Below are 57,671 nucleotides of genomic sequence, written 5' to 3'. Positions count from 1 at the left end.
TATCATCAGTATTTTTATAGACGGATGGAGAAAATCAGATGTTTGCAAAATCATTAGTTTCAGGTATTGCCTTGTTATCTGCTTTAGTATTAGTTGGTTGCGATAACGCTAAAGAAAAGACAGAAACAACTCAGGTTGCAGAACAACAAACTATCACAATTGAACATGCCCAAGGCAAAACTGAAATTCCTCGTCATCCGCAAAAAGTCATGGTGATGAACATGGAAACATTGGACATTATGGATGCACTCGGGGCACCAGTTGCCGGTGTTCCACAAACCAATGTTCATTTCCCAGATTTCCTAACCAAATATAGCGGTTCTGAGTTTGTTAATGGTGGAACCTTATTTGAACCTGCCTATGAAACACTCAGTAATGCGAAACCTGACCTAATCTTAGGCGGTAGCCGTGCACGAGATGCGTATGACAAACTCAGCGGCGTAGCGCCAACTATTTCATTAGATATTGATAACAAAAACTTTATTGGTAGCTTAACTGAGCGTACTAATGAACTTGGTATGCTATTTGGTAAAGAAGAGAAAGCCAAAGAACTGATTGCTAATTTCAAGAATAAGATAGAGGGTATTAAAACTAAAGCACCAACAGCGGGTAAAGCGATGGTGATCTTGGTTAGTGGCGGTAAAATTTCTGCTTATGGTCCAGGTTCACGCTTTGGTTTTATCTTTGATGTGCTAGGTTTTGAACCTGCGTATGTGTTTACAGAAAATACGGGCCGCCATGGTAATATTGTGAATGCGGAATTACTGGTGAAACTAAACCCTGATTGGTTGTTTGTTATCGACCGTGATAGCGCGATTGGTAAAACAGACGCCCAACCTGCTGCTGAAGTATTAGATAACGCTTTAGTGAGAAAAACAGCAGCATGGCAAAAAGGCCAAATTACTTACCTTGACCCAACAGCGGTGTATATTTCAGGCGGAATTCAGACTTATTCTAAGTTAATGGATGACATCAATAACGCGTTAGAGAAGAGCCAAGCAAAATAACCCATGAAAACGCTTTATCTTTTTTGTGGAATTATCGCGTTATTGGTTTTAGCGGTATTAAGCTTGTTTATTGGAGCGGGTGACGTGTCACCCGTTTCGCTTTTCACCGACCCAGAGATGCAAGACATCTTTTTTATTAGCCGAATTCCTCGAACTCTCTCTTTAATTTTAGCGGGCAGTGCAATGAGTGTTGCAGGCCTCATCATGCAGTTACTCACACAAAACCGTTTTGTCGAGCCTTCTTTAGCCGGAACAACACAGTCAGCGAGCTTAGGTCTGTTGGTCGTGATGGTGTTATTTCCTGCTGCAAGTATTATGACCAAAATGGTGGTTGCTAGTGGGTTTGCGTTGATGGGGACGATGCTGTTTATGGTACTTCTACGCAGAATTATTTTAAAATCTGCATTAATTGTGCCGCTTGTCGGGATTATGCTTGGTGCAGTCATTAGTGCATTAACTATTTTTACGGCTTATTACTTTGATTTGTTGCAATCACTAGGCGCATGGATGAGCGGGGACTTCTCTAGCATTATCCAAGGTCGTTATGAATTGCTGTGGCTAGTAGGAATTCTTACGCTAATTGCTTGCTGGATTGCCGATAGTTTTACCGTTGCAGGTATGGGGCGTGAGTTTTCGATTAACGTTGGGTTAAATTATCGCAAAGTAATGACAATTGGCTTATCCATCATCGCATTAATTAGTGGTGTGGTTGTCGTCGTCGTTGGGGCTTTACCTTTCCTTGGCTTAATTATTCCAAATCTTGTCAGCTTAGTGATGGGGGATAACATTCGCAAAACTATCCCGTGGATCTGTATTGCGGGTGGGGGCTTAGTGCTACTGTGCGACATTATTGGGCGCTTAATTCGCTACCCATTTGAAATCCCCGCGAGTGTGATTTTAGGTGTTGTGGGTGCGGTGATTTTCTTATATTTATTGTTGAAGCAGCAACGTTATGCAAAAAGTTAACTCATCAATGGCATTACCCAAAAAAGGTGTAACACCATTGCAAAGAATATGGATATTACTGGCATTGTCGCTGTTATCTATCATTCTTTATATGACGGTAAATCTCGGCAGTAATCTTGCTTATATTTTACCGCACCGCGGGTATATTGTTCTAACCATGGTTGTGGTTGCTTTTGCCGCAGGGGTTTCGACGGTTCTGTTCCAAACCGTTGCAAACAATAAGATACTTACGCCCTCTATCATGGGGTTAGAGGCCTTATTTGTTTTATTACAAACCATTTTTATCTTTTATACAGATAGCTTTCCTGCCTCTTGGCTACTGAATATCGGTAAGTTTTTATTAGAGTCAACATTATTAGTGTTGTTCTCCGTCCTGCTTTATCGCTGGTTATTCGTGTCTGTTAAAATGAATATCAACCTAGTTTTAATGGTGGGTATTATCTTAGGGACTTTATTTCGTAGCGTGGCTACCTTGCTACAACGTTTGATGGACCCTAATGAATTCTCTATTTTACAGAGCCGTATGTTTGCAACCTTTACTAAAGGGACGCCGGAGCTGATTTTATTCACATTACTGATTACAGTCGTGGTGGGTATCTTACTATGGCGGATGCGCTATTGTTTTGATGTTATTGCATTAGGGCAAGCTAATGCGGTGAACCTTGGTATTAATTATCGTCAGCAAGTAACGGTTATTTTATTGCTAATCTCAATATTAGTTGCAGTTTCGACCGCACTGGTTGGGCCCCTGACCTTTTTAGGGTTAATGGTAGCAAACTTAGCTTACTTGGTGAGTGGTAGCAGCCAACATCGTTATTTACTTCCTGTTTCGTTTTTACTTGGGGTAATAGCGCTGATTGGTGGGCAATTAATCCTAGAGTATGGCCTTAATATGGCAGGGACATTATCGGTTGTTATCGAGTTTGTCGGTGGGATATTCTTTATTTATATGGTGTTAAGAAGGTTTTAGTATGATTGAAATTAGTCAGATATCGAAAAGTTATCAGGGTACTAAAGTCTTAGATGACGTGACAACATCAATTAAAAATAGCGGCATTACCTCAATTATCGGCCCTAATGGCGCGGGTAAATCAACACTATTATCGATTATTGGGCGCTTATTGGTGCCAGACGATGGTGGCTATGTCAAAGTCAATGAGTTAGACGTATCGACAACGCCAAGTGATCAGCTAGCTAAATGTTTGTCAGTACTGCGCCAAGAAAATCAATTTGCCAGTCGGTTAACTGTTGAAGAGTTAGTTGGCTTTGGGCGCTATCCTTACACTAAAGGTCGTTTAAATATTGAGGATAAAAAGAAAATTGATGAGTCACTCTCTTTTCTTAATTTATCGAATTTACGCCATCGTTATTTAGATGAGTTATCGGGGGGCCAGCGCCAACGGGCTTATGTGGCAATGGTTTTATGTCAGGATACTGAATATGTTTTACTTGATGAGCCTTTAAATAACCTCGATATGAAACATGCGGTAATTATGATGAAGTTGCTGCGCAAAGCGGCTGATGAGCTGGGGAAAACTATTATTTTAGTTATCCACGATATTAACTTCGCTTCGGTATATTCTGACTATATTGTTGCCTTAAGAGACGGAAAACTGTCTTATCATGGTAAGCCTGAGGATATTATGAAATCAGATATTATTGAGGATATTTTTGATACCCCAGTGGATATAAAGCGAGTTGATGATCAGTTCATTGCGCTGTACTACTAAATATTCGTCCTCATTTAGGCGGTAGTGGTTTAGCTACTCGGGTCACATACTGACCCGAGATATCGCCGCTTTCCGCCTTGCTACAAGCTCAATTGGTTACAATATTCGCAGTGAAAGTTACTGTGGTGTGATTTCAATATCTTCATCAGTCGCTAATAAGTCCAAAGACTGTAATACTTCTAAGCGTTTAATCCCATCAGCATTTACTACCAAACGCGCCAGCTCATTGTAAGTTTTCTTGTTAATGGTGACGCGGCGGCAGAGATAAATATGGTAAACCTTTTCACCAATAATAGCGGGTTCATCTTCATTAACGGTTAATTCTTCATAGCTAATATCAATGTATTTCAAAAAGTCAGAAATATTAAAGCGGGTGATATCAGCAATAGAAGACTGGTTTTTCTCAAAAACAGAATGGCGGTTATGGAGTAATACGTCCTTTCGATAATATAGAATATCTTCCATACGCTGTACATTGACCAAATTCACCCAGTGAGATTGCTGGCGCATTTCACGAATATCTGGCGATAGCATGTTTTCGCTGATAAACCGAAAGGATTCCTTACATACCCCAACAGGGGCTTTAACGCCTTCGCGATAAATACGTAATTGCCTGTCAGGTATCCATTTTTGGAAGAGCCGGTACAATTGCTCCCTACCGATTTCTTTTAGCCTATCTTTAAAAATATAACCGATGACCATAGCCAAAAATAAGTTTGCACTTAATGCACCGTATTTGCCCTGCCAAAGAAAGGCAATTAGCGTGGCAAAAATCATCGAAATAGCCGCAGCAATACCATAAATAGAATGCAACAGTAGCGGTAAACCGCGCTTATGGCGGATTTCTAAGTAGAGATAGCGATTAATATATTTTTTTAATAGGTTGCGTCGGTAGGTAACCAATTCAGCATCTGTTTCGTCACTGGGAAAGCAATCAGGGTAGTGCTTCTTCAAGTAACGCATTTCTTGATACCAAAAATGGTGTATTTCTTCACGTATCGGTATTTGTTTATCAGCCAATAAACCACGTAAGTAATTGATTGTGTAATAAGTCATAAACTCATCGCAATAGGAAAATGCATTGGAGTGAATGGCTTCTTCTATATGAGCTGCAAGCGGTAACAAGGCACGGTAAGCGTTTAGGCATTTCCCAATATCAGCAACTAGCTCGGTTAGATATTCGGGAGTTTGTCGCTGCGGGTTTTTGCTGACCATTTTGATATTGAGACGCACGGTTTTCTTGATGGTGAGCGCATAGCGTTTTAGTTTATTTTCATACTCATCTAGCGATGGGGGATTCAGCGGGTCACATTGTTCTAACCAGCGCTTTAAATCGTTTAGCTCCCCGTTTTCATCTGGTGAGGCAGACAGTTTAATCGCAGGAGGGCTGAGGCGAATATAATTTTTGAGGCTACGTTGAAGGTTTGACGGTGTGTATAAGTCAGGGTTAACTTGCAATGAAGAAGGCAGAAAGAAAAATGTTTCAACTTGGTAGCGGATCTCTTTAGATTTGCGTGGAAATAAAACTTTTTGTTTTATTTCAAATTGCTTTTTCCCGTGGATCTTAAGAGACTCTCTGATCATATTGCGCCTTTATAAGTAACTTTTTATATTTTTTATTTTTCTATCAATCAGTGAAGCATAACATGGTTTGTCAAAACCCTAAAATAGCGGAAATTACGATGACAATCTGTGAAAGATAGTGAAAAAGTATGATGAAAGGAAAGGGGAAGGAACAAGAAAATATAACGAGGCATAAATAAGTTATGCCCCATTATCGTGTTGTTACTCGTTAGAATAACTTATTTTTTTGCAGCTGGACGAACTGCGGTAACTTCAATTTCAACTCTCCAAGCTGGGTTTGCTAGCTTAGCGACTTGGAAAGTAGAACGAGCTGGCAGATTAGTAATTTTCTCAGACTCATAGAACTTGTTATAACCCGCCATGAAACCAGCGAAGTCCATAGTGCCTTGAGTTTCTTCACCACCAACTAAGAATACTTGCATTTTAACAACATCATTCATTGTCAAACCCATGTCAGCTAGGTTTGCTTGAATTTGTTTTAGCACGTTGATTGTCTGTGCTTCGGTATTACCATAAGACTCTAAAACGCCTTCTTTAGCATCTGCAGAGATTTTTGAAGGGACTTTTCCGCTTAGGAAAATAAGGCTATTGCCCGCGCTGATTTCTACTGATTCAGAGATAGGAAATCCTTTCACTGGAACGCGTTTAACATCTTCAGCTGCATTTGCACTCGCTACACCTAAAATTAACGGTAGAGAAAGCAATAAAGTTTTATAGCGCATGTAAACTCCTTAACATTATCAAAGTAAAAAGGATCTGTTAGTGTTATTTAAAACTAAATTTAAGTTTAGCTTAATTCCATTGACTCGCAGATCCCAGTAAAAAAAAGCGTATTCTCGGTTATTAATTAAAACGAGAAAGTTTATACGGCGTTGGGTCGATAAATGGTGTTTCGCCTATTAATAGTTCTGCCGTTAATCGACCAGATGCTGGGCTTTCAGTCATACCCCAACCTGTTGCGGTGTTGATGACCAGACCTGGGTACTGTTCGATTGTTGAAATAATTGGAATTTCATCATCCGTTGGTGCCACCGTACCACCCCAACGTTCAACCACTTTAGATTCTTTAAATACTGGGAATTCTTTTCTCAGTCTTTCTAGGACGCCATCTAAGTGATCATTGTTTGGTGTATTGGTCGCGGTACGGAATTCTTCAAATGGTGTTTTCTCATCTAAATTCCAAGACGTTGCCATCATGAACGAGTTAAATAAGTCTTTACCGATAGAGAATTCTAATGGTAATTCACCACCTTGCAACAGGTGCATAAATTTAGGACCTAACAGGAAGCTGTCTTTAACGATAGAGCTGGTAAAGATACGTGGTGCAACGGCATAGGTGCCATCAGCTTGTTCACGGAAGTGAATACCATTAGGTAAGTGGACGTTGCCTTTCGGTGCGCCCGGAACGCCGGTAATGCGTTGTTGTGACAGGTAAACGTTCAGCGTTGGAACGTCGATACCTAAGTTGCCCATAAATAGACGAGACCAAATACCACCAGTTAGAACTACACGAGAGGTTTTGATTGCGCCTTTTTCCGTGACAACATCAGAAATTTTGCCGCCTGCGGTTTCAATACCGCGTACTGCGCAGTTGGTATAGATGCGAATACCAATTGATTTAGCGTAGTTAGCCATGGTTGGGGTGACAACCTCAGGGTCTAGACTACCTGAGTCTTCTTCAAACCCACCAATTTTCCATGGTGTTTGAGCGTCGACTAGACGATTAGCTAACTCAGTACCTTCGATCATTCGGGTACGTAATGGCGTATCAAAACCTGGGTTTTCAGAAGCAGATTTAATCCATGCTCTTGAAATTTCTAAATCTTCTTCGCTTGAAGGAACTTCAACACGGCCTTGAACACGGTAGCTGGTATCAGCACCAATTTTTTCGTTCATACCGAGCCATTGAATTTTCCCATAGTGGTGTAAAGGGAAAATTGCTGGAGAGGTTTTGTAACTGATAATTTGGCTGTATGCGCGGCCTGATTGCTCACCACCGACAACACCTTTTTCACAGATAACAACATTAAGACCTTTTTCCGCAAGGTTTATTGCCGTCATGATCCCTTGAAGACCAGCACCGATAATAACTGCATCAGCAGATTCCGGTAGTTTGCCTTCGGTACCTGCAACCGCAGGTACTCGTGATTTAGTCGATTCGAAACGACCTTCACGATTGATCATAGGAACAACCGCAGCACCCCCTGCTAGAACCCCAGCAGCACCAACCCCTAATAATAGCTTTCTTCTCGAGATTTTCATCTATAACCTCAATAACAATCTTGTTTTTTATATAGTAAATAATTTCAAATTGAGATAATGATCTTATCATATATTTTGAAATTGTTAAGTAGGGTTAGCATTTGTTAATAACTGTCGATTAAATGAAAAGTGAAGTAAATTGATATAGTCAGTGCTGTAAAGGGTTTGTCGCGAGTAGCTCTATTTTATCTATACATCAATTCTTATTTTAAAAATGTAAATGTCATTAAAAGTGTACAGGTGTAAATATTGGTATTTTGCTTAAGTTGAATAATTAGTAATTAATTATCAGCGAGAGGTTAATTATTAATCGTAGATGAAAATGCTAAATATCATTTAAGTCCTAATAATCAGATATGATGTAAAAAAAGCTTTAGTTAAAAAGAATGAGCTATTTTTTGTTCAGTTGATTATTAATTAGTCTTTATGGTTACCTTTCAATCAATATATAGCTTTGTGGGACTGTTTTGTTTTTAAGTTTTAGTTAATTAATTGATATTTATGATTTTATTTTATGATGGCCGTGGTGAGTCTAATTTAATTTATTGTTGGTTTTTCTAAATGGAGAATAATATTTCATTTTAATAAGATAAAATTATTTTATAGATTAGACATTACCTTGTCGTATAAGTCAGATAGGCTAGTTAATAAAATATAATTCTAAATGTAGACAATAATTTATTTTAACTGGTTGATAAAAATAAACATATAATTGTACTAAATAATAATTGGCGATAATTTTGATGTCGTTGGGGGATTTATATTACGATGCAGATGTAATTAGAATATTAAATATACATTTAATTACTGGGTGTATATTATTAAGAATATTTACATTATTAGTTAATATACACCATCGTGATGTTAATTTTCAGTTTTATATTCATTCCCAGTTGGGATTTGAGCAAAGAAATTAGCATAATCCTCGGAACGAACCTGTTGAAGGACCAAATAAAGCTCAGTTAACGGGGTTTCTGACCAGTCACAGCGAATATCAATATCTGCATATTGCCGGTTATTCCATATTTTTAATGCAGCAGAGCGTATCCCACGGTAATCACCACCTTCATTTGCCCCTGCTTGCATGGCGAGTAATAGCCTGTCTGCAAGCTCAAGATGTGAGTTTTGCTGATAACTTTGGTGTATTGCTTGAAGAACCTGCTCACCGGTTAGCATATTCCCTGCTGTAGCGAAGTTTTTTTCAGACAAACTACCACACCAAGGTAAGCATTTACTTCCTGTCCAGTCTGCACTTTCCCCATATTTATCAATAATGATCAGTTGCCGTAATTCACTGTTGGTATCTTCCATCAGAAGGAAATCTAAGCTCTGTTTGGCGTGGTCACTAAGCCGTAAATGTTCAATACCTTTTAAACCTGCTATCGGGTTGGTCATGGCTTGGGTTGCGATAGCTCCCACTTGGCTTGCACCATGCAAAACAAGGGCACCGACAGCGGGCCCGCCTGTTGCTGTTGCTGCGCCAATTTTCCCTGTTTGCGGACAGTGAGCCACAATTGAAAATGTCATTTCACACCTCATAAATTAGACATCGATCAAATTTATCATTATAAATTGTTGCGTGAAACATAATTTATCATCATAAATAGGATAAAAGATAAAATAATTAACAAAATTGACACAAATCACATTTAAAAATCACATAGCAATGTCAACGCTCGGGGAGGGCCGTATGAGGATGCGTTTATGCAGGTGGATAGCCAGTTTTTGGTTTTTCTGCTTTATTTCTACACCGACATTGGCGGCAAACCATAGTGATGTACTATTGCTTGGGCAGGTTGCGGAGCCGCAATCACTCGACCCGCAAGTGGCGACTGCGGCCAATGATTCTCGGATACTCGTGAATATATACGAAGGGTTAGTTCGCAATGCCGATGGTACATTGACACTTGAACCTGCATTGGCAAAGTCATGGTCAGTCAGCGATGACGGTTTGACTTACACATTTCATTTACGTGAAAACATCAAGTTCCATGATGGTAGTGCGTTTGATGCGCAGGCAGTTAAATTTACGTTTGACCGCATGCTAGATAGCCAACATCCTTACTATCATACTGGTCCATTTCCTTTATCATTTTTTTTCTCTGCGATAGATAAAATTACCACCCCAGATAATTTAACGGTGGTATTTACCTTAAAAGAGCCATTTGCACCGTTCTTATCAAATTTAGCTACCCCCGCAGGGCTGATTGTGTCACCGGCAGCCGTCAAGCAATATGACAAGGACTTTAGTCGTCATCCAAGCGGGACAGGGCCGTTTAAATTTGACGAATGGACGGCAAACCAGCGCGTTGTGGTCTCGGCAAATGAGCAGTATTGGGATGGAAAACCACACTTAAAAAATGTGGTTTTCCGACCAATAACTGACGCCAATACACGGGTAGCAGAAATGCTATCAGGTGGGATTGACGCGATGGTTGAAGTGCCTGCGGATAACGTCCCTTTATTTATCAAGGATGAGCGTTTTAAGGTTTATGAAGCCGTAGGGCCACATGTGTGGTACGTGATGCTAAATGCATCACAACCTCCTTTTGATGATGTGCGTGTAAGGCAAGCGGTAAATTATGCGGTTAATAAGCAAAATATCGTTAAGTATATTCTCCAAGACTCAGCTGGTGTGGCTGAAGGGCCTATTCCATCTGCTTTTGACTGGGCGTTTGACCAAGAAACAGAGGCTTACCCTTATGACCCTGAAAAAGCGCGGCAATTAATTGCAGAAGCGGGAGCACAAGGGCAAAAAATTGTTTTTTATGTTACGGAAGGGGGCTCAGGTATGTTAGACCCTATCCCGATGGCAACCGCAATCCAAGCAGACCTCAAAGCTGTTGGGTTATCTGTTGAAATTCAAACCTTTGAGTGGAATACCTATTTATCTAAAGTTAATTCAGGCTTACAGCAAGCCCACATGGCTGAAATGGCATGGATGACGAATGACCCTGATACCTTGCCGTTCCTAACCTTACATTCTGCATCTTGGCCCGATAAAGGCGGCTTTAATTCCGGTTATTACAGTAATCAACAACTCGATAGGTTGTTAGATAAAGCGAGAGTCACGAATGACCTTGAAGAACGCGCTCAACTGTATAAACAAGTACAAAAAATTGTTCACCGAGATGCGCCTTGGCTGTTTGTTGCTAATTGGAAGCAAAATGCAGTCGCGAATGAGCATGTTAAACATTTTAAATTGCAGCCGAATTTTAATTTATTACTTAAAGATGTTCGCAAAGATTAATTAACGTGAATATTTTCAGTTGGTTAATAGATTTTATGGGGAAAAACTATGTGGTTATACTGCTTTAAACGCCTGTTAGCGACGATACCCATACTGATTGGTCTAACATTAATTGTCTTTTTTATCATGGCAATGATCCCTGGGGAGCCAGCTCAAGCATTGCTTGGGCCTTGGGCAACACCAGAGAACGTGGCTCGAGTGAAAACTGAGCTTGGTTTAGATAAACCGTTATATCAGCAGTATTTTATTTGGATGAATAATTTGATTTCAGGGGACTTAGGGCGTTCTTTTGTGCTGAATCGTCCTGTGGTTGATGAGGTCCTTGAGCGTTTTTCTGCCACCTTAATTTTGGGGGGAAGTGCGTTATTGCTCAGCTCAGTGCTGGGGCTATTAGCTGGGATTATTTCTGCGATCCGTCAATTTAGTTGGAGTGATAGGACGATCACATTGGCAGTTTTACTTGGTATTTCAATGCCATCCTTTTGGATTGGGTTGTTGATGATCATGCTTTTTTCGGTACAGCTACAATGGTTCCCCGCATCAGGAATGTATGATATTTGGCAGGGGGGCGGCTTTCGCGACTTATTGCATCACCTTGTTTTACCCGCAATAACCCTTTCGCTAGTTGCGACAGGCGTGATAGCGCGTTTGACGCGAACAGCAATGTTAGAGGTTCTACGCCTTGATTTTATTCGTACTGCACGCGCAAAAGGGTTGAGTGAACGCAAAGTCATTTTCCGCCATGCATTTCGTATGGCATTGGTATCGGTGATCCCTGTTATTGGTATTCAGGCAGGGTTTGTGTTTGGTGGTGCGGTTTATATTGAAACGGTTTTTCAATGGCCGGGCTTAGGGGCAATGTTGGTCAAAGCGGTAGCTATCCGTGATTTATTTTTAGTGCAAGGGGGCGTGTTAATTGCTGCTGCGTCCTATGTGTTTATCAATTTGCTGGCTGATGTGGTGCAAGCAATGTTAGATCCGAGGTTGAAATCATGAGTCATAATACCGCCCCAGTTATTCAACATCGTCATCGTCAATCAATAGGTTCTTTATTGCTCGCTAATCGCCTTGCGACACTAGGGCTGTTTATTTTAACCGTTATTATGCTACTTGCCTTGCTTGCGCCTTGGTTGCCTTTGGCTAATCCAGATGAAACGGACTTAGTGAACCGCTTGCTCCCAGCTTTTTCACCGGGGCATATATTAGGCACTGACCATTTAGGGCGGGATATCTTGTCTCGATTATTGTGGGGAACTCGTGTTTCGCTGATGGTGGGTATTTCAGCGACATTAATCGCTGCAATACTTGGAACCCTAATTGGTTTAATCGCCGGCTATGTGGGCCACCGAACTGATACCTTATTGATGCGCTGTATTGATATGTTGATGGCATTTCCATATATCCTATTAGCGTTAGCGATTGTAGCTGTACTTGGCCCCGGTTTATTAAATGCGCTATATGCTATCGCATTAGTGAATATTCCTTTTTTTGCGAGAAATATCCGTGGGTTAACGGTTGGGCTGCGAGATAGAGACTTTATTCAGGCCGCAAGGTTGTCAGGTAAAAACCATTTACAGGTCTTACTGACCGAGGTTTTACCGAATGTATTGCCAATCATTGTTGTCACAATGTCGACGACCATCGGGTGGATGATTTTAGAAACCGCTGGCTTGTCATTTTTAGGATTAGGAACCCAGCCGCCGAATGCCGATTTAGGGTCGATGCTAGGTCAAGGGCGTGCTCAGATGTTTGTTGCACCACATGTTGCTCTGGTTCCTGGAATTATGATTTTCCTGATTGTGATTAGCTTTAACTTACTGGGGGATGGGGTACGTGACATCCTTGACCCTCGCCTAAAATCAGGTGCCTTACATCGTTCACAACCGATGACACAAACAGACCGTATAAATATTCCTGCCAAAACCGAGGGAAAACAGGCGATATTGGAAGTTAAAGACCTTTCTGTCGCCTTTCGTCAGGGGGGGCAATTACGGCCTACCGTTAAAGGTATTAGCTTTAATGTTGGTGCGGGGGAATGTTTGGGGTTAATTGGTGAAAGTGGTTCAGGGAAAAGTGTAACTGCATTATCTGTTATGGGGCTTTTGGCTTCGCCGCCCGCGGTGATCACCGCAGGTGGCATCTATGTTGAGCATGAAGAAATGTTGTCTTTACCTTTATCCGTTATGCAAAGACGCCGTGGTGCTAAGGTGTCATATATTTTCCAAGATCCTCTGACTACGTTACACCCCCAATTTACCGTGGGTGTACAGCTTCGTGAAGCGATCACGGCTCACCAAGCGTTATCGAGTTATGATGCCAAAATGAAAGCGATTGAACTACTTGATAGCGTCGGTATACCGGATGCAGCGGAGCGTTTTGATGCTTATCCTCATGAGTTATCCGGTGGGCAACGCCAACGAGTTGGTATTGCGATGGCATTAGCGAATGACCCTGTTTTGATTATTGCCGATGAACCGACAACCGCACTAGATGTCACCGTACAAGCGCGAATTTTAGAATTGCTCGATCAACTACGTCGTGAACGAGGGGTAGCATTGTTATTTATTACTCATGATTTTGCGGTGATTAACCAAATTTGTGACCGAGTGGCCGTTATGCAGCAGGGCGTTATCGTAGAAACCGGTAATACACAAGACGTGTTACAGCAACCTCAGCACCCTTATACACAGCGGCTGATAGCCAGTGTTCCAAAATTGGGAGAGGGCAGAGCGTTTTTGACTCAGGTTGAGCAGCTTTATGGAAATAATTCCGCACAGGAGGCCTAATGAACAAGGTTATTGACGTTAATCAACTGGTGAAAACCTTTGGTCACCCTCGCAGCTTATTTCATCCCCGAGGGAGAGAAGTTCAGGCGCTGAAAAGTATTTCATTGTCATTGTACGAAGGGGAAACGTTAGCCGTCGTAGGGGAAAGCGGCTCAGGGAAAAGCACTTTAGCCCGTATTCTAGTTGGTTTAGAGAAAGAAACCTCAGGCGACATTACGGTACTCGGGCAAACTCGTGCTCAGTGGCAAAAACAGGGGGCTCGTGCTTTCGGTCAAGCTATTCAATATGTATTCCAAGACCCTGTTGCTTCTTTAAATCCACGCAAAACCATCGGTGAAACATTGGCGGTGCCTTTAAAATATTTAAAGCATATGAATCAAACACAAAGACACGGGCGGTTGGCTGAATTGCTTGAGGCTGTCCATATGCCAATGGATGCATTAGCCTGTTACCCTCACGAGTTTTCAGGGGGGCAAGCTCAGCGCTTAGCGATTGCGCGAGCGCTTGCCGCAGATGCGCGAATCTTAGTTCTTGATGAGCCTGTGAGCGCATTGGATGTGTCAGTACAAGCCCAAGTTTTGTTGTTACTCGAAGAACTAAAGCAACAGTTTTCACTGTCTTACTTATTTATTAGCCATGATCTGGCGGTGGTAGAGTCTATAGCAGATAGGGTGGCCGTACTCTATTTAGGGGATTTGCTAGAATGTCGTGATACTTGTGACTTATTTGCGGCACCAGAACACGACTACACTCGTAACTTACTGGCGAGTGCGCCGCGTATTCGCGTTGAAGCTTAGAAATATATTTAAAATCAGTTGGGGTCCTAATATGAGCACGGATAAGACAGCGGCTATCGAGCCAGTTCGCATTAAACGTACTGATGAAATTGTTAATGCGATAAAAGAAACGATTATGGCGGATAACCTGATACCGGGTGACCGCTTACCCCAAGAAAAAGAGCTAATTGAGCGTTATAGCGCGAGTAAAAGCACGGTAAGAGAAGCCTTAAAATCATTGGAAGTGCAGGGGTTAATTAAAACCAAAACGGGCCCAGGCGGGGGGGCGTTTATTGATTCAATGACCGAATCCCGTGCGATGAGCTTGTTATCAAACTATTTATTCACGCGAGATATTTCCATTAAAGATATCTATACATTGCGTAAATTATTAGAGCCAGTTGTTGCAGTGAGTGCCATTGATAATATCGATAATGCGGGAATTCAAAAACTGTATGACACCATTGCGATTTACGACCATGAGCCTGCTAATGAGGAGGAACGCTGGCAACAGCGAATGGCAGAGTTGGATTTCCATGCCGTCGTTGCCAGTTACTCAGATAATGTTCTCTTAGTGTTTATCTGCCATTTTTTACAGCGTTTACTTAAAGATTTAGCGGTTTGTAAAGACATTTACCTGAAACCCGAACCAGTAGATAGATGCCAAGGCATTGAATATCAGTATCAATTAATAGAGGCATTACGCCGTAAAGATGCCGCTAAGGTACAGGCGGTGATGGAAGAGCACATGAATTATGCCGAGCAAGCAATGTTGGCTCTACAAGCCACACTGCAAGAACGTTTTTTAAGTGAAGATAGGTAACATAATGATAGATAAAGCATATCTAACCTCAGTATTAAAGACACTTTTATGTACACCTAGCCCGGTGGGTATGACTGAGAAAGCGGTCGCACAAACGCACCAATGGTTGACTGAGTTGGGTTTTACACCGCAGTATACGCGCCGTGGAGTGTTATATATTACATTCGGTAATGATGAACCCAAACGGGCACTTGCAGCCCATTTGGATACCTTAGGGGCAATGGTTACTCAGCTCAAACCTAACGGGCGGTTAGCGTTACGTAATACGGGCACTTGGGCTGCGCGCTTTGCTGAAGGCGCTCGAGTCACCGTGTATGGTGATAATCACCAGTATCGCGGCACCATTCTACCGTTAAAAGCATCGGGTCACCGCTTTAATACCGAAGTGGATACTCAAGTGGCTGATTGGGATAACTTAGAAATTCGCCTTGATGCCCCATGTTATAGTGCGGAAGATCTACAATCTCATGGTCTGAATGTGGGGGATATGGTGGCAGTTGATGCCCAACCTGAATTTATTGACAATGGGTTTATTGTTTCTCGTCATTTAGATGATAAAGCAGGCTGTGCGGTGATGTTAGCGGCATTAAAATCGCTAGTGGACGATGGTGTGCTACCAGCTGTTTCTTGCCAATTGATGTTCACGATTTCTGAAGAGGTCGGGATTGGAGGGACTCATGGCTTTGGTGAGCAAGTTCAGGAATTATTAGCGATTGATAATTCTGTTTCAGCGCCTGATCAAACAACACGTGATGACGCATTAACATTGGCATTTCGTGATAGAACGGGGCCATTTGATTTAGCGATTACGCGCCACTTACTGCAATTATGCCAGCAATATAACATCCCTCATGTGCGCGATACATTTAAACATTACCGTTCTGATAGTGCGGCAGCTATTGATGCTGGGTGGGATATTCGGGCTGCATTAGCATGTTTTGCCTTAGATAGCTCCCATGGTTGGGAAAGAACGCATATTGATTCACTGGTTGCGTTAGCAACATTGGTACGACGTTATATTGAAAGTGATTTAGTGCCATTACCGGGGCAGTAATTTTAAAGCCATCTTCTGATAAAAAAAGAAGATGGCTTTAATCCTATGTATCACTAGCTTAGTTTGGCTTGCGATAAATATTTATCCATCTCATCTTGCGGTACCATACCGCCACCGGTCGCCCAGACAAGGTGGGTGGCATTGGCCATGACTTCTGGTGTCAGTGACTTAGACTGTAAATAGTCTGTGTTTTGGGTGACATGAACACTGCCGGTCATACCTGCTAGTGCGGAAGGCTCGAGCTTAATCGACTCCGTTTGATTAAGTAAGCTTAATAGGTTGTACATCTCGGTATCATCAATCGTGTAATAACCATCAATTAAACGTTCCATTGCACGCCCCACAAACCCTGACGCGCGTCCCACTGCAAGGCCATCAGCGGCCGTGATGTTATCAATGCCGATTTCTTGTACTGAAATGGCATCATGGAGCCCTGTATGCACGCCAAGCAACATGCAAGGTGAATGTGTGGGTTCGGCAAATAAGCAATGTACCGCATCACCAAAGGCTAACTTCAAGCCAAAGGCAACGCCACCCGGGCCTCCGCCGACACCACAAGGCAGATAAACAAACAGCGGGTGTTGGTTATCAACAATAATGCCTTGCTCTACAAATTGTTTTTTCAAACGTAAACCTGCAACCGCATAGCCTAAAAATAGTGTGGTTGAGTTTTCGTCATCAATAAAGAAGCAGCGCGGGTCTTTTTCAGCTTCTTTGCGGCCTTGTTCGACCGCAATGCTATAATCCTGTTGATATTCAACAACATTTACGCCGTGAGAACGTAACTTATCTTTTTTCCACTGACGTGCATCCGCCGACATATGTACACTGACACTAAAGCCTAATTTTGCACTCATAATGCCAATAGACATGCCTAAATTGCCGGTTGAACCAACGGCGATACTATATTGGCTAAAGAATTGTCGAAACTTATCTGAGGATAGAATTTCATAATTATCATCAATTGATAATAAACCGGCTTCTAAAGCGAGCTTTTCCGCATGGGTCAAAACTTCATAGATACCGCCTCGCGCTTTTATTGAGCCCGAAATAGGTAGGTGGCTATCTTTTTTAAGTAACATTTCCCCAGTAATTGGCGTTTCATAACGTGTTTCAAGAGCACTTTGCATATTGGGAATAGCAACCACATCGGATTCTATGATCCCTTGTGTGGTTTGCGTTTCAGGAAACGCTTTCATTAAATATGGGGCGAAACGTGTTAAACGTGCCTCGGCGTCTTGCACATCCTCGAGGGTCAACCCCACATAGGGTAAACCCGCTTGTGTGGTGGTTGAGTTTGGGTTAAACCAAGTAACTTGCTTTAAATCGATTAAGTCCTGAACTAAAGGGGTGTCAGCAATTAACTTATCAATATTTATCTGAGTCATAATTACTCTCTTTTAAATCACAAATGAAAGTGCAAAGGTGCCTGCCAGCGCAACGAGGGATGCGATAAGTGTGGCGACACTGTAAAAACGAAATGTTTCAGCTAAGGTGGCATTACAATATTGTTTGACCAGCCAGAACAAGGAGTCCGTCACGATGGTACAGCCAATTGCGCCTGAGCCGATGGCTAATGTCATGATCTCAGGGCTGATATGCGGGTACATTGGCATTAATGGGGCAACAATTGCAGTGGCGCCCATCATGGCAACGGTCGCAGAGCCTACCGCAGCATGTAGAATGATAGCCACTAACCAAGCCAATAGGATTGGGTGCATATCAATGCCTGAAAGAACCAGCGCAAGGGAATCGCTTAACCCACTTCCTTTTAAGATGCCATTAAACGCCCCTCCCGCACCAATGATTAATAAAATATTGGCGATGGAACTAAAGCTTTCTTCCGTTTTACTGAGTAGCACGCTCATGCCCATATTACGGCGAATGCCCAGTACGTAATAAGCGACAAATGCGGCAATAAACATGGCAGTGATTGGGTTACCAATAAACTGTAAAAGGGTAAATAATTGATTGTCTTTGCTCATGTTCAAATCTGCTGCGGTTTTGATCAACATGAGAATAATTGGCAGTAAAACGGTAAATAAAGTGGCACCTAGCGAGGGTAAATCTTTTTCTTCACGGACTTCTAAGTCAGAAAAGGCTTCTGGTACCGTTTTAAAAGGTAAGCGCTCACCTAAGAACTTTAGGAATAATGGCCCGCCGACCAGTGAGGCGACTAAACCAACGGCTAAGCCCGCAACAATCACAGTGCCAATATCTGCCCCAAGTTCATTAGTGACAAATAGTGCAGCAGGGTGTGGCGGAACGATACAGTGTACGGCCATCAGCGCAGTACATAGCGGGATAGCCAGTTTTAATAAAGAGGTATTGGTTTTTTTGGCGATGGAAAATGCCAGTGGGATCAACAAAACAACCCCCACCTCAACAAATAGAGTGATACCACAGATTAAACCAATTAGTACCATGGTGACGTCTGGAGTTAACCAACGGCTTTTCTGTAGGGTGATCCCGATGCGCTCTGCTGCACCTGAAATCTCCATCATTTTCCCTAGTATGGTGCCTAGTCCAATAATAGCGGCTAAAAAACCGAGTGTACCGCCAATCCCATTTTCGATAGCATTCACCATCTCTAACGGGTTCATTTTCATTGCAATACCGACAAAAAAGCTGGCGAGTAACAGGGCTAAAAAAGGGTGAAACTTAAATTTAATAATTGAGACTATGATCAGCAAGATACTAATAACCAGAGTACCGAGCATCCACATTGTAGAGTCCATATCCTACCCCTAATCATTTTGTTGTTGTACTTCTATTGGATAATAAATATGCAAGGGTGACAAACGATGAAACCTAAGCTTTAGATGAATTCAATTAACTCAAGTGCGTGATATGGGTCATATAAAATACCAATATTAGGATTTGCATCATATAAATTCACCTTAAAGGCGCTATATTGTTGATAGCGACGAGCTGGGTCATTTCTCAAATAAGGGGGGAAGAGGTTGGTGTCATCGAATTTGAATCAATTTGAACAATCCGGTTTTATTCAATGGAATAAGCGGTTATCGAGCTATCAATTATCCCGCCTACATACCTTTGAAGCTGCGGCGCGACATAGCTCTTTTGCCCTAGCGGCGCAGGAGCTTGCCCTCACACCCAGTGCGGTAAGTCATCGTATTAATACCTTAGAGGGAGAACTGGGTTTTAAATTATTTGAGCGTTTTCATCGGCGTATTGAGTTAACTTCCGATGGTGAGCGTATTTATTGGGCGTTACGTAAAAATCTGGATGATATTAACCAAGAAATTATTGATATCAAAAACCAAGAAATTTCTGGGGAATTAACAGTTTACTCACGCCCATCGATTGCCCAGTGCTGGTTGATCCCGAAAATTGCAGATTTTGCTAATCAATACCCATCGATTCAATTAAATTTATTAACAGGGAACGATGATGTTAATTTTCGCGGCTATGGTATTGATGTGGCAATTTATTATGATGATATGACAAGGTCTAATCTCTATTGTGAAGACCTGATGTCAGAGTCGATGGTTCCAGTGTGTAGTCCGAAATATGCCCAGCAATATGATTTGCTGAATAATATTCATCAACTAAAAAACTGTACGTTACTGCATGACCGGCAAGCATGGAGCAGCAATTCCGACTATGATGAGTGGAAAGCATGGAGCGAATACTATCAGCTACCCTTGTTTCCCCACCGCCGAAACCTGTGTTTTGACCGTTCAGACTTAGCTATTGTAGCCGCAATGAACCACGCAGGTGTAGCAATGGGGCGCAAGCAGTTGGTGGAAAAGCGGATTAAAAGCCGTGAGCTCGTGATGCCTTTTGGCGATACGCCATTAACCTGCCAACAGCGGTATTACTTTGCGATGCTTAATGATAAGCGGCACCCAAAAGCGGATATTTTTATTCAGTGGTTAAAACAGCAGGTTAGCTGAATATCGCAAGTAAAATACAATAGCTTACCGCAGGGCACAGTACTTTCCCCTGTAACCGTTAATACAAAAATTATTGCGGATTAACTAAACAAAAAAGGCAGGGCCTAATGTCAGCACTGCCTTTTTATCGATATAAAACCTTAATTAGCGGCTCAGTGCATCCGCCACGGATTTAAAACGAGCAAATTTATCGCGTAATTGCTGATGCCCAACGGCATTGGGTTGGTAAGTTGTCATTTTCGCTGTACTGGCTGAAATGGCGACATCGAAGCCGGAATAATAACTTGTTCCAACGGCAGCACACAGCGCCGCCGCTTGGCAGCCAGACTGTTGTATGTTGACGACATCTAACGGTAAATTACTCGCATCACAGAACATTTGCATCCACAATGGGGAGTGGGTTGGGCCACCCGTAAAGCGAATGGACTCAGTGGTATTATCGAGCCCAACAATGCGGTCTTGATGCAGCAAGTGAGAGAACACAATACCTTGGTAAATCGCGTAAACAATATCTGCATCTGTATGGTGAGAACTTAAACCTAATAGGCCGCCATGCAGGTTACTATGGTAATTAGAGCCATATAGCCAAGGGAAAAATAGGATATCATTTTGCCTTGTTGCCCCTTCGGCTACGCAATGGTTAAGTACCTCATAGTCCTGTAAGCGTTGATTGAAGAAATGGCGCGTAAACCACGCGAGGTTACTGGCTGACGTTGGGCTTCCTTCATGGACAAAATAAGTACCTGGAATACAGTATTTGCTCCAAACATACGGGTAATCTGATGGGATAATTTCATCAAAAACACGGGTGGAGATTGTCCATGTCCCAGCAACTGCACTCAGTTTATCTTTTTGATTGACGCCCGAAGCCAAGGCTGCACCGACAACATCGAAGAAACCACCAAAGACAGGCGTCCCTTCTGTCAGGCCACATTCTGCTGCTGCTTTATGCGTTACAGTCCCCGCAAGTTGGGCTGAATTGATCACTGGTGCTAATTTGTCATTGACCTCGTCAATACCAAATAGTTTGCATAAGCTAGGGTCGTAACTTGATTTAGTTTGGTTAAATAATTGGCTACCTGAAATATTAGTTTCTTCACAGGCAATTTGGTCAGTAAGGCGATAGCGAATATAGTCATGTACCATTAAAACATGACCTGTACTCCGGTAGTTATCGGGTTCGTTTTCTTTTAACCAGCGTAGTAATGCGACGGGGTGAGAAGCCCAGAGCTGCTGTAAACTCAGCGGATAGGCTTTGTCTGCCGTGCCATTTTTATGCCATTCATCAACAATGGCCTGAGCGCGGGAATCCGAAGATACAATCCCATTTCTAACGGGTTTGCCGTGTTTATCGAGTAAATAGAGGCCCTTACCGTGCGAAGAAAAGCTAACGCCCGAAATTTGTGAAGCATTCAAGCGGCTATTTTTAATCGCTTCGCGGATCACGCTACAGGCTGCTTCCCATAGCACATCCATATTTCGTTCACTAAACCCTGCTTCAGGGCTCTCAGTGGGGAAAGGGTGCTCTGCAACAACAATTTCTTGGCCTTCAGGTGTGTAGACTCCCGCTTTAATAACAGTACCACCAAGGTCGACACCCATAAAAAATGCATTCATTGTGGGCTCCTTTAAGCGTTGTACCAACCAGCTTGTTGCATTTTATCTTCTATCCAATGGCGAGCCTTAATGATTTCAATCAATGGTTCTTCTGCTTTTTCTGTCCACATTTCAATCAAAAAGGTACCGCGATAATTTAAACGCTTTAATAGTTTGAATAAATTCACAAAATCGACACAGCCTTCCCCAAAAGGGACATCACGGAATTGGCCTTGGCAGGTTTCTGTTACCGCGTAGGTATCTTTTAAGTGAATAGCCGTGACGTGCTCAATACCTTGTGTGAATTCCTGTTCGACATTATTCCCCCATGCGGTCAAGTTACCCACGTCAGGGTAAACAGAAAACCATGGAGAGCGAATTTTGTCAGATAGGGCTTGCCACTTAGTGATGGAATTCATAAATGGCGTATCCATGATCTCTACGGCACACATTACCTGAGCCGCTGCGGCAACTTCACTGACCCATTGCATCCCTTTTTCAAAATGGGCAATGGTCTGTGCATCTTGCTCTTCATAATAGACATCGTAACCTGCAAGTTGGATAGTCCGGATCCCAAGGTCTTGCGCTAATTTGATGGCTTTTTCCATCAAGGAATAAGCCATCATGCGAGTTGCTTCATCGTGGCTACCGAAAGGGAAACGGCGGTGACCAGATAAACACATTGTTGGAATACGCACGCCAGTTTGCTGGATGGCTTTGACAATGTCTAGGCGCTCAGCTTGGTTCCAGTCCAAGCGTGCAAGGCGTTCGTCGGTTTCATCCACTGACATTTCAACAAAATCAAATCCAGCGGCTTTAGCTAACGCTAATTTCTCTAACCAACTGCTATCTTTAGGTAATGCTTTTTCATAAATTCCAATTGGATGCTTGCGCATGGTGTTCTCCCTGAAAAATTTAACTTTGTGGTGATGTTTTATTAAGGCGCTGGTTGCGGGTCATGGCTCGTTTAGCACTCCATCTTTCTTTGAAGAATTTGAACGCCAGTGCCAAAATTAGGGTGATCCCCCAAACCGCAAGGTTAAAGTGCAGGCTGACTCCCAGTAGGCTTAAACCCGTTGCGATGACTTGTAAAACTAATAAAGCGCAGAATACACGGCTAACTTTCCCAACTCCGCCAAATGGGTTAGTCCCACCTAATACAATGGCAAGGATGGTGAGTAATAAATAAGAGTCACCATAGCCCATACGTGCAGAGTTAAAGCGTGCCATCATAATGAGGCCTGCAAGTACGCACAGAAGGCTAGAAATGGTATAGATGGCGATCATTACGCGGTCTGTACGAATACCGCTGAACCATGTGGCATTGATATTACTGCCACTCATGTAAATATTTTTCCCTAAGCGTGTACAACCTAAAAATAGGGCTAACAAGATAGCGGTGACAATAAAGATAATCATAGCAATAGGGACACCAAATACAGTGTCAGCACCAATAGCACGTACAATCGGTGGCATACCGCTGAGTGCGGCACCTTTAGTAAGGTAAACCCCAATACCACTGATAATGGTCATCGTACCAAGTGTGACTAGAATTGGGTGGGCACCGATATGGGAAATCATTAGCCCTGTGAGTGTGCCAATAATTACCGCGATGACCGTTGCACCGACTAATGCCAATAATAACCACATTAATTGCGTACCAGTTCCTGCCTCCACGGGTAGGTAATTAATAAAGACCCACGCCATAAATAAGCCCGTTAAGTTAGCGGTGCTGATAATCGCAAGGTTTAAACCACCGCTTAACATCGGGACAAACATGGCAAAAGTGAGTAAACCTAGCTCAGGTAATTGGAAGGTAATACTTAAAAAAGTATTTTGCGTAAAAAAATGCCCCGGCATAGCGATGCTGAATGCAGCAATCGCCAATAAGAAGATTGAAAGCAGTCCGATAACAGAGCCATCAATTTTAAAAAAAGCGTGTTTTTTCATGGTGATATTCCTGTTAAACAAAACCTACGTCCGTCTCTTTGCGTTTTTTGTAGTGAGTAATACAAATCGCAATGAGGATAACCATGCCGATGACGATATTGACGAAATAGTTAGAGACGCCAATTAAGTTGAGGCCATTCTTTAAGATACCGATCAGGAAAACCCCCATGAGCGTACCGATCACCGTACCGCGTCCCCCCGACAAACTTGCCCCTCCTAACACCGCCGCTGCAAGTACATCGAGTTCTCCTCCTACGAGGGCACTGGGTACCACTTCACTCATTCGGTAAGTTTGCAGCATGCCACCAATGGCTGCCATTGCACCTAGATAGCCATAAGCGAACAAATAAATGACGGAAACTCGAATACCAATACGAGTCGCAGACTCTTGGCTGCCCCCAACCGCATATAACTGGCGGCCAATATGGGTTTTATTCATTAAAATCCAAGTCAGGAAGGCAATACCAAGCATCACTAAAAGAGGCAGGCCAACTTGGTAGTATTCCCCATCGACTTCGAACGGCAAGATAGTCACAGGGTCTACCCACCAATCGGGTAAATCATAAATACTATGACCATTTGTTAACCACATCAGCATGCCAAATAACAATGATTGCATACTGATGGTGATAATGATGGAAACCACATTGAGGGAGTAAATTAATATTGCATTGATTAAACCAAAAGCGATACCAATGATTATTGCCAATGTGATACTCAGGGCTGGGCTAGCAATAATTCCTTGTAATAACCATGTTGCTATGACGTATTGAACGACCGAAGCTACGGCCGCAAAAGAAATATCTATCCCACCAGTGACTAAGACGACAAATAACCCTAAAGCAAAGACACCTGTGACTGCATAGCTTTCACTTAGGTCGAGTAAGTTTTGAATAGTCAGAAATTGTGGGCTCATAGCAGTAAAGAAAACCACCATAATGATAATGACCCAAATTAACCAACCTTCAACTGATTGTGGTCGAAGTTTTTGCCAATTAGCCATTGATGATTTCCTCCAACTGTTGCTCATTGATGGAATCTGTCATGATTTCTTTGACGATAGTTCCTTGTTTCATATGTAAAATTCTGTCGCAGTTATAATAAGCTTCGGAGGCTTCATCGGTAATTAGAAGAATTGAAATACCCACACCAGATAAACGGTGAATTAATTTATAAATACTGTCTTTTGCACCAATATCGACACCCACAGTTGGGGAGTCTAAAATCAATACTTTTGGGCGAGTTAAAATCCATTTAGCAAGAACCACTTTTTGTTGGTTACCGCCAGATAGCGTGGAAAGGGGGTTATTGGGGTCAGTTACTTTAATATCTAAGTCAGCAATCCACTCTTGGACAATGTCTTGACATTGTTTTTCATCAATCAAATGCAATGGGGTTTTTAAACGATCAAGAATGGAAATGACCATATTATCGGCGATAGATTGCTGTAATATCGCACCTAACGTTAGGCGGTCTTCGGATACATAGCCAATACCGTGTTTAATCGCTTCGGTATTGTTCTTCAGCTTAACGGGTTTACCTTCAATACGTAACTCACCATTATCGGGGTGAGTAATACCAAATAAAGAGAGCGCTAGCTCAGTACGGCCGGAACCGAGCAAACCACATAAACCTAATACCTCACCGCGTTTTAAACTCAACGAAATATCTTGATATTGGCCTGAGCGGCTGAAGTTTTTAATTTCTAGAACAGTACGTCTATCTTCCGCATTGTTTGGGGGTTTGCGTTCATGAACGATGTCTAAACCGGTCATGAGTTCGGTAATTTTGCGGGTGGTTAAGCCTTCAGCAGGCCATGTGCCAATTTTTTGCCCATCACGGATCACCGTAATGCGGTCAGATATTTCCTTGACTTCTTCAAGTCGATGACTGACAAAAACGACGGTGATCCCTTTGTTTTTTAAGTAGTTCACTGTCGATAGTAATTGATTTACTTCGGTTCGAGTGAGGGACGCCGTTGGCTCATCCATAATTACTAGGCGAGCATCCGCGACTAAGGCACGGCAGATAGCGACTTGTTGGCGCTGAGCAATGGGTAAAAATTGAACTGGCGTATCTGGGTTAATGGAAAAAGCGAGTTCATTGAGTATTTCTAACGCTTTTTCGCGCAATTTCTTTTTTTGGAACCAACCAAAATACCCTTTGAGGTTCAGCTCAAAAGCGATATTTTCAGCCACCGTTAAGTTAGGGAATAGCGATAAGTCTTGATAGATAACCTGTACGCCTAATTCACGAGCTTTATCGGGTGTTAACCGGTGGTAACTTTTGCCATCAATCTCGATTTTACTGCCATTATCAGGAGCGTACACACCGCTGATAGTTTTGATCAGGGTACTTTTTCCACACCCATTGGTGCCTGCTAAACAGTGCACCTCACCTTTGTTTAGCGTCAAATCAATATTGCGTAATGCACGATGACCCCCAAAGCTTTTGGAAAGGTCTCGTAAGGTGATGAGTGGGTCGGATTTGTCAGCTTTTGAGGTGGTTGTCATAGGTATAATTCCTACTGCAAATAAATTGGTGTTGGCTTGTTTGTCATAGCGCAAGCTGTTGCGTTGTTGGCTACAACTCGCGCTATACAAAACAGTAAATTCAAAATGCTAATTAATATTGTATTTTTGTTTTAAATGTTATTTTGCTAGTGAAGAATTACAGGCCGACTTCAACCAATTTTTTGGTGTTTTCGATATTCAGATTGACAGGGTTATCACTTAAAATGGTATTGCCACTGACTTTAATTTCACCCATATTACCGATTGAAACGCCATCTTTAATTTCTTCACCGTTCATCATTGCAGTCGCAACTTGAACGAAGACTTGTCCTGCAACTTTAGGATTAGAAATGTAGCCACCATCAATAGCGCCTTTTTCTAGTAACTTAATGCCTTGGCCTGGGGTAAAGGTGCCGAATACACAGGTGGTATCATTTTTGCGGCGCTTATCAATAGCACGACCTGCACCGATAGGGCCTTGCGAGCCAAATGACATAATGCCTTTTAAGTCTTTGTGCTTAGATAACAGGTCATTAGCGGTACGCATTGAATCATCAACGGATTCTGCAACACCAAAACGGTCATCTACCATTTGCATTTTTGGGTAATTGGCTTTTTGATAAGCAATGGCAGCATCCGCCCACTCATTAACAAGAGGGACCGTTAAACTGCCGACGAACATGGCGTATTTACCTTCTTCACCCATACAAGCTGCCATATCTTTCATATGGTTAGCTCCCATGCTTTGGGTATCAAGTAATTCAAAGTCCCAGTCTGCGTTGGTTTGATTTGGAGATTCGTGAGTAATGACTTTAATACCAGCTTCTTGAGCGCGTTTTAATACAGGCTCAAGTACTTTTGCATCGTTAGGAACGACACCAATGACATCCACTTTTTTGGCGATTAAATCTTCGATGGCACGAACTTGTTCTGCTGGATCAGCCGTTGTAGGGCCAACTTGGAATGCGTTAACGCCCAGTTTTTTACCTTCTTCGGTGATCCCTTGTTCCATAACGTTAAACCAAGGAATACCACCGACTTTAACGACTACGCCCATCGTGAATGGCTTTTGTGCTTTTTGTGATTCGGCCATTGCGACATTGGAAAACAGTGCAACGCTCATTAAACAAGGTAAAACTAATTTTTTCATGTTCATAGTTGTATTCCTTAGTGTAGATGGATACTAAATCGAGATCTCTCATCAACATAGGGTCAATGTTATTATCTCATTTAGGTATGCCTATAATTAAGCGCTAAGGAATTATGGGTACATAATATCCCTGCACTTTTTAATACAGAAAATAAATGAATGATTATTATTTTACTTACATCACGGTTACGGACTTTTTATATTTTAATAAATTACTTATCACACTCGATAATATTTAAATTCGGGAATTGTTTTTGAAAATTAGTATCATTAAGCTTGTTAGTAATGAGTACGTTAATATCCTCAAAGGTACAAACTTGGCTAAAAGCATATTTTCCGAGTTTACTGTTGTCGGCGAGCAAAACTTTATTCTCTGAAACTTGCAACATAATATTTTTCAGCTTTGAATTTATTTCGCTACCATCACGAATACCATTTTCAATATTAAAACCTTGGCATGATAAAAATAAGGTTTTTATCTGAAAGCTACGAATAATACTTTCTGCAATAGGGCCATGAAAATCATCATGACGTTCTGAGTATTCACCACCAATCCCAATCACTCGTACACGATCACGGCAAGCCAGTGCTTGGATAATTTTGACCGAATTAGTGACAACAGTAATATCGATATCAGGTATTTGCCGTGCTAAAAACCAGCAAGTACTGCTGTTATCTAGCATAATACAGTCGCCGGGTTGGATAAACTTCAGTGCAGCCTTAGAAATTTTCATTTTCGCATCAGGGTGTTCTTCGGTTCTTTTGCGAAAGGATTCTGCACCATCGACCATTTGACTGAGTTTGACCGAAGAAGGTATTACATTGACCATTGGCATTTCTTCTTGGTCAATGGCAACGGCACCGCCGAAGCTACGAATAATTCGGTTTTCTCGCTCTAGTACTGTTAAATCACGCCGGATTGTTTCTTGGGAAACAAGACATAACTGAGCTAATTCACGCACTAACGCCGAACCATTTTGTGAAACATGAGAACAAATTAATTTATGGCGTTCGGCTTGTAACATGTTTAACTCCTATTTTTTCCACGATATTTATTCTGCCTGTGTTGCTTTTTTTTTGTCGTGATTAGATTCAAGTATTCCATTCTTGAAAAAAACAAAGCCGTTTAAAGTGATCTTGTATAGCTATATTTGAAAGCAATATGTAATCGTTACATTTAGTTGTGATTTAAGTCGCATTATTTGCAGTATCTTTCTGTGTTACTCATAAGAAACAAAAAAAATGGGCTAACTCGGTCATATTTCCACACCTAAATATTGACTTAATGTGACCGATGGTGACCGATTATGACCGATTGACTGTGATTTGTTGCGAGTTTGTAAATGTGACCGCTTTTTAAATCAGCAAAATCTGTTTACCTTAATAGGTAGAGACAGGTTATCAACACACAAAATATACCCAGAGAATAAATTTTTGTTGTTGATATTAAAGCAAATTTTATAGCTAGGGGATTATTATGTTAGAACAATTGAAGCAACAAGTCTTTGAAGCAAACCTCGCATTACCAAAACATAACCTAGTGACCTTTACTTGGGGAAATGTCAGTGGCATTGATCGCCAAGCAGGGTTAATGGTAATTAAGCCATCCGGTGTGGATTATGAAACCATGAAAGCAGAAGATATGGTGGTTGTCTCACTGGGAACGGGAAAAGTTGTTGAAGGTAATTTTCGACCGTCTTCTGATACAGATACCCATCTGGCACTTTACAAGGCATTCCCTGAAATTGGCGGTATCGTGCATACTCATTCGCGTCATGCCACTATTTGGGCACAAGCGGGGCAGCCATTAAGTGCATTAGGCACTACACATGCAGATTATTTCTATGGTGAAATTCCGTGCACGCGTTTAATGACAGAAAATGAAATTGCTGGGGATTACGAAAGGGAAACGGGTAATGTCATCATTGAAACATTTAAAGAAAAAGGTATCACAGCCAAAGATGTTCCCGCAGTATTAGTTAACAGTCACGGCCCATTTGCATGGGGGACAAACCCTGATAATGCGGTGCATAATGCGGTTGTCTTAGAAGAAATCGCTTATATGAATTTATTTACTCGTCAATTACAGCCTGCTGTAGGGGCAATGCAGCAAGAACTGTTAGATAAACATTATTTACGTAAGCATGGTAAAAATGCCTATTATGGGCAAAAGTAAAGAATTAAATGTAGTGTAATTGACATAATAAATTGATTAAAAATAACAAATACTATTTCTTGATTTTTATTATAGTCAAGGAAGGGGTTATTATACAAATAACCACAAAGAAATGCAGTGTGATTATTACTGTTATTAAAATAATACCCCTTAAAGAGATACCATCATAAAACTGTTCATTAAAGTTTAAATATAATGTTTATATACCCATATCCTAAAATAGAAAATAGGCGGTAATTAATTATTATCTATAGGGAAATGAAATTAAGACAATAGAATAGGTTAGAAGCGCCCCTATTGTTTCCTAATAGCGAAAACAATAGGGGGCAGTTTATTCTAAAGTGTGACGCCCATTTTAAAAATGGCTAATTCGCGGAAGTCATTCACTTCATTTTTGGTTTGTTCTCCATTTACGACCTTAACCACATGTTGAATAAAGTCAGCCAATAACTGATCCATGGATTTACCGGTTAATAAGGCACCTGCATTAAAATCAATCCAATGGGGTTTTTTGGCGGCCAGTTCATTATTAGTGGCAATTTTTAATGTTGGTACAAACCCACCATAAGGAGTTCCACGACCCGTAGTAAATAGCACTATATGGCAGCCTGCGGCGCCTAATGCACTGGTTGCAATCGCATCGTTACCTGGAGCACTTAATAGGTTAAAGCCCGGTTTTGTTAGGCGTTCGCCGTATTTTAATACATCCATTACTTGGCTGGTTCCCGCTTTTTGAGTACAACCAAGGGATTTTTCTTCTAGCGTAGAGATACCGCCTGCTTTATTACCCGGAGAGGGGTTCTCATAGATAGGTTGATCATGAGCAATAAAATATTGTTTGAAGTCATTGATCATATTTACTGTTTTTTCGAAGGTTTGTTGGTCATGACAATGGTTCATTAAAATCTGCTCAGCACCAAACATTTCTGGCACTTCGGTTAAAACAGTCGTTCCATTATGGCTGACAAGGAAATCAGAAAAACAGCCTAATAGTGGGTTGGCGGTGATCCCTGATAACCCATCAGATCCACCACACTCAAGGCCAAATTTCACTTCACTAAGCTTGCCTGACACACGTTTATCTTGTCTAACTAATTGATAAAGTTCATTAAGGTGTTCAACGCCCGCTTCAATTTCATCTTCCAATTGTTGACATACCATAAATTTAACGCGATCAGTATCGAAATCACCTAATGTTGCTTTAAACTCAGCCACTTGGTTATTTTCACATCCCAACCCAATCACCAGAACGCCCCCTGCATTAGGGTGTTTTACCATATCTTGCAAAATAGTACGGGTGGTTAAGTGGTCATCGCCTAATTGAGAGCAGCCTAAGGTATGGTTGTAAAGATAGACCCCGTCAATATCAGTCGCTTCATTGTGCTGTTTATTGAAGCGTTCGATCATTTTTCTTGCAAGGGCATTGACGCATCCAACCGTTGGGATCACCCAAATTTCATTACGGACGGCAATGTCACCGTTATTGCGGCGATAAATTTGTACTTCAGGGTCAGGGAGAGTTGCCGCAATTAGGTTACATTCTGGGTCATATTCATAGTCATTTAATGCACTTAAATTTGTTGCAATATTATGAGTATGCACATGCTCACCAGCACTAATTGCAGTGGTTGCATGACCAATTGGGGAACCGTATTTTAAGATATTGTGATCTTTTTCAATCGGCACTAATGCGATTTTATGACCGCGGGCGACATCCTGTTTTAGGGTGACGGAGTGGTTATCAATAGTGATAGTTTCTCCTACTTGCCTATCAGTTAGCGTAACAGCGACATTGTCATTGGCATGTATTTTAATTATATCTTTTATCATGTTTAGTTCCCTGGGCTGGAAATCGGATGTAATGGGATCAACCAATCATATCAAGGTGTGATCAATCATTTTATTGACTAAATTTCAGGCATTATACTATTTGGTTTATATCTTTTAAAGGTGTTATACCAATTTAACTGTAATTTCTTTTCTTAACATTTTCTATTTCACCCAGACATGGTAAATTTCGTTATACTTAGAGCGTTTAGATGCTGGTTACACAGGGTTGTATTGCGAAAGGAGAAAATGATGAGCTCACAAGAGAGTGAACCACGCTTATATCAGCAAGTTGCCGCTTTGGTTAAAGATAGAATTGAAAATGATGCGTACCCAATAGGGACAAAACTCCCCGCAGAACGCTTACTTGCAGACGAAATGAATGTCAGCCGTACGGTGATCCGTGAAGCCATTATTATGTTAGAAGTCGAAGGTTATGTGGATGTTCGCAAAGGCTCAGGTATACATGTTATTAGTAACCGGTCTAACAACTCGGTTAATACGGACAGCGGGCTCGAGTTTAGTCGTTGTGGCCCATTTGAATTACTACAAGCAAGGCAATTGATTGAAAGCCATATTGCAGAGTTTGCCGCGACTCAAGCAACTAAAGAAGATATTTTAAAACTGGTTGATATACAAAAAAATGCACGGAAAGAAGACCGCTTTCGTGATTCAACGTGGGATTTAGCATTCCATATGCAAATTGCAGCATCGACTCATAACAGCGCCATGGTAATTATTGTTGAGCAGATGTGGAGCCAGCGCTTGCGTAACCCATACTGGTTAAAACTTCATGAGCACATTGATAATAGGTCGATTGAAAGTTGGTGTGATGAACATGACCAAATTTTACAGGCACTTGCACGCCGTGATGCAAAGGGGGCAAGGCAAGCAATGTGGCAACACTTGGAAAACACTAAAAAAATGTTGTTTAATGCCACTAGTGATGACTTCGAATTTACCATGGATCGTTACTTTTTTGCGGATAGTCCAACCGTCGATCATAACGATTAGTTATTCCTCATCATCTTCAGAGATTTGCTTTAATGCGGGGAGATTCACTAAGATAATTTTCCCGTATTTTGCATCGATCCAACCTAATTTTTCCCAAGCAACCAAGCGCTTATTGATGGTTTGTCGAGTGGTATTAATGATCGTTGCTAGGTCATCTTGTGTTAGGTATAGGCTAAGTTGGATGCCTTTCTCATGGGGTTCTCCGTACCCTTCGGCTAAGCTAAGCAGCCGTTTAGCTAACCGAGCAGAAACTGACAATAAAGCGCTGTCATTGATAATGGTAAAAGCGTTGCGAATGACCTTACACAGTAAGATATTCAATGATTGATAAAAAACAGGGTATTTCTCTAAGATTGTAGCTAAGTCTTTTGGTGAAATCGTCAACAAAATTGTTGGGCTAATCGCTTTTGCATCGTGAGTACGGGCGGATTTATCTAACATGGCAATTTCGCCAAACCAGTTCCCGGGGGAAAGATAGCGGAATACACATTCACGCCCATCAGTAGAGATGGAACTCACTTTAACGGAGCCTTGAATGACGGCGTATAGCCCTCTAGCTGGGTCGCCTTGGTAGTGAACCATTTCGCCATCGTTATAAAAACGTAGCGTTGCGCATTCCATTAATATACTAATCAAATAGTCAGGTAAGTTATTAAACCAGCTATTGGTTTGTAAAATTTCAAGAATGTTTGCATGGGGCAAAACTAACTGGCTATTTTGTACTGCAATGTTCATCTGAATGCTCCCTGCATGAAATAAGCTGACTTTATCATGACATTTGGTAGGGGTATGTTCAATCCTGAACCACCGCAATATTTGATTAAACCTCTTTGTGTAATAAATGAAAGCTAATGTTGCCATTAATTAAGTAAAAACGAGCCACCGATGGTGGCCCGGGAACAAAGATTTAATCTTCGAATCGTTTTTCAATACCTAATCGTTTTAATGTCAGTATTAAAATACCGCCAATAAAGGCAACGAGCGCGATAAAGTACAACCCAGCTCGCGCAGATTCAAACGTCGTTTCTGCCCAGACTCTTAAGTTTGGTGCCACAAAACCGCCTAAGTTGCCCACGGAGTTAATTAAGGCAATACCGGATGCCGCAGCGGTTCCACCTAAGTAAGCCGATGGGAAGCTCCAGTACAGAGGTTGCATCGCTAAGTGACCTGCTGCTGCCACACACAGTGCAATAATGGCAATGACTGGAATGCTATCGAACAAGCCGGATACAGCAATCCCCGCAGCCCCTAACATAAAGGTAATCGCAGCCACTTTACGACGCTCTTTTAGGCGTTCAGAAATGCGCGGGACATAGTAAACTGCGATAGCCGCACACAGAGGTGGAATTGCCGTCACGAAGCCGACTAATATTCCAACTTTACTGCCTAATAGCGTCCCGATTTGGGTTGGCAGGAAGAAATAAATACCGTAACCACATACTTGAACAGTGAACCAAATTAAGCATAAATAGAGAACTCGCATATCTAATAGCGCACTTAAAGCGCCTTTTGGACTATGCCCTGCTTTGGCATTTTCTTCTGTGGCTAATTTAGCGGAAAGCGCACTTTTTTCTTCTGCTGTCAGCCATTTTGCTTTTTCTGGACGGTCATCAAGGTAGAAAAATACCCAAATCCCGACGAGAGAGGCGAGTAACCCCTCGACAACAAACATTAACTGCCAACCATATAAACCGAATGCGAATGATGAGCCTTCTAGTGCGAGTAATGAACCGGATAATGGTCCTCCAATAATAAAGGCTAATGGTGCACCAAATAAAAAATAGCCAGTGACACGGGCACGAATATTTTGTGGGAACCAGAAAGTTAAATACAGAATAACCCCTGGAAAGAAGCCCGCTTCACTCACGCCTAATAAGAAACGCAAGACAATAAAGGTAGTTTCATCGTGAGCGAACATCATTGCCGCTGAAACTAACCCCCATGTGACCATAATACGTGATAGCCATACACGTGCACCTATACGGTACAGTAAGATATTGCTTGGTACTTCAAATAGTGCATAACCAATAAAAAAGATCCCTGCACCAAATGCATAGGCTGCGTCACTTAACCCTGTTGTTAATTGAAATTCTTGCTTTGCAAAACCGATATTTGAACGGTCTAAATACGCTAATATGAACATTAATACCACCATGGGTATTATTTTTCGTATTGCTTTGCTGGTAGCCGATGATAAATGATCAGTATTGGTGGACATGGTTCACCCCAGTTTTGTAAGGTAATAATGTTATCTATTCATTTTTATTACGTGTTTAGCCCACCGCTGAGTTATCAGCAGGGTAGAGTATAGAGCTAATGAATAAGTAACTTAAAATGAATAATTCTTGTTATTTATTTCCCTTTCTCGTGGTGTTAGTGATGAAATAGCGAAAAAGGGAATTATTATTATTTCACGTTAAATTTAGCCAATGCTTCCGGTTTTAACGTCGTACCGGCTCCCGGAGCCGTTGGGGTGGTATAAACACCATCAATGACTTCAACTGGGTCAACAAAGCAATCCAATGTCCATGGAATAAATTCCAGTAATGAACAGGCTGGATGTGCCATGACTAAGTGCAATTGTGCTTGCATCATATCGCCATGGTGCGGTGTTACTGGTAAGTTAAATGCCATACCTAAATCCGCAATTTCCCATACCGCAGTTAAACCGCCGCAACGGGTTGCATCTGGTTGTAGGTAATCAACCGCGCCAGCAAGGACAAATTCTTTAAATGAATCATTGTGATACAGTAATTCACCTAACGCGATTGGTGTATCCATGTAAGCTGCTAGCTGCTTGTGACTTACCACGTCATCGTGCCACAGTGGCTCTTCAAACCATTTAATGTTGAAATCATTTAAACGGTGGCCATATTGCTTGGCGATGCTGATATCCCATTTACCGTTAGCATCGACCATTAGGTCAATATCATCGCCAATTGCATGGCGAACGGCTTCGATTCTTTGTAAATCTTCACGTGGATCTGGCTTGCCAATTTTCATTTTGATCGCTTTAAAACCTTCTTCGAAGATCATTTTTTTACAATCATCAACGAGATCGTCTTGGCTACGAACCAGCCAACCGCAGTCAGTATTATAAGCGTTCACTTTATTGTGTTTTGAACCGCCAAACAGTTGCCATAGTGGCTGATCGGCAGCTTTCGCTTTGAGATCCCACAAGGCAATATCAATGGCAGAGATAGCCATTTGCATCAAGCCACCACGACCTACCCAAATATTGGTCGAACTACGAGTGAGCTTACGATGTAAATAACGTACTTCAGTTGGGTCTTCACCCAGCAGCATGGGGCCAAAAACATCTTCAATGATGGTGGTAATTAAACGATCTGTAGTGATATCCGCATGTGTTCCTGTATGACCATAACCGACTAACCCACATTCAGTTTTGATCATGACACCCGGCATTCCCCAATGGGTAATGCTATGCGTCGAATCACCAATTAGATCATTAGTGACCGGAACGTGCATGATAAAGGTACTAATTTCTTTTATTTTCATTGTTATTCCCAGGTGTTGAAAGGTGGTTGATTGCCAATCTAACAGTGGGAAATGGAATTAACTGTCAAATGATTTACAGATCGTACCTTGAAAACGTTTTTTACTGATAAACATGAGCTAGATCTCTTTATTTTGTATGATACATCAAGGTTAAACCACCTAATTGGTATAATAACTTTTGTAAGAAATAAACACTGATTAAAATGAGTATTGGGGCTAAGCTGTAAGGGGGGTTAGCTGCTTGATAAAGAAAGTGAGGTAACAGGGGGGCGACCTCTCAATAAAAATTTTTCATGGGGTATAGGGTTAATTCTTCAGTAGGTTTAGAATAATTAATGCAAACTTTGTTGGTAATGGATAAAAAATGTGTAAACAATTACTTGTTTTATTTTTAGTCTTATTCATAAATTCTATTTCCCCATCTTTAGCCACAGTTGTTGAGCATAATACGCAGGATTGGCGGTTAGCCGATATTCCCCCTAAACTAATCCAAACCCAAAAAACAGAAATTATTTTTTCAAGGGTCGCGGGTGAAATGCGTGCGGTGGCTGAACTTAACCATAATCATGGGTTCTATGCTTATAACTCTTCAGGGGATTATAGCGCGATGCAATTTGGTAATGATTATGCGTTTGTAAAGGCAACAGCACTTGCGAATAAACCCCCTCGTTATATTCCAGATATTGATAGGTTAAATGACTTACAAAAACCCGTTTATGATTATCTAATCACACGGCAAAAAACGCCTGTTTATCAATCAGCTGATAGCAGTGGCCGGCAAATTGCCTCTTTATGGGCAAACTTACGTTATCCGGTCGTCGCTAGAATGATAAAAACCGATAAAATAGGTACAAAGACAGCTTGGCTGACAATTCGCTTAGGTGACAGACTAGGGTATGTTCATCTGGATGATGTTGCGTTGGATAAAGGTATTCCAATCTTAACTTATCACCATATTTTACAAGATAGTGAAAATAAACTGTTTCGTGAAACATCGACAGCCACTTCAGTGGAAGCATTCAGTGAACAAATGAATTACCTCAAGCAAGCGGGTTATCAAACCCTTTCTTTGCAGGATGTGGAAGATTATTTGAATAAATCAGCTAACTTGCCCGGCAAAGCCGTGGTATTGACTTTCGATGATGGTTTGAAATCCGTATACCGTTATGCGTTACCGATTTTAAGGCAAAATCATCAGCAAGCAACTTTGTTTGTTATTTCTTCAAGGGTCAAAACTCATCCAGAAAAGTGGTCTGCAGATTCGTTACAGTTTATGAGCAAACAAGAAATAAAAGATAGCCAAGATGTATTTAATATTCAATCGCATACGCACTTTTTACATCGTTTGGATAACCATAACTCACCGATTATTTTTAGCCGTAAACAACACACGGCCATGTTGGATTTTAAACGCTCAATGAGGCTACTTAGCCATTTTGAGCCAGAGCAGCGCTATTTAGCCTACCCCTTTGGTGGCTATAACCAATCTGCAATGGATGCCGCAAAAGAAGCGGGCTTACACCTAGCTTTGACGACAATTCAAGGGAAAGTGAAGCTAGGGGATAACCCATATGCCTTAAAACGCTTGTATGCATTTCGTACCGATCCCCTCGACAAATTTTCTCAGATGGTTGGGAATAGCGAACAGAATGTGGTTAATCAAAATATTATTATCGACAGGTGATATCCCGTTTAATGCACTGAATTCCTTTCTATCGGTATTCAGTGCATATCGGCTTGTTTGCCAGTTCCCATTTCCTTTAAGAACCGCTGCTGGTAGATAAACAGTTCCTTGGCATTGATACAGTGATATTCCATTGAGAACTGCTTTGCCGTTTGTTCGATGATCTTTGCAAGGGCAGGGTAGTGGCGGTGATTCCAGTTGGGAAACAAATGATGAGTTAAGTGCAAGTTTAAACCACCTAGCCAATAGGTGAGCCAACGAGGCGTGGTATGCCAATCATAAGTGGTTGAAAATGTATGTGTATAAAACCCGTGGGGCATATTACCTTCTTGGGGTGGGGTGTAGAAGGTTGCCTTTGCCCAGTGTGTGCCGAGTATCAAAACAACAAATATGAGTGATGCAAACATTTGGCTAAGCAAATAAGTGAGCAGCAATGTACCTAAGCTGATATCACTAACAACTAAGATAGGGATAATAATAGCGATAAACAGATGGAGAAATTTTGCCAATAAAAAGGTACTAAGCCCTTTCTGCCCTTGATGGCGCATATGTGGGGCGACTCTCGTGAAGTGAAACCTATCTAACCAATCAAAAAACCAGATCAACGCCGGAAATGTCATGGCTGCAACCAAGGGCCAGTACAGATGTTGCGCCCGCATAAAAGGGTACCAGCGTTGGTATGGGGTCTGCCGTAGCACAAAATTTTCTTCAATATCTAGGTCATAGTGACGAATATTCGTGTGGGCGTGATGAAAAATAATGTGTCTAACACGCCAACACTCAGGGTCTAGGCCAAGTGGGATAGTGACCCAGAAATTAAGCCAATAGTTGGCTTTCCCATGTTTAAAAATCGCATTATGGGAGGCATCGTGGACCAAATTAATCGCCAACAACAGGGCAAAACAGATAAAGAGCGGATAAAAAGTGAAAAAAGCCCATTGCGCATTCGCGCACAAGGCTACGATGTAACTGCCGAAACAGCACAATACTAAAACTAGGCTTTTTAAATAGAAGCGTAGATCTGCAAAACGGTGATCTGAACGGTCTTTTAAATACTGCATAGCAGCATTGTTTAATGCTTTTTGAAAAGCCTGATCATGGCGATGTTGATAACCTAATGGTCTTAGTGGCTCATTAGACATTGAGCACCTGCACTGGTTTACGACCAATGCCAATGAGCATCAGCAAACTATGTAACCACAGCGCACTGGTCGAAATTATCCAAAATGGGCTTGTCCATTGCCAAATAAATAGAATACAAATAAGTAATAAGCAGGCTATAAAAAACCAGCTTATTAAGCCACTTTTACGGCCATCTGATATCCCTGATAGGGCAATAGTTCCCAGTGCTAATAAAACAAATAAAATGACTTGTTGCTGTGTTGTACCTTGATAACCGTAGCCGTATAGGTAGACATAACCAATTACTAATATAAATAGCAGAAGTGTTCCTATCACAAGAGCAAATTGGTTAGTGCGAAATAACGGTGATGGTTTTTGGGTTGTCTGCCGGCGGCGATTAATAATTTTCCAAAAAGGTAAATTGCTATCAATAAATGGGTTCTCGGATGCTGGTGCACCCTTGATACCAAAATGGTGCTCTGTTTCTGGTAGCTTGGAAAAAGTGCCAAATAGCTTATCCCAAAAAATAAAACTACCTGCAAAATTACGGTTCGAGTAGTGCCCTTCCTTTACATGATGAACTCGGTGATGCTGTGGTGTCACCATAAACTTTTCTAACCAACCAAGGCGTGGGATCAACGCGCTATGGTTAAAAAATTGGATGGTATAGTGCAAAATGGAAACAGTAATAAAGACTTCTAAAGGCACCCCGATAAGAGCCAATAACATAAAAAATGGGATTGAGGTTAGAGATGAATACCATGAATTACGTACACCTAATGATAGGTTGTAGTGTTCACCTTGGTGATGTACTACATGTACTGCCCATAATAGGCGGTAAGTATGGTGTAAGCGATGCAGCCAGTAAAAGCCAAAGTCCCACGCTAAAATAGCAAATATCCAAATTAAAGCTGTTGGCCAGTTTTCAACAAGGTTGAATGAGTAGTGTGTAACGACAAAGCCATAACAAAAAAGCTCTAACCCTCTAAATAGCCACAACATAATATGACCAGAGTTCAGGTTAAAAACCAATTCCTGCCAACTTACCGACCCCTTTTGTGTTTTGGCGATCACTAAGCCTTCAACAATGACGACCGCTAACATAAAAATAATCGGAAAGGTTAATTCATTCATGAGCGTTTTCTCTCTAAGCCGTATTTTGCCATGTGGACAACCAACAGCGCTCCACAAGCGGTTACTGCTCCAGTGATAACATCAATAAATAAGTGGCGTTTTAGTACCAACACAGACACACAAATGGCTGCGGCCCATAAAAAGTACAACAGTGTTCGAAATTTATATTTTACCGACCATAATGCATTCAGTACGACAAGAGTCAATGAGACATGTAGAGAAGGTAATAAATTTTGAGGGCTATCAATCTTGATTAAAGCGGATAAAGCGTGAGCCGAAAATGAGGTTAAATCATAATCGTAATATTGCATTGTGGTTGGATACAGTAAATAAACAGCGCCAGAGACTAAGGCACATAATTGCATAGCAAACATTAATGACCGAGTTCGTTCTATTGGGCTGCAAAAATAGCCTAATGGGATAAACAAAAAGAAGGATAGATAAAACCAAACCGCACTAGGGGAGAACGGCACCGCGCTATCAACCGCACTTGGAGCCAGTAGATGGACATTATCTGTATTTTGACCAGTATAACTATACACAATGCCGACTGTTCCCCAGCCGATTAAGCAATATAACGCCCTAATGAATAACGTTTTAGTATTCATTGCTCTTCCTTTCGAATAATCCGGCGTTTTTTAATAGAGAGAGCTTGTTGAATTGGCTCAGATGATAATTGCCAGCGTAACTGAGTGATATCGACTTGCTGACGAGTGAAATAGTTTTCGAGTTGCTGTTGGCAATCATTTAATTCAAGCTGTGTACATTCCGCTTGTAAAATTAATAACTGGCCTTGCTGGGTCAACCGAAAGTCAGCGGTAAGGGGAATGCTATTGGCAATGACTCGGGCGCAGGGGTCTGCAAAGATAGTCACCGTATTCCCTTTTTGGTCGGGGAGTTGGAGTAAGTCATCACAACGGCCTTCGATACGTTCAATCGCTAATTCAGGGGAACCGCAGGGGCAAGGTGTTTTTTTCACAACTAAAACATCATCGAGTTGATAACGGACAATCGGCTGAGTTTTCCGCGTGAAATCAGTGATAATCGGAGAGAATCGTTCATCATCGATCCAGTTAGGTTCAATATGAATAAAGGCTTCATTTAAATGTAGAGTTCCATGCGAACAAGTACAGCCTAAAAAACCTTCAGTGGCTTGGTAGACCTCACCAACACTCGGGAAGCAGTTCTGTAATTTTTGTTTATCATGTTGTTCAAGCACTTCCGCCACTGAAATGACTTTTTGTACTTTTAATTGAATTTGTTGGCGGCTAATCGCTTGGGCAATAGCGCACAGCACTTGAGCTGGGGCAACAATAATAGAAGGTTGATATCTTTCTAGTTCGATTAATTGTTGTTGAAAATCCGCGAAAAGGTCATAAAAACGCAGGGATATCCAGCGGTTATTGACGCTTTCATACAGGTTATTATTGGCTCTAAGAAATAACGCAATACGCTCACCGTTGAACAGCCCACTCGGTAACATTTTGGCTAACATACTGCCAGACCAGATATTTTGCTCCTCAGGACTAACAACAAAAAGGCCGCGGCGACCTGATGTCCCAGAGGATAACCCAACACTATATTTCCCTACTTTAGGGGCAAAATCGCGAGATTGCTCACTTTTTTGTGCACAATCGAGTAATGTTTGGCGAGAAAGCCCTGCGGTATTCATCGTATCAAAATGACTCATCATGATGTGTTTATTCATGATGGGAAAATCATGGAGTGGTTGATGAATATACGGGGAAAAATAGCGGCTATTAGCCAATGTTTTTTGCTTGAATTGTGTTAAGCGCTTTTGCTGATAGGCTTCAAGTTGTTCACGGTTTTCAAATTTTAGACGGCGTGCTCGCCAATAGTGCCAAAGCATGGAAAAGATCACTGCAATTCACCCTCGTGACAAAGTTGGATGACAATATTTTGCTTATCAATTTCATGTAATTTATTCAGCGTTTCATAATACGCTTGCTTATCATCCATGATGATATTAGCAATCGCCATTGGCCCACGTAATTGTTTATAGTTGGTTGGTGACCACGCGGCATCCCCCGCAAGGAGCACCCAACCTGTATTCGTTAAAACGCATAAACCAATGTGACCTGCTGCATGACCAGGAAGCGGTACAATTAATAAGGTCTTTTGCTTATTTACGGCGTAACCTTCGCCTAATATTTGCAATTCATGAGGCAAAGAAACACGCTCAAACCCTTCATAAAACACAGTGCGTTGTTCAAAATCATCGGGTAATAACCCGCTGACAAAGGCATTTTTTAAGGCGGCAAAACCAGTTAAGTGACGTGTTTTTGCCCACCCATCACCAGAGCAAATAATGGGGATCTCAGGGAAGTCACGTAGCCCTGCGATATGGTCACCATGAAAGTGAGACAAAATAACGGCATTAATATCTGCGGGTTTTATTCCATCATCAGCCAGTTGATTAACTAATGCCTGTTTACTGTCGAAGTAAACTGGGGTAATGGCTCGATATAACCGCATAATTCCGTGGCGAGTATGATCATAAAAATGCGTCGCATAACCAGTATCAAATAACCAACGTTGGTTTTCATCGTTAATTAACCATGCTCTGGCAGGAAATTTACAGGATTTAAAGCTCGCACCTTTAAGGGCGACGCAACCTGGGTGTGTGCAATACCCCACTTCATACTGGTAGATGGTTAACATAAATTCTCCTGCTGTTTTAACCATTTCGCCGTTAATTTGACCCCTTGTTGCATCGTATATAAAGGGTAATAACCGAGTTCTTGTTGTGCTTTTTGGTTATCAAGTGTCATGGTGAAATAGGCGGCTCCAAGGCTATAACGCGTCAGTAAGGGTTCTTTTCCTGTTATATAGCCAATCGCTTCTAAAAGAGTTGCCAGACCATACAGTAATGGGTAAGGCGCAGAACGAATTTCACACTTTAAATTCAATTCACTAAACAATTGTTGAAGCGTTTGCTTTAGCGCTTGAGGCTGTTGATTAGTGATATTGTAGGCAGCTCCACTTTTAAGTCCATTTTTAACAGTCGCTAATTGCATACTGTGAACCACATTTCCCACATAAGTGAGGTCGAAATGGTTATTTCCCCCATTAGGTAATATCAATTTACCTTGGCGTGATTTTATTTGTGCTAATAACCTCGGTAAAAGTACACGGTCATGAGGTCCAAATAACCCCCTTGGACGTAAAATAGTGTAGCGTGTTGTTGGAAACTGGCTCACACACTGTTCGATAACGGTTTCTGCTAAATATTTTGTTCTTGCATATTGATTGGCAAAATGGGTATTAACCGTCGATTCACTAATATCTTGCTGGTGTGTGAAATTGAAATAAATTGCAGGGGTAGAAATATGAATAAAGCGCGAAACGTTAGCTTCACCAGCGGCAGTTGCTAAGGTTTGAGTCGCATGTATATTTGTTTTTTCAAAGTCTTGGCGCTTTCCCCAAGGCGAAGAAAGTGCGGCACAGTGCCATATTGCATCACAGCCGGCCATTAGTTTTTTGGCATCTTGCTGGGTTAAATCGGCCAATTCTACTGAAATAAATTTAGCACCCATTTGGCTCAGTTGTTGACCTGCTTGTTGATTACGACCACAAGCAATGACTTCAATCCCCCTTTGCAGTAAATATTCGCTAGCATTGCGTCCTAGCCCACTGGTTGCGCCGGTGACTAATATTTTCACGGGATAAGTACCATTGCACATAGTGCTAATCCTGCTGCTGTTCCGATTAACATTGCACTTTGCTTTTCATAAAACCGACCGCTAATAATCGCCTCATGTAATGCTGAGGGGATAGATGCTGCGACTTGGTTACCACGATATCGATAGATATCAATCAATTGGTCTGTTGTTACCCCGACACGTTGGCGCATATGCTCTAACGATAAATGACTAGCTTGGTGTGGAATAACTGTCTCTATTTGCTTGAGTTGTAAGCCTGATTCATGAAAAACCTGTTGCATAAAGTCTTCAATTAAAGAGGAGGCTAAGCGGAATAGTTTTTTACCTTGCATATGGAAAAGGAAATCATCCTCAGTCATACCTGAACGCGGATTACGCCTTGTACCGCCAGCTCGGATTTCACAAAAATCAATGCCAGCAGTATAAGTTGTATGGGTATAAGAAATAATACCGCTAGTTCCATCGCCTTTTTCAACGATCACACAAGCTGCACCATCCCCAAAAATCAATGATGATTCCTTGTCCTGCCAATCAATTCCCCGTGAAGCAATATCTGCAGAGACGATAGCAATTCGCTGATAAGCACTGGTTGCGAGTAAGCCCGCGGCAACTTGTAATGCGGTAATAAAACTAATACAACTGGCATTGACATCAAAGCATGCAATGCCTTCCCTTAAGTTTGATTGCTCTAGGATATGCGCTGCGGAGCAGGGTAACGCCTGAACAGGGATAGCAGAGGCATTTATTAGCATATCAATACTTTGAGGATTGATATGACTAGCGTCCAGTGTGTTTTGGATCGCCTGAGCTGCCAGCTCGGCTTGCGAATCAGTATTACTGGCATGATAGCGGTATTCAATGCCTGAATGTTTTTCAACAAACCCTATCGATTTATTGAGTTTTTCATCAAGCATTGAAGAAAAAATTTTATTCTTAGGCAGTGCTACACCAGAAGCTATGATTTTAAGTGGGGTGATTAAGCTATTACCAGACATATAAAGTAGTGCCTATCTAACAAAGATGGGGGTAATAAATATCAGAGTTCTACCATTTAATATATAGGAATTACGGAGTTATTGTTATCGGTAAACTCTTTATGAACCTCGTCAATTAGCGCGTAAATAACTGTTTGCCATGCTTTAGGTAATGACGATTGCCAAACAACGTCAATTTGCCATTGGGCTTGCTTGTGATGTTGAATAGGAATAAAGCAGATATCTTCCCGGCTAATATGCCTCGCACTGTATGGAACAAGGCTTACGCCTACTTTAGCGGCAACCAATGCAATAAGAGTCTGAATATCATTAGCTTCCTGCAATGGGGTAATTTTAACCCCCTCAGATTGCAGGTAGCGCTGAATTTGCTGATATAGACCTAAACCGCGTTGAGCCCGCAATGTAAGTAATGGATATTGCGCTAAGTAGTCATTTATTGTGCTTTTCTTCTGATGACCTTGGGCTATAGCAAGAGCGAGTACTTCCTGTTTTAATTTCTGGCTTGTAAGTGTTTTTGTAGCGGCTGTATCAAGGTGGCGAGTAAAGGCAATATGCAGTTGATGTTCTTGAAGCTGTTTTTCCATTTCATGGGAGGGCATATCATCTAGTTGAATCGCAATATTAGGTAATTTTTCACGAAGCCGTGCAACAAAAAAAGAAGCTTCCTGAAAAGTTGAAATCCCAAAGCCGACATTTAAGGACAATGGTGGTTTTTCTCCAAGAGCGATAGCTTGGTTAAGCAACTCCATTATTTGGCTAATAGCTTGTTTTGCATAAGGTAATAATGCTTGGCCCGATTCGGTGAGTACAGCACCGTGGCGACCACGCTGAAATAATATTATACCTAATTGGTTTTCTAATAATTTTATTTGCTTTGTTAAAGCCGGTTGGCTAATACAGAGGCGTGACGCGGCTTCACGATAGTTTGCCGTATCAGCGAGGGTAATAAATGCACGAAGAAGCCGAGTATCCATTATGGTTTGCTGCACACCTCTTAGTTGAAATGTATTAACTCTATAATATCCACCTTATTAATAAGATACTATAGAGTTTCCGGTCTTATGGTTTAGTGCTTTTACTTGGGTTAGGCACTGAAGGTGGTGTCTGGCAAGCAAAACGAACACGACGAATATCCGTTTCATTGCCTATTGTTTCATTGATCATTCGGTAAAGTTCTGGCCGTCTTCCCGTTAGCCAACGTCGACCACTTGATGTTGGCAGTAAGTTGAGGTCAAGATCCGCAATGACCATATCATCGTCAATGGCTAAGCTTTCGTTGATAATCCGCCCATAAGGGTCAATTATCATCGCATTTCCAGTACGAATTTCATCATCATCTAAACCTACGCCATTACTGAATAGGTAAAACACACCGTTATCATGGGCTCTAGCTGGTAGCCAGCGCATCAGCCATCCACGCCCATGTTCCCCTTGAAATGCATCAAATAATGCTTGTGGGTTATTTTGCCTATTTTCCCAAAGGTTCAGGTCGAGTGGTTTCATTCCATATGGGCTACTTGAATGAGTTCCTCCTGTTTGATGGGGAGCAAGAATAATATCAGCACCTAGCAGTGCGTTGATCCGCGGGTTTTCTATCAAATTATTATCCCAGCAAATTAAGATCCCCACTTTAACCCCCCATGGGGTATCGAATACCGTATAGCTATCTCCACTATGGATAACGGGGTGTTCAAAGGCATGTAATTTTCGATGAGCATGGTATTGCCCATCCGGCATGCAGGCAACCCAAGTATTGTAGCATTGCCCATCTAAGCCTCTTTCAATTAACCCGACACCGATGAGCATATCTAATTCTTTAGCCCGCTGGCGGATTAGGGACAATGATGGGCTATCGTGTAGTGTTTCACTGAGCGCATAAACGGCAGGAGCAGCTAGTTTAGGAACATGCCAGTAACCAGTTATGCACATTTCAGGCAAAACAAGTATTTTTACTTTTTGTTTTGCGGCTTGGGTAATGAAATGGTGAATACGCTCTAGGTTATAAGCTTTGTCGCCAGGTTTATGTTGGAATTGCACTGTTGCAACGCGAAGTAATGATTGTGTTTGCATAGAATCTCCTTGGTTAAGGAGATCAAAGCAGGTTATTCGCACAAAAAATAATGAGTTATTTTCTTGTTCAATTACTATTTGTTATCGGAAGGGTGTCCTTAGTTGTTATCAAATATATATATCGATAAATAAATATTTTTAAATATATTATTTCGCATAGTATTCAAAAAAAGACTTTTCTTGGTGTTGATATCTTTATAGCGTTATTGATCTTAGTTTAACCCATTGACTAATATATTTTCTGCCAAGCTATGAATTTTATAAATAAACGATGAAAGTGATAGCTATTCTAAGTATTGACTCACTGAATTTCCCCTAAAATGCTTTGAGGAGCAGCCATATTCTGTGTTTTATGAATGGTTTTTACTGTTTAAGAGATATCTTACAAGAATAAACATCGATTTTATGCACTTTTTACCAGCTAAGGTGATAATTATTATGTTTTATTTTTGTTAAATTGTTTTTTTATAGCTCTTTTGGCAATAATATTTCTTATTTTGTTACATTTGGAAATAAATATAACCGATTGTTATTTAAAGGTTATTTTTTCAATATTAATTTATTAAATCTAAAAAATGGGGTATTTAACTATTTGATAATAGTATTACTCGCTAAATGAGAATTACACGGTTTTTATGAGTCAAAAATAGATGTTTTAACCTATTCTCTGATTTTTTATCTTTCGCACTCTTAATGGGAGTATGGAAAATTGACTATCAATTCCATTATAAAAAATGATAAAAATAAAAATACCACTGACAATGGTTTTTTTAAAATAAACTAAAACAATGTAAAAAATAAATTAATTTATAATTTTTTTATATAAAAATACTTATTAATCAATGGCTATATTATTAAATACCTAAAAATCATCTGAAACTATCAAGTAAGGTTACTTGAGTCTCATTTTTATATATTACCATCATGGGTTGTAATATAGTCTAATTTTACTTAAATCAACGTGTTAGGATTATAAATATCATATGAATAATAAGGTGAAGTTGTATTATTTAGGTGATTTTCTTTTTAGTGATAAAGCTAAATTTAAATGAACAAATATTGATAGGTTTCACTGACTTGAATTGATTAAATTGATCGTTAGAAACAGTTTTACTTTTATATATTGAAATTTATAATTAACTCAAATTACGAGTTTTAATTAATTTGTTCTATTTTAATTTGCATTTGTAAGTACAAATTTTATTATACTAAAGGTTTTTGATCTGTTATATAGTTTAGCCGTTTAATATTTTAGGTTATCTTGGGCTATCGTTGATGACAAACGTTAATAGAATAGTAGGAAAAGAGATTAGAAAAAGAAGAAAGCACTTGGGGCTTTCTGGTTTTGAATTGGCAAATCTTGTTGGTGTTAGCCAGCAACAAATTTCACGCTATGAAAGGGGGGAGTGTAACATTAATATCGAAAATTTACATGTTCTCGCTAATGCGCTGGAGACGGAGATGATTTGTTTTTTCATTGATGATGTATTTATAAATAAAGAAAATAATCATATATAAATATTAAAATTAGTCTAATTATAAATACTAAAATAATCATCCATTAGTATGGATGTATTAAGATAAATTCACATTTCATAAAAATAATTATTTTTAATAACGGTGTATTACTATATTTATTGTATATAGTAAATGCCTGCTTTTTTATTACACTCTTAGCAAAAAAATATCAACTTAATAATTATCTTGATTATTAGGTGATTGGTACATCTGTCGTCTTTTTATAGGAAAATATAAATGAAATTAACCAAAATTGCATTAGCTACAATTATCGCATCTTCATTTGGCATTGCAAATGCAGCACCAGTAGACCAAGGTAGCGGGATTATTAACTTTACGGGTAAAGTTATCAATGCACCTTGCTCACTTCCTGGTGATGGCACAATCAATGTAGACCTCGGCCAAGTTGCAAATAAAGTATTAGAAACCGGTAATAAATTTAGCCAAAGCGTTCAGTACAATATTGCTTTAGAAAACTGTGACTTAGGTGAAGTTAAAGATTCTAACGACCAAGTTGTTTTCCCTGCGGTTAGCAAAGTTAAAGTCACTTTCACAGGTACTCCAGACACTACGGCTAAAGAATTATTAGCAAATACAGGTACTTCTAAAGGTGTTGGTGTTCGTTTAATCAACGCTGATGGTGCGACAATGAAAGTAGGTGATACAAGTGTTGAGATGCCATTAGCTGATGGTCCAAACAAACTGGCATTCAGTGCTCGTGTTGAAGCAAATGGTGACAAAGTTGAAACAGGTAGTATCATTTCTCAAGCAACTTACGCTTTAAACTACCTGTAATTTATATTTTTAATAACAGGCATGTATTTGCCTGTTATTTTTCCTTTGTTATTTGCTTTTTATTTTTTTGGCAGGGAACTCCATGTCTTTATTGCCTCATTTTAAAATGAATAAAATATTATTTTCTATTGTATTGGCATTTTCTATTTCAGAAATATCCAATGCTGTGGAATTTAATATGAATATTATTGATGCAAAGGACAGAGATAATATTGACTTGAGTCAGTTCTCAAACCCTGATTTTATTCCAGCCGGTGAATATCTGACAGATATTACGTTGAATGGCCGAAAGTTATCTGGTCAACACTTAATTAAGTTTATTGAAACGAGTAAAGATAATTCAACACTCTGCATTACACCAGAAATGGTAGATATTTTTGCACTAAAAAAGAAGGTTAAGGAAGAACTTCTGCAAAATAATAATGGCCAGTGTGTTGAACTATCTAAAAATTTAGATATTACATATCGCTTCGACAAGGCGAATCAAAATATCTTATTTTCTATTCCTCAAGCTTGGTTAGAGTATGACGACCCTTATTGGGTTCCACCATCTCAATGGGAGAATGGCATTACAGGGGCTTTTCTTGACTATAACCTATTTGCGAATTATTCCTCTCCTAAAAATAATAGTGAAACATTTAGTGCCAGTAGTAATGGTACCACTGGTATCAATTTAGGTGCTTGGCGTTTTCGTGCAGACTATCAATATCAATATAATCGTTCTCAAGGGAAAACAAACGAACGTTTCGATTGGACCCAACTTTATGCTTTTCGTGCATTACCAGAAATGGGTGCGAAAGTATTGTTAGGGGAGTCTTATTTAAAAACAAACCTATTTGATAGTTTCCGTTTTATTGGTGCTTCTGTTTTCAGTGATAATCGCATGTTACCGCCTTCTTTGCGTGGGTATGCGCCACAGGTAACAGGGATTGCAAAAACAAATGCAATGGTGATTGTTTCACAAAATGGGCGAGTGATTAAGCAAGCAAGGGTAGCTCCAGGGCCATTTAATATCCAAGATATTACAGAAGCTGTACAAGGCACCTTAGATGTGACTATCGAGGAAGAGGATGGGTCAAAAACGACGTATCAAGTGACTGCGGCATCATTGCCGTTTTTAACTCGCCAAGGGCAATTTCTGTATAAATTTACGGTCGGTCAGTCCGATCCATTTGGTCGCTCGCAGAAAGTCGACCCGCGGTTTATTGCGGGTGAGATATCCTATGGGTTATTTGGAAATACCTCTCTTTTTGGGGGCTTAATAGCGACTATTGATAATACTAATTACCAAGCTGTAAACCTTGGTATTGGGCAAAATATGAATATGTTTGGTGCGATCTCACTGGATATTACTCGCACACACGCAAACTTAGATAATTTTGGTTCTTATTCAGGTAATAGCTATCGTTTAAATTATTCTAAGCGCTTTGAGTCTACGAATTCCCAGGTGACATTCGCTGGCTATAAGTTCTCTGAAAAAGAATTTTTAACCATGCCGCAATATATTGATGCAGCTAATGGAGCGCTGGACTTTAGACGCGATAAAAACGTGTATACGGCATCTTTTAATCAATATATCAGCCCATTAGATTTAACTATTTATTTTAATGCGTCACATCATCAATTTTGGAATAGTGAATCTACAACTAACTTTGGGATGAGTTTCAGTAAATTGTTTAGTGTTGGGCAGATTAAAAATATTTCTGGGACATTGTCACTTAATAAAATTAAATATGAAACGACAGATGATAACCAAATTTATTTATCATTTTCTATCCCATTAGAAGGCGGTAGCTCCATCAGTTATGACGCGCAATATGCTGATAATGACCACAGTTTTGGGCAGTCTGTTGCGTACTATAGCGAGAATGTGAATAACAACTATTGGAGTATGCGTGTTGGCGGTTCTCAACATGAACTTGGACGCGCAGAGCCAAATATTAGCGGTAGCTATCAGCATTCATCTCCTTACGGCGTATTAAACGTCAATGCGACGGAAAATATTAATTCTTATCGTGCATTTGGCGGTAGTTGGTATGGTTCGATGACAGCCACAAAATACGGCGCAGCAATGCACCGCAATGGAACCAATAATGAGCCGCGAGTTATGATTGATAGTGACAATGTTGCTGGTATTTCTATTGATAATGGCGAGTCAGTGACGAACCGTTTCGGGATTGGAGTGGCGACAAGTTTGAACAGTTTCTCCAATTCAGATGTATATATCGATATGAATACATTACCAGATGATGTTGATGTTAATGACAATATCATTGGTAAAACATTAACTGAAGGTTCGATTGGTTACCAAAAAATAAAGGCAAATCAAGGGAAACGTATTTTAGCGGTTATTCGCTTGAGTAATGGGAATTATCCACCATTAGGGACGAGTGTTATTGAAGTGAATACCGGTAGGGAAGTCGGCATCATCGCAGATAGTGGGGTGACTTATTTGACCGGTGTTGATCCAGAAGAAAACTACATTGTTAAATGGGCCAGTGGCGCGAATCAGTGTCGTTTAAATTTACCTAATATTGCCGAAAAAAATCAGGGGAAAGTCCTGATCCCTTGCCAATAAAGGAATAATGTATGAGTAAAAAGTATGTAGTAGCTTTAGGGCTTTCACTCGTTTTTGTCGGTATGCAAATTGCGTCCGCAGCAATCAATATTGACCGTACCCGAATTATTTTTCCGGGCAAAGATAAGTCGATTAGTTTGGTTATTAATAATCAAAGTAAAACAATGCCATATTTAGCTCAGTCTTGGATGGAAGATGAAAAAGGGAATAAGGTTTCAGAACCTTTTACGGTACTCCCTCCTATGCAACGGGTTGAACCAAATGCGAAAAACCAAATTAAAATCATCAAAACAGAAGGCGTTGATTTACTTCCCCAAGATAGAGAATCGCTATTTTATTTAAATGTACGTGAAATTCCGCCTGTCGCTGATAAAGAAAATGTCGTGCAAATTGCGATTCAAAGCCGTTTGAAAATGTTTTATCGCCCACCTCAGATTGAAAATAATAGCGATAAGGTTTGGGCAAAAGAATTGAAATATACTCATACAGGTAATCAATTACTCATTGAAAACCCAACAAAATATTATGTGACATTAGGTTATTTAAGTAACAACAATAGAAAAAATTTCCCCGGTTTTGAAAGTGTTATGGTGGCACCTCTTTCGAAAGAACGTGTTGTCGTGCCGAGCGAAGGGTTTACTCAATTGTACACCGGGTACATGGATGATTACGGCGGTATGAAGATGTTGACTTATCGATGTGCTGCTTCGACATGCCAATTGTCAAAAGAGAGTCAATAGGATTTTAGAAATGAGAAATTGTTACTTTTCAATATGTTTTTTCATGTTGTCTTTGGTTGGAAATCATTCTTACGCAGACAGTAGCATGATGAGAGGAGACCTTAATTTTACAGGGAATGTTATTTCATTACCTTGCAAAATCTCATTTTCCTCTATTGATCAAAATATTGAACTTGGCCCAATTTCTCTGAACTATTTTAATGAGATCGGGGATCGAAGCCCTAAGCATGAGATCAAATTAAAATTTGATGATTGTATTTTTCCCAAACGCGACCGTGATGATAGAGACCCTGTTGTTCGGCTTATGTTTATTTCAGAACCAACCAGCAGCACAGACCGTAATTTATTTGGCGGTAAAACAATTTTAAATGGTTATGGTATTCGGTTAATGGATAAAGATGGAAATATTGTGCCAAATGGTGAATATCGCAGTTATCCGATTTATTTTGATGATAACCAGCAAATTACTATCTATTCCATGCTCGAGAGTTATCTTTCAAGAAGTGAATTAACAGTGGGTAATATAAAAACACAGATTACCTTGAATATTACCTACCTATAAAAGGTGTATAAATCATGATACACAAGTTTATTACAAAATATGGTTTCTACTTTTTATTTTTATTTATCTTTATAAGCCCAAAGACATTTGCTTTAGATTGTGTAGAAGCAGGAACAGGGGTTGTGATTAAGCCTCCAGTACCTGTTGGGCAATTAGCTATTCCTTCTGATACACCGGCAGGTACCATTATTTGGCAATCAGACCCAATGACCGTAACGGTATATTGCGATAATGTTTTGGGAAATATGGTTGACGTTGTCCATATGTATTTTAATCCGACGTCCCAAAAATTGGGCACCGGTTTATTACTTGGAGCGAATTATCAAGGCGAATTACTTGAGCGCGATAAACAAAGAGTGAATTTAGGCACACCTCCGATTAGCGGCAAGCAAAACGTTACCGTGACAGTCACTTTCACGTTATATATTAAAGTAACGGGTATAGTTCCGCCATCAGGTAATTATGAGGGAGATAACCAGTTTACGGTTTTCCAGTTTGATGGTAGTGGAGGAATAAACATGACACCGGGAGCGAAAAACCTACGATATGCAATATCGGGGCTAAGGGGGATTCGTTTTTTAAAATGCGGTGCGGATATAAAAGTGTACCCTGAATCACAGCAGATTGATTTTGGCCAGATGATGATCACTGAGCTGAACCAAGGTAAAGAGTTTAAAAAAAGTTTTCAAGTTCAAGCTGTGAAAAGAGGCTGCCTCGATAATTTTTCCATGAATATTAATTTTGAAACCACCGATCCGTTAAATGGTGAATATGCGATTGATTTAAAAAACGGAACCAATCTAACGATTATGGATGATAAAAGTAACCGTATAAAATTTAACTACTTTCAATTTTTTGGGAGCTTGCCTCAAGGAAGTACATCTGTAACTCGTGACTACAGTGCGTCGATTAAAAAAGTTAGCTCAGTGAAAACAGGGGCATTTAACGCCTCAACTATCGTTCGTATTAACTACTATTAATTTGCATATATGTGAAAAGAGCAGGCTTTGAACCTGCTCTTTTTCTATGGTGCACAAAGAGACAAACTAACGAAAGTGAATGTAATTCATTACTTAGTATAGAGAGTCTTATTTAACACATTTACGGCAGCTTTTATCTTGAACTTGCTCAAAGAAATTATTTCCTTTGTCATCCACAAGAATAAAGGCTGGCAACCCTTCAACTTCCATTTTCCAAATCGCTTCCATTCCTAATTCTGGATACTCAAGGCAATTTAAACTTTTCACATATTCTTGAGCGAGGATCGCAGCTGAGCCCCCGATACTGCCTAAATAGAAACCGCCATGTTTTTTACACGCATCAGTCACTAATTGAGTCCGATTACCTTTTGCAAGCATCAACATGCTACCACCATGGGACTGAAACAAATCTACATAAGGGTCCATGCGGTTGCCTGTTGTTGGGCCTAAAGAACCGGAGACCATGTCTTCTGGTTTTTTCGCTGGCCCTGCGTAGTACACCATATGGTCTTTAAAGTATTGCGGTAACTCTTCGCCGTTATCTAAACGCTCTTTAAGCTTGGTGTGAGCAATATCACGAGCAATAATGAGTGGACCACTGAGGGAAACTCGAGTCGATACAGGGTGTTTACTTAGCTCGGCCAAAATATCTTTCATTGGACGGTTAAGGTCGATATGAACCACTTTCCCTTCTGTTTGGTTACGCATCGATTCAGGGATATATTGGGCTGGATTATGTTCCATTTTTTCAAGCCACAAACCGTCTTTAGTGATCTTAGCCTTGATATTACGGTCAGCAGAGCATGAAATGGCTAACCCGATTGGGCAAGAGGCTCCGTGGCGTGGTAAGCGAATAACACGGACATCATGAGCAAAATATTTACCGCCAAATTGTGCACCAAAGCCAAGGTGACGTGAGGCTTCTAATAACTCATTTTCTAACTCAATATCACGGAAAGCACGGCCGTACTCATTACCTGTTGTCGGTAAGTTATCGTAGTATTTAGCAGAAGCCAATTTGGCTGTTTTCAGCGTAGTTTCAGCAGAAGTACCGCCAATAACGAATGCGATATGATATGGAGGGCAAGCGGTTGTCCCCAAATTACGCATTTTATCAATTAAGAAGTCTTTTAATTTAGCAGGAGTTAGCGTTGCTTTGGTTTCTTGGTAAAGGGCTGACTTATTAGCAGAGCCGCCGCCTTTGTTGACGAACAGGAAGTGGTATTCATCACCTGTAGTCGCAAAAATATCAAATTGTGCAGGTAGGTTCGTGCCTGTGTTGACTTCATTGAACATATCAAGTGGAGCATTTTGAGAAAAACGTAGGTTTTCATGTTGGAATACGTTATAAATCCCTCGAGAGAGGTATTCTTCGTCATCGCAGCCCGTCCAAACTTGCTGGCCTTTTTTACCAACAACAGCAACTGTTCCGGTATCTTGGCAGTTTGGTAAAATGCCTTTTGCAGATATATCAGCGTTACGCAGCAATTGTAGTGCTACGTATTTATCATTTTCACTGGCTTCTGGGTCATGCAATATAGCTGCAACTTGCTTTTGATGAGCAGCCCTTAGAAAAAATTGTGATTCATAAATTGCGCGTTCAGCAAGAAGTGTTAGTGCTTCAGGCTCTATTTTTAAAATTTGTTTACCCGCGAATTGCTCGACAGAAACATATTTATCAGAAACTTGGGTATATTCAGTTTTATCCTCAGATAAAGGATATGGTTCTTGATAAAAAAACTCTTTATTAGCCATTTTGATCACTCACATATTAATTTCAGTGGAATATCCAAAAAATCACCCGTAGGCTTATGTTTATTCTTAATTAATTCAATTTGAAAGACACAAAGTAAAATTTATAGGTGTAATAATAAAACTAAGCTTACAAAACAAGTTACTAAAGGTTACAATTTAAGCTGATATTATATCAATTTGGCCCGTATATTCAAAGGGATGCATGAGATTATATGACGAGGATTAAATTTATAGGGATAAAAGTCATTGATTAATAAAAATTAGATTCAAATCACATAATATTATTAATAACTAAGGTTTTAACCATTTGTTATAGATGTTATCGATTATTGACTATTTAAGTGCTTAATCATGATAAATAGCTATGGCTACATTTTTTCAATTAAAACGATTCAGTTAATCCAATGCTTATTTTCATTTTATTTTTTGCAGCAATATGTGATTTAAAATCATACGGTATTTATAATCCAAGGGTTTTAAATAAATGAAAATGATTATTTACATAATTAAGTTCTATTTCCTATTAGATATTTTAAGCATATGAAAAGCATTGAATTTAACTTAAGTTTAGTGTGTGAATATACTAAGAAAATCTATAGATATCGATAAATTGATAGCATATACCTCTATGTTGCTTATTTTTATCAGAAATCTGATTTATTTATTGATAATTCATAATGAAAGGCAAACGAAATGGCGAAAATGGCTTTCAATTTACAAAAACTGTGTTTATCATGCAGGGCTTATGAACTATAAAATGGCGCTACTGGTTTTGGGCTTTGCTGGGGAAGGATGAAGAGTATATCTCCGACAAGCTTATACAGTCTTTAACGGTGGCGGTTCTATCTGCATTATTCCTAGGGATAGAGTGTATAATAAATGACTGAGACAACCTCTCTGACACCACTCGTCGAATTAAAATCTTTGAATAAAGGTTTTGATGGCAAACAAATTATTTCTGAACTTGACTTAACTATTCAAAATGGTGAGTTTTTAACCATTCTTGGGCCTTCAGGTTGTGGCAAAACGACGGTTTTACGTCTTATTGCTGGGCTAGAAGACGTCGATGATGGGAAAATTATTCTTGATGGTCAAGATATTACGGATATTCCCGCAGAGCAGCGCTTTGTGAATACCGTATTCCAAAGCTATGCTTTATTTCCTCATATGACCGTGTTTGAAAACGTAGCCTTTGGTTTACGCATGCAGAAAACACCTGCGGCTGAAATTCAAAAGCGCGTTGACCAAGCCTTGCGTATGGTTCAATTGGAAGATTTTGCTGAGCGTAGACCCAACCAACTGTCTGGTGGTCAACAACAGCGCGTGGCAATTGCTCGTGCCGTTGTTAATCGGCCGAAAGTCTTGCTGCTGGATGAATCATTGTCCGCGCTAGATTATAAACTACGCAAACAAATGCAAAATGAGCTAAAAGCCCTTCAGCGGAAATTGGGGATCACGTTTATTTTTGTTACCCATGATCAAGAAGAAGCTTTAGCGATGTCTGATCGGATCATCGTTATGCGTGAAGGGAAGATTGAGCAAGATGGTACGCCTCGTGAAATTTATGAGGAGCCCAAAAACTTATTTGTTGCTCAATTTATTGGCGAAATTAACATTTTCGATGCAAAAGTCTTGTATCGCCTTGATGACAAACGCATTCGTGCCAACGTCGAAGGCCATGAATGTGATATTTTCACCGAACTTTCTGTCGAGAAAGGGCAGCATGTTAATGTGTTATTACGCCCAGAAGACCTACGAGTTGAAGAAGTGAATGATGCCGATAATTACCCAGGGCTGATTGGCTACGTGCGTGAGCGTAACTACAAAGGCATGACGTTAGACTCAGTGGTTGAGATGGAAGATGGCAAAATTATCATGGTAAGCGAATTCTTCAATGAAGATGACCCTGATGTTGACCACTCCCTTAACCAAAAAGTTGCTGTGACTTGGGTCGAAAGCTGGGAGGTAGTTCTGGATGATCATTCGTAAACATAAAATTTTGCAGAATGTCATCATCACCGGTGTCGTTGCTTGGTTAGTCCTATTTGTCTTTTTGCCAAATGTCATGATTATTGGCACCAGTTTTTTGACACGTAGTGATACTAATTTAGTTGACCTCGTTTTCACATGGGATAACTACATTCGCTTATCT

At 40.6% G+C, this 57,671-nt stretch carries 49 protein-coding genes (1 of these 49 cut by a window edge); 22 read left to right on the top strand and 27 right to left on the bottom strand.

Going from position 1 to position 57,671, the window contains the following annotated elements; translation table 11 throughout:
• The first annotated feature begins 38 nt into the window (after positions 1-38).
• The 4 genes from ABE954_RS19405 to ABE954_RS19390 are packed head-to-tail and all read left to right on the top strand — an operon-like array spanning position 39 to position 3,703.
• The gene (locus tag ABE954_RS19405; protein WP_166686586.1) at positions 39-1,007 is read left to right on the top strand and encodes a siderophore ABC transporter substrate-binding protein; all 969 of its coding nucleotides are present in this window, start codon (positions 39-41) and stop codon (positions 1,005-1,007) included.
• A 3-nt stretch (positions 1,008-1,010) separates the two neighbouring features.
• Positions 1,011-1,973 carry an ABC transporter permease gene (locus tag ABE954_RS19400; protein ID WP_042845551.1) on the top strand — a complete coding sequence of 321 codons (963 nt, stop codon included), beginning with the start codon at positions 1,011-1,013 and terminating at the stop codon, positions 1,971-1,973.
• The gene (locus ABE954_RS19395; RefSeq protein WP_042845549.1) at positions 1,960-2,943 is read left to right on the top strand and encodes an iron chelate uptake ABC transporter family permease subunit; all 984 of its coding nucleotides are present in this window, start codon (positions 1,960-1,962) and stop codon (positions 2,941-2,943) included. Before ABE954_RS19400 ends, ABE954_RS19395 begins: the two co-directional genes overlap by 14 nt.
• 1 nt (position 2,944) lies before the next feature.
• Positions 2,945-3,703 (top strand): ABC transporter ATP-binding protein, encoded by a 759-nt coding sequence (locus ABE954_RS19390; protein WP_042845548.1) that lies wholly within the window; start codon positions 2,945-2,947, stop codon positions 3,701-3,703.
• 117 nt (positions 3,704-3,820) lie between these two features.
• Here the strand turns inward: ABE954_RS19390 and ABE954_RS19385 are convergent, their stop codons facing one another.
• The 4 genes from ABE954_RS19385 to ABE954_RS19370 form a co-directional block, all read right to left on the bottom strand.
• Positions 3,821-5,287 carry a hypothetical protein gene (locus tag ABE954_RS19385; RefSeq protein ID WP_042845546.1) on the bottom strand — a complete coding sequence of 489 codons (1,467 nt, stop codon included), beginning with the start codon at positions 5,285-5,287 and terminating at the stop codon, positions 3,821-3,823.
• Between the two features lie 218 nt (positions 5,288-5,505).
• Positions 5,506-6,009, bottom strand: coding sequence for a RidA family protein (locus tag ABE954_RS19380; protein WP_042845544.1), 504 nt, complete (start codon positions 6,007-6,009; stop codon positions 5,506-5,508).
• Positions 6,010-6,130: 121 nt separating this feature from the next.
• Complete coding sequence (locus tag ABE954_RS19375; protein WP_371025660.1) at positions 6,131-7,549, bottom strand: NAD(P)/FAD-dependent oxidoreductase; 1,419 nt, start codon at positions 7,547-7,549, stop codon at positions 6,131-6,133.
• Between the two features lie 864 nt (positions 7,550-8,413).
• Positions 8,414-9,076, bottom strand: a complete 663-nt coding sequence (locus ABE954_RS19370) for a DUF1028 domain-containing protein (protein WP_042845541.1) — start codon at positions 9,074-9,076, stop codon at positions 8,414-8,416.
• A gap of 163 nt (positions 9,077-9,239) precedes the next feature.
• Here ABE954_RS19370 and ABE954_RS19365 point away from each other — a divergent pair, with 163 nt between their 5' ends.
• Genes ABE954_RS19365 through ABE954_RS19340 form a run of 6 tightly spaced genes read left to right on the top strand, consistent with a single transcriptional unit; the run spans position 9,240 to position 16,238 of the window.
• Positions 9,240-10,799 carry an ABC transporter substrate-binding protein gene (locus ABE954_RS19365; protein WP_042845539.1) on the top strand — a complete coding sequence of 520 codons (1,560 nt, stop codon included), beginning with the start codon at positions 9,240-9,242 and terminating at the stop codon, positions 10,797-10,799.
• A gap of 48 nt (positions 10,800-10,847) precedes the next feature.
• The gene (locus ABE954_RS19360) at positions 10,848-11,795 is read left to right on the top strand and encodes an ABC transporter permease (protein WP_371025659.1); all 948 of its coding nucleotides are present in this window, start codon (positions 10,848-10,850) and stop codon (positions 11,793-11,795) included.
• Positions 11,792-13,585: a dipeptide/oligopeptide/nickel ABC transporter permease/ATP-binding protein gene (locus tag ABE954_RS19355; RefSeq protein ID WP_042845535.1), complete on the top strand. Its 1,794-nt coding sequence runs from the start codon at positions 11,792-11,794 to the stop codon at positions 13,583-13,585. The genes ABE954_RS19360 and ABE954_RS19355 overlap by 4 nt, the downstream gene beginning before the upstream one ends.
• On the top strand, positions 13,585-14,382 hold the full coding sequence (locus ABE954_RS19350; protein ID WP_166696470.1) for an ABC transporter ATP-binding protein: 798 nt from the start codon (positions 13,585-13,587) through the stop codon (positions 14,380-14,382). The genes ABE954_RS19355 and ABE954_RS19350 overlap by 1 nt, the downstream gene beginning before the upstream one ends.
• 31 nt (positions 14,383-14,413) lie before the next feature.
• Complete coding sequence (locus tag ABE954_RS19345; RefSeq protein WP_042845532.1) at positions 14,414-15,184, top strand: FadR/GntR family transcriptional regulator; 771 nt, start codon at positions 14,414-14,416, stop codon at positions 15,182-15,184.
• A 4-nt stretch (positions 15,185-15,188) separates the two neighbouring features.
• On the top strand, positions 15,189-16,238 hold the full coding sequence (locus tag ABE954_RS19340) for an osmoprotectant NAGGN system M42 family peptidase (protein ID WP_048605980.1): 1,050 nt from the start codon (positions 15,189-15,191) through the stop codon (positions 16,236-16,238).
• Between the two features lie 53 nt (positions 16,239-16,291).
• On the opposite strand, the gene ABE954_RS19335 is transcribed toward ABE954_RS19340, so the two are convergent.
• Both ABE954_RS19335 and dsdX read right to left on the bottom strand, forming a co-directional pair.
• Positions 16,292-17,626, bottom strand: a complete 1,335-nt coding sequence (locus ABE954_RS19335; RefSeq protein ID WP_042845528.1) for a D-serine ammonia-lyase — start codon at positions 17,624-17,626, stop codon at positions 16,292-16,294.
• 12 nt (positions 17,627-17,638) lie between these two features.
• Positions 17,639-18,976 (bottom strand): D-serine transporter DsdX, encoded by a 1,338-nt coding sequence (dsdX, locus tag ABE954_RS19330; RefSeq protein ID WP_042845526.1) that lies wholly within the window; start codon positions 18,974-18,976, stop codon positions 17,639-17,641.
• Positions 18,977-19,204: 228 nt separating this feature from the next.
• Between dsdX and dsdC the strand changes: the two genes are divergently transcribed.
• Positions 19,205-20,158, top strand: a complete 954-nt coding sequence (gene dsdC / locus ABE954_RS19325; RefSeq protein WP_129466481.1) for a DNA-binding transcriptional regulator DsdC — start codon at positions 19,205-19,207, stop codon at positions 20,156-20,158.
• Positions 20,159-20,302: 144 nt separating this feature from the next.
• On the opposite strand, the gene ABE954_RS19320 is transcribed toward dsdC, so the two are convergent.
• The 7 genes from ABE954_RS19320 to ABE954_RS19290 form a co-directional block, all read right to left on the bottom strand.
• The gene (locus tag ABE954_RS19320; protein WP_166686590.1) at positions 20,303-21,775 is read right to left on the bottom strand and encodes an FGGY-family carbohydrate kinase; all 1,473 of its coding nucleotides are present in this window, start codon (positions 21,773-21,775) and stop codon (positions 20,303-20,305) included.
• 11 nt (positions 21,776-21,786) lie between these two features.
• Positions 21,787-22,650 (bottom strand): L-ribulose-5-phosphate 3-epimerase, encoded by an 864-nt coding sequence (locus ABE954_RS19315; protein WP_042845516.1) that lies wholly within the window; start codon positions 22,648-22,650, stop codon positions 21,787-21,789.
• Between the two features lie 19 nt (positions 22,651-22,669).
• Positions 22,670-23,704 carry an ABC transporter permease gene (locus ABE954_RS19310; RefSeq protein ID WP_042845514.1) on the bottom strand — a complete coding sequence of 345 codons (1,035 nt, stop codon included), beginning with the start codon at positions 23,702-23,704 and terminating at the stop codon, positions 22,670-22,672.
• Positions 23,705-23,717: 13 nt separating this feature from the next.
• The gene (locus ABE954_RS19305) at positions 23,718-24,707 is read right to left on the bottom strand and encodes an ABC transporter permease (protein ID WP_042845513.1); all 990 of its coding nucleotides are present in this window, start codon (positions 24,705-24,707) and stop codon (positions 23,718-23,720) included.
• Complete coding sequence (locus ABE954_RS19300; RefSeq protein ID WP_131680072.1) at positions 24,700-26,217, bottom strand: sugar ABC transporter ATP-binding protein; 1,518 nt, start codon at positions 26,215-26,217, stop codon at positions 24,700-24,702. Before ABE954_RS19300 ends, ABE954_RS19305 begins: the two co-directional genes overlap by 8 nt.
• A 157-nt stretch (positions 26,218-26,374) precedes the next feature.
• Complete coding sequence (locus ABE954_RS19295; RefSeq protein ID WP_371025909.1) at positions 26,375-27,367, bottom strand: substrate-binding domain-containing protein; 993 nt, start codon at positions 27,365-27,367, stop codon at positions 26,375-26,377.
• 212 nt (positions 27,368-27,579) lie between these two features.
• Positions 27,580-28,392 (bottom strand): DeoR/GlpR family DNA-binding transcription regulator, encoded by an 813-nt coding sequence (locus ABE954_RS19290; RefSeq protein ID WP_042845509.1) that lies wholly within the window; start codon positions 28,390-28,392, stop codon positions 27,580-27,582.
• A gap of 452 nt (positions 28,393-28,844) precedes the next feature.
• Between ABE954_RS19290 and araD the strand changes: the two genes are divergently transcribed.
• Entirely contained in the window at positions 28,845-29,543 is a 699-nt protein-coding gene (gene araD, locus ABE954_RS19285; protein WP_131680073.1) for an L-ribulose-5-phosphate 4-epimerase, read from the top strand.
• Positions 29,544-29,879: 336 nt separating this feature from the next.
• Here araD and ABE954_RS19280 read toward each other — a convergent pair whose 3' ends face one another.
• Positions 29,880-31,373: a UxaA family hydrolase gene (locus ABE954_RS19280; protein ID WP_042845506.1), complete on the bottom strand. Its 1,494-nt coding sequence runs from the start codon at positions 31,371-31,373 to the stop codon at positions 29,880-29,882.
• Between the two features lie 249 nt (positions 31,374-31,622).
• Between ABE954_RS19280 and exuR the strand changes: the two genes are divergently transcribed.
• The gene (gene exuR, locus ABE954_RS19275; RefSeq protein WP_042845504.1) at positions 31,623-32,384 is read left to right on the top strand and encodes a transcriptional regulator ExuR; all 762 of its coding nucleotides are present in this window, start codon (positions 31,623-31,625) and stop codon (positions 32,382-32,384) included.
• Here exuR and ABE954_RS19270 read toward each other — a convergent pair whose 3' ends face one another.
• From ABE954_RS19270 to ABE954_RS19260, 3 genes are all read right to left on the bottom strand, one after another.
• The gene (locus tag ABE954_RS19270; RefSeq protein WP_042845502.1) at positions 32,385-33,119 is read right to left on the bottom strand and encodes a Crp/Fnr family transcriptional regulator; all 735 of its coding nucleotides are present in this window, start codon (positions 33,117-33,119) and stop codon (positions 32,385-32,387) included. It abuts the gene before it with no gap.
• Between the two features lie 172 nt (positions 33,120-33,291).
• Positions 33,292-34,602: an MFS transporter gene (locus ABE954_RS19265; RefSeq protein ID WP_166684978.1), complete on the bottom strand. Its 1,311-nt coding sequence runs from the start codon at positions 34,600-34,602 to the stop codon at positions 33,292-33,294.
• A 188-nt stretch (positions 34,603-34,790) separates the two neighbouring features.
• Positions 34,791-35,903, bottom strand: a complete 1,113-nt coding sequence (locus ABE954_RS19260) for a mandelate racemase/muconate lactonizing enzyme family protein (RefSeq protein WP_281110725.1) — start codon at positions 35,901-35,903, stop codon at positions 34,791-34,793.
• A gap of 364 nt (positions 35,904-36,267) precedes the next feature.
• On the opposite strand from ABE954_RS19260, the gene ABE954_RS19255 reads away from it, so the two are divergent.
• On the top strand, positions 36,268-37,587 hold the full coding sequence (locus ABE954_RS19255) for a polysaccharide deacetylase family protein (RefSeq protein WP_042845498.1): 1,320 nt from the start codon (positions 36,268-36,270) through the stop codon (positions 37,585-37,587).
• A gap of 38 nt (positions 37,588-37,625) precedes the next feature.
• On the opposite strand, the gene ABE954_RS19250 is transcribed toward ABE954_RS19255, so the two are convergent.
• The 9 genes from ABE954_RS19250 to ABE954_RS19210 form a co-directional block, all read right to left on the bottom strand.
• Entirely contained in the window at positions 37,626-38,729 is a 1,104-nt protein-coding gene (locus tag ABE954_RS19250; RefSeq protein WP_048606001.1) for an acyl-CoA desaturase, read from the bottom strand.
• Positions 38,722-39,843, bottom strand: a complete 1,122-nt coding sequence (locus ABE954_RS19245; protein WP_166684975.1) for a sterol desaturase family protein — start codon at positions 39,841-39,843, stop codon at positions 38,722-38,724. The genes ABE954_RS19250 and ABE954_RS19245 overlap by 8 nt, the downstream gene beginning before the upstream one ends.
• A complete protein-coding gene (locus ABE954_RS19240) occupies positions 39,840-40,451 on the bottom strand; it encodes a phosphatase PAP2 family protein (RefSeq protein ID WP_048606004.1) in 612 nt (203 codons plus the stop codon). Before ABE954_RS19240 ends, ABE954_RS19245 begins: the two co-directional genes overlap by 4 nt.
• The gene (locus ABE954_RS19235; protein WP_131680218.1) at positions 40,448-41,713 is read right to left on the bottom strand and encodes a F390 synthetase-related protein; all 1,266 of its coding nucleotides are present in this window, start codon (positions 41,711-41,713) and stop codon (positions 40,448-40,450) included. Before ABE954_RS19235 ends, ABE954_RS19240 begins: the two co-directional genes overlap by 4 nt.
• Before the next feature lie 8 nt (positions 41,714-41,721).
• The gene (locus ABE954_RS19230; protein ID WP_166696477.1) at positions 41,722-42,525 is read right to left on the bottom strand and encodes an MBL fold metallo-hydrolase; all 804 of its coding nucleotides are present in this window, start codon (positions 42,523-42,525) and stop codon (positions 41,722-41,724) included.
• Positions 42,519-43,526: an NAD(P)-dependent oxidoreductase gene (locus ABE954_RS19225; protein ID WP_129466669.1), complete on the bottom strand. Its 1,008-nt coding sequence runs from the start codon at positions 43,524-43,526 to the stop codon at positions 42,519-42,521. Before ABE954_RS19225 ends, ABE954_RS19230 begins: the two co-directional genes overlap by 7 nt.
• Positions 43,523-44,521, bottom strand: a complete 999-nt coding sequence (locus ABE954_RS19220; protein WP_042845492.1) for a 3-oxoacyl-[acyl-carrier-protein] synthase III C-terminal domain-containing protein — start codon at positions 44,519-44,521, stop codon at positions 43,523-43,525. The genes ABE954_RS19225 and ABE954_RS19220 overlap by 4 nt, the downstream gene beginning before the upstream one ends.
• A gap of 56 nt (positions 44,522-44,577) precedes the next feature.
• A complete protein-coding gene (locus ABE954_RS19215; protein WP_042845491.1) occupies positions 44,578-45,495 on the bottom strand; it encodes a LysR family transcriptional regulator in 918 nt (305 codons plus the stop codon).
• A gap of 85 nt (positions 45,496-45,580) precedes the next feature.
• Positions 45,581-46,591, bottom strand: a complete 1,011-nt coding sequence (locus tag ABE954_RS19210) for a nitrilase family protein (RefSeq protein ID WP_131680119.1) — start codon at positions 46,589-46,591, stop codon at positions 45,581-45,583.
• A 1,275-nt stretch (positions 46,592-47,866) separates the two neighbouring features.
• Between ABE954_RS19210 and ABE954_RS19205 the strand changes: the two genes are divergently transcribed.
• The 6 genes from ABE954_RS19205 to ABE954_RS19180 all read left to right on the top strand — a co-directional run bounded on the left by ABE954_RS19205 (position 47,867) and on the right by ABE954_RS19180 (position 53,764).
• On the top strand, positions 47,867-48,109 hold the full coding sequence (locus ABE954_RS19205; protein ID WP_042845488.1) for a helix-turn-helix domain-containing protein: 243 nt from the start codon (positions 47,867-47,869) through the stop codon (positions 48,107-48,109).
• A 237-nt stretch (positions 48,110-48,346) separates the two neighbouring features.
• Entirely contained in the window at positions 48,347-48,904 is a 558-nt protein-coding gene (locus ABE954_RS19200) for a fimbrial protein (protein WP_042845487.1), read from the top strand.
• Between the two features lie 82 nt (positions 48,905-48,986).
• Positions 48,987-51,482, top strand: a complete 2,496-nt coding sequence (locus ABE954_RS19195) for a fimbria/pilus outer membrane usher protein (RefSeq protein WP_166696479.1) — start codon at positions 48,987-48,989, stop codon at positions 51,480-51,482.
• A gap of 11 nt (positions 51,483-51,493) precedes the next feature.
• On the top strand, positions 51,494-52,222 hold the full coding sequence (locus ABE954_RS19190; RefSeq protein ID WP_371025658.1) for a molecular chaperone: 729 nt from the start codon (positions 51,494-51,496) through the stop codon (positions 52,220-52,222).
• Positions 52,223-52,307: 85 nt separating this feature from the next.
• Positions 52,308-52,784, top strand: a complete 477-nt coding sequence (locus ABE954_RS19185) for a fimbrial protein (protein ID WP_226619077.1) — start codon at positions 52,308-52,310, stop codon at positions 52,782-52,784.
• A gap of 14 nt (positions 52,785-52,798) precedes the next feature.
• The gene (locus tag ABE954_RS19180) at positions 52,799-53,764 is read left to right on the top strand and encodes a fimbrial protein (protein ID WP_166684973.1); all 966 of its coding nucleotides are present in this window, start codon (positions 52,799-52,801) and stop codon (positions 53,762-53,764) included.
• Between the two features lie 108 nt (positions 53,765-53,872).
• On the opposite strand, the gene ABE954_RS19175 is transcribed toward ABE954_RS19180, so the two are convergent.
• Positions 53,873-55,519, bottom strand: coding sequence for a fumarate hydratase (locus tag ABE954_RS19175; protein WP_042845480.1), 1,647 nt, complete (start codon positions 55,517-55,519; stop codon positions 53,873-53,875).
• Positions 55,520-56,398: 879 nt separating this feature from the next.
• On the opposite strand from ABE954_RS19175, the gene potA reads away from it, so the two are divergent.
• Together potA and potB are read left to right on the top strand one after the other, a co-directional pair.
• The gene (gene potA, locus ABE954_RS19170; RefSeq protein ID WP_166686596.1) at positions 56,399-57,508 is read left to right on the top strand and encodes a spermidine/putrescine ABC transporter ATP-binding protein PotA; all 1,110 of its coding nucleotides are present in this window, start codon (positions 56,399-56,401) and stop codon (positions 57,506-57,508) included.
• Positions 57,495-57,671, top strand: the 5' end (the start) of a protein-coding gene (gene potB / locus ABE954_RS19165; RefSeq protein ID WP_042845478.1) for a spermidine/putrescine ABC transporter permease PotB. It continues 687 nt past the right edge of the window; the window shows 177 of its 864 coding nt (coding positions 1-177); the start codon lies at positions 57,495-57,497; the stop codon falls past the right edge of the window. The genes potA and potB overlap by 14 nt, the downstream gene beginning before the upstream one ends.

The sequence above is a fragment of the Providencia sp. TYF-12 genome (assembly GCF_041344805.1).
Taxonomy (GTDB): domain Bacteria; phylum Pseudomonadota; class Gammaproteobacteria; order Enterobacterales; family Enterobacteriaceae; genus Providencia; species Providencia huashanensis.
This window is presented reverse-complemented; position numbering and strand designations above follow the sequence as displayed.

Excerpts from the sequence above, each read along its gene's own strand:
- ABE954_RS19405 (WP_166686586.1), top strand. The coding sequence starts at position 39 with ATGTTTGCAAAATCATTAGTTTCAGGTATTGCCTTGTTATCTGCTTTA.
- ABE954_RS19400 (WP_042845551.1), top strand. The coding sequence starts at position 1,011 with ATGAAAACGCTTTATCTTTTTTGTGGAATTATCGCGTTATTGGTTTTA.
- ABE954_RS19395 (WP_042845549.1), top strand. The coding sequence starts at position 1,960 with ATGCAAAAAGTTAACTCATCAATGGCATTACCCAAAAAAGGTGTAACA.
- ABE954_RS19390 (WP_042845548.1), top strand. The coding sequence starts at position 2,945 with ATGATTGAAATTAGTCAGATATCGAAAAGTTATCAGGGTACTAAAGTC.
- ABE954_RS19385 (WP_042845546.1), bottom strand. The coding sequence starts at position 5,287 with ATGATCAGAGAGTCTCTTAAGATCCACGGGAAAAAGCAATTTGAAATA.
- ABE954_RS19380 (WP_042845544.1), bottom strand. The coding sequence starts at position 6,009 with ATGCGCTATAAAACTTTATTGCTTTCTCTACCGTTAATTTTAGGTGTA.
- ABE954_RS19375 (WP_371025660.1), bottom strand. The coding sequence starts at position 7,549 with ATGAAAATCTCGAGAAGAAAGCTATTATTAGGGGTTGGTGCTGCTGGG.
- ABE954_RS19370 (WP_042845541.1), bottom strand. The coding sequence starts at position 9,076 with ATGACATTTTCAATTGTGGCTCACTGTCCGCAAACAGGGAAAATTGGC.
- ABE954_RS19365 (WP_042845539.1), top strand. The coding sequence starts at position 9,240 with ATGAGGATGCGTTTATGCAGGTGGATAGCCAGTTTTTGGTTTTTCTGC.
- ABE954_RS19360 (WP_371025659.1), top strand. The coding sequence starts at position 10,848 with ATGTGGTTATACTGCTTTAAACGCCTGTTAGCGACGATACCCATACTG.
- ABE954_RS19355 (WP_042845535.1), top strand. The coding sequence starts at position 11,792 with ATGAGTCATAATACCGCCCCAGTTATTCAACATCGTCATCGTCAATCA.
- ABE954_RS19350 (WP_166696470.1), top strand. The coding sequence starts at position 13,585 with ATGAACAAGGTTATTGACGTTAATCAACTGGTGAAAACCTTTGGTCAC.
- ABE954_RS19345 (WP_042845532.1), top strand. The coding sequence starts at position 14,414 with ATGAGCACGGATAAGACAGCGGCTATCGAGCCAGTTCGCATTAAACGT.
- ABE954_RS19340 (WP_048605980.1), top strand. The coding sequence starts at position 15,189 with ATGATAGATAAAGCATATCTAACCTCAGTATTAAAGACACTTTTATGT.
- ABE954_RS19335 (WP_042845528.1), bottom strand. The coding sequence starts at position 17,626 with ATGACTCAGATAAATATTGATAAGTTAATTGCTGACACCCCTTTAGTT.
- dsdX (WP_042845526.1), bottom strand. The coding sequence starts at position 18,976 with ATGGACTCTACAATGTGGATGCTCGGTACTCTGGTTATTAGTATCTTG.
- ABE954_RS19320 (WP_166686590.1), bottom strand. The coding sequence starts at position 21,775 with ATGAATGCATTTTTTATGGGTGTCGACCTTGGTGGTACTGTTATTAAA.
- ABE954_RS19315 (WP_042845516.1), bottom strand. The coding sequence starts at position 22,650 with ATGCGCAAGCATCCAATTGGAATTTATGAAAAAGCATTACCTAAAGAT.
- ABE954_RS19310 (WP_042845514.1), bottom strand. The coding sequence starts at position 23,704 with ATGAAAAAACACGCTTTTTTTAAAATTGATGGCTCTGTTATCGGACTG.
- ABE954_RS19305 (WP_042845513.1), bottom strand. The coding sequence starts at position 24,707 with ATGGCTAATTGGCAAAAACTTCGACCACAATCAGTTGAAGGTTGGTTA.
- ABE954_RS19300 (WP_131680072.1), bottom strand. The coding sequence starts at position 26,217 with ATGACAACCACCTCAAAAGCTGACAAATCCGACCCACTCATCACCTTA.
- ABE954_RS19295 (WP_371025909.1), bottom strand. The coding sequence starts at position 27,367 with ATGAAAAAATTAGTTTTACCTTGTTTAATGAGCGTTGCACTGTTTTCC.
- ABE954_RS19290 (WP_042845509.1), bottom strand. The coding sequence starts at position 28,392 with ATGTTACAAGCCGAACGCCATAAATTAATTTGTTCTCATGTTTCACAA.
- araD (WP_131680073.1), top strand. The coding sequence starts at position 28,845 with ATGTTAGAACAATTGAAGCAACAAGTCTTTGAAGCAAACCTCGCATTA.
- ABE954_RS19280 (WP_042845506.1), bottom strand. The coding sequence starts at position 31,373 with ATGATAAAAGATATAATTAAAATACATGCCAATGACAATGTCGCTGTT.
- exuR (WP_042845504.1), top strand. The coding sequence starts at position 31,623 with ATGAGCTCACAAGAGAGTGAACCACGCTTATATCAGCAAGTTGCCGCT.
- ABE954_RS19270 (WP_042845502.1), bottom strand. The coding sequence starts at position 33,119 with ATGAACATTGCAGTACAAAATAGCCAGTTAGTTTTGCCCCATGCAAAC.
- ABE954_RS19265 (WP_166684978.1), bottom strand. The coding sequence starts at position 34,602 with ATGTCCACCAATACTGATCATTTATCATCGGCTACCAGCAAAGCAATA.
- ABE954_RS19260 (WP_281110725.1), bottom strand. The coding sequence starts at position 35,903 with ATGAAAATAAAAGAAATTAGTACCTTTATCATGCACGTTCCGGTCACT.
- ABE954_RS19255 (WP_042845498.1), top strand. The coding sequence starts at position 36,268 with ATGTGTAAACAATTACTTGTTTTATTTTTAGTCTTATTCATAAATTCT.
- ABE954_RS19250 (WP_048606001.1), bottom strand. The coding sequence starts at position 38,729 with ATGTCTAATGAGCCACTAAGACCATTAGGTTATCAACATCGCCATGAT.
- ABE954_RS19245 (WP_166684975.1), bottom strand. The coding sequence starts at position 39,843 with ATGAATGAATTAACCTTTCCGATTATTTTTATGTTAGCGGTCGTCATT.
- ABE954_RS19240 (WP_048606004.1), bottom strand. The coding sequence starts at position 40,451 with ATGAATACTAAAACGTTATTCATTAGGGCGTTATATTGCTTAATCGGC.
- ABE954_RS19235 (WP_131680218.1), bottom strand. The coding sequence starts at position 41,713 with ATGCTTTGGCACTATTGGCGAGCACGCCGTCTAAAATTTGAAAACCGT.
- ABE954_RS19230 (WP_166696477.1), bottom strand. The coding sequence starts at position 42,525 with ATGTTAACCATCTACCAGTATGAAGTGGGGTATTGCACACACCCAGGT.
- ABE954_RS19220 (WP_042845492.1), bottom strand. The coding sequence starts at position 44,521 with ATGTCTGGTAATAGCTTAATCACCCCACTTAAAATCATAGCTTCTGGT.
- ABE954_RS19215 (WP_042845491.1), bottom strand. The coding sequence starts at position 45,495 with ATGGATACTCGGCTTCTTCGTGCATTTATTACCCTCGCTGATACGGCA.
- ABE954_RS19210 (WP_131680119.1), bottom strand. The coding sequence starts at position 46,591 with ATGCAAACACAATCATTACTTCGCGTTGCAACAGTGCAATTCCAACAT.
- ABE954_RS19205 (WP_042845488.1), top strand. The coding sequence starts at position 47,867 with ATGACAAACGTTAATAGAATAGTAGGAAAAGAGATTAGAAAAAGAAGA.
- ABE954_RS19200 (WP_042845487.1), top strand. The coding sequence starts at position 48,347 with ATGAAATTAACCAAAATTGCATTAGCTACAATTATCGCATCTTCATTT.
- ABE954_RS19195 (WP_166696479.1), top strand. The coding sequence starts at position 48,987 with ATGTCTTTATTGCCTCATTTTAAAATGAATAAAATATTATTTTCTATT.
- ABE954_RS19190 (WP_371025658.1), top strand. The coding sequence starts at position 51,494 with ATGAGTAAAAAGTATGTAGTAGCTTTAGGGCTTTCACTCGTTTTTGTC.
- ABE954_RS19185 (WP_226619077.1), top strand. The coding sequence starts at position 52,308 with ATGATGAGAGGAGACCTTAATTTTACAGGGAATGTTATTTCATTACCT.
- ABE954_RS19180 (WP_166684973.1), top strand. The coding sequence starts at position 52,799 with ATGATACACAAGTTTATTACAAAATATGGTTTCTACTTTTTATTTTTA.
- ABE954_RS19175 (WP_042845480.1), bottom strand. The coding sequence starts at position 55,519 with ATGGCTAATAAAGAGTTTTTTTATCAAGAACCATATCCTTTATCTGAG.
- potA (WP_166686596.1), top strand. The coding sequence starts at position 56,399 with ATGACTGAGACAACCTCTCTGACACCACTCGTCGAATTAAAATCTTTG.